Source organism: Streptomyces sp. NPDC014764 (assembly GCF_043082785.1).
GTDB classification, from domain to species: Bacteria; Actinomycetota; Actinomycetes; order Streptomycetales; family Streptomycetaceae; genus Streptomyces; species Streptomyces althioticus.
Genome location: NZ_JBIBXY010000006.1, coordinates 168496 through 222697, shown reverse-complemented (window position 1 = coordinate 222697; position 54202 = coordinate 168496). Strand labels below are relative to the sequence as shown.

Genomic DNA, 54202 nt, shown 5'->3' with positions numbered 1-54202 from the left:
CCGCCCGGACGAACCCCAGCACCGCGTCCATCTCCCCGCCCTCCACCGCGAACTCCGGCTCGAACCCCTCCGCCCGGCACGCGGCCACGGTCAGCTCCCGCAGGTCGTAGCCGTGCCGGAACATCACCAGACGCTCGCCCTCCAGGTCGGCGATACGCACGGTGCGCCGCCCCCCGCCCGGGCGCGGGGCGTCCGGCGAGGAGACGACCACCAGGTCCTCGCGCAGCAGCTCCACCGTGGTCAGCGCGGGGGAGGGCGTCGGCAGCGGTAGCACGACCAGCGCCAGGTCCAGGGCGCCGCGGGCCAGCTCGCGCACCAGGTCGTGCGAGCCGCCCTCCTCGATCAGCAGCCGTACGCCCGGATAGCGGTCGTGGAAGGCGCGCAGCACGTCCGGCAGCAGACCCGTGCAGAGACTGGGGGTCGCGCCCAGCCGCACCCGGCCGCTGCGCAGCTGCGCCACCTCCTGCACCTCGTGCCGGGCGGTGTCCGCGTCCGCGAGGATTCGCCGGGCCAGCGGCAGCAGCGCCTCACCCGCGTCGGTGAGGGTGATGTTGCCGCGCGCCCGCCGGAACAGATCCGCCCCCAGCTCCCGCTCCAGCGCCTTGATCTGCTGCGACAGGGACGGCTGCGCGATGTGGACCAGCTCGGCGGCGCGTGTGAAGTGGCGGGTCTCGGCCACTGCCACGAAGTACTGGAGCTGCTGGAACTGCATCCAGCCATGATAGGCCCGTCCTATCGAATCGAGCCGCACCATGTCTTGGACCGATGGGGCCCTCCGGCCCTAGCGTCTGGTGACATGGCTCTGGCAACGCGGACGGACCGACGGCCGTCCATGGCACGCACCGTGTGGGACTCGACCGTCGGCAAGAAGACAGTGATGGCGGTCAGCGGCCTCATCATGCTGCTGTACCTGGTCGTCCACATGCTCGGCAACCTGAAGATCTTCTTCGGGGCGGGCGAGTTCAACCACTACGCCCACTGGCTGCGGACGATCGGCGAGCCGTTCATGCACTACGAGTGGACGCTGTGGGTCGTCCGCGTGGTGCTGGTCGTCGCCGTGGTCGCGCACGCCGTCTCCGCCTACCAGCTCAGCCGGCGTGACATCAAGGCGCGCCCCACCAAGTACGTCCACAAGAAGGCCCGCGCCAGTTACGCCACGCGCACCATGCGCTGGGGCGGGATCATCCTCGCCCTGTTCATCGTCTGGCACCTCCTCGACCTGACCACCGGCACCGTCCACTCCGGCGGCTTCGAGTCCGGAAAGCCCTACCAGAACGTCGTGGACACCTTCTCCACCTGGTACGGCAACACCATCTACATCGTCGCGATGCTGGCCGTCGGCCTGCACGTCCGGCACGGCTTCTGGAGCGCCGCCCAGACCCTCGGAGCCGGCAGCCGCACCCGCGACCGCGCCCTGAAGACCACCGCCAACGCCCTTGCGCTCGTGCTCACGGCCGGCTTCCTCGCCGTGCCCGTGGGCGTCATGACCGGAGTGGTGAGCTGACCATGACCTCGTACACCGACTACACGACCGGCGCCCCGGTCGCCGACACCAAGGCCCCGGCGGGCCCCGTCCACGAGCGCTGGGACAAGCGCCGCTTCGAGGCCAAGCTGGTCAACCCCGCCAACCGGCGCAAGCACACCGTCATCGTCGTCGGCACCGGACTCGCGGGCGGCTCCGCCGGCGCCACGCTGGCCGAACAGGGCTACCACGTGGTCCAGTTCTGCTACCAGGACTCCCCGCGCCGCGCCCACTCCATCGCCGCACAGGGCGGCATCAACGCCGCGAAGAACTACCGCAACGACGGCGACTCCGTCCACCGCCTCTTCTACGACACCGTCAAGGGCGGCGACTTCCGCGCCCGCGAGTCCAACGTGCACCGCCTCGCGCAGATCTCCGTGGAGATCATCGACCAGTGCGTGGCGCAGGGCGTGCCCTTCGCCCGCGAGTACGGCGGCCTGCTCGACACCCGCTCCTTCGGCGGCGTCCAGGTCTCCCGCACCTTCTACGCCCGCGGCCAGACGGGCCAGCAGCTCCTCCTCGGCGCCTACCAGGCGCTCAGCCGGCAGATCGCCGCCGGCAACGTGGAGATGCACCCGCGCACCGAGATGCTCGACCTGATCGTCGTCGACGGCCGCGCCCGCGGCATCGTCGCCCGCGACCTGATCACCGGGAAGATCTCCACCCACTTCGCGGACGCGGTCGTCCTGGCGACCGGCGGCTACGGCAACGTCTTCTACCTGTCGACGAACGCCATGAACTCCAACGCCACCGCGATCTGGCGCGCGCACCGGCGCGGGGCGTACTTCGCCAACCCCTGCTTCACCCAGATCCACCCCACCTGCATCCCGCGCACCGGCGACCACCAGTCCAAGCTCACCCTGATGAGCGAGTCGCTGCGCAACGACGGCCGCATCTGGGTGCCCAAGGCCAAGGGCGACACGCGGCCGCCCGCGCAGATCCCCGAGGACGAGCGCGACTACTACCTGGAGCGCATCTACCCCTCCTTCGGCAACCTGGTGCCCCGCGACATCGCCTCCCGCGCCGCGAAGAACGTCTGCGACGAGGGCAGGGGCGTGGGCCCCGGCGGCCAGGGCGTCTACCTGGACTTCGCCGACGCCATCAGGCGCATGGGCCGGGGGGCCGTCGAGGCCAGGTACGGCAACCTCTTCGACATGTACCAGCGGATCACCGACGAGGATCCGTACGAGGTGCCGATGCGGATCTACCCCGCCGTGCACTACACGATGGGCGGCCTGTGGGTCGACTACGACCTGCAGACCACCGTGCCCGGCCTGTTCGCGATCGGTGAGGCCAACTTCTCCGACCACGGAGCCAACCGGCTCGGCGCGTCCGCGCTGATGCAGGGCCTGGCCGACGGCTACTTCGTGCTGCCGGCGACCCTCAACGACTACCTGGCCCGCAACCCGCGCCAGGGCGAGGTGACCGACGAGCATCCCGCCGTGCAGGAGGTGCTGGCCGAGACCGAGGACCGGCTCAACCTGCTGCTTGCCGTCGACGGCGACCGCACCCCCGACTCCTTCCACCGGGAACTGGGCGAGCTGATGTGGGAGTTCTGCGGCATGGCCCGCAGTGACTCCGGGCTGCGCAAGGCGCTGGAGCGCATCCCGGAGATCCGCGAGGAGTTCTGGCGCCGGATCAAGGTTCCCGGCACCGGCGAGGAGTTCAACCAGTCACTGGAGAAGGCCAACCGCATCGTCGACTACCTGGAGCTCGCCGAGCTGATGTGCCTCGACGCGCTGCACCGCGCCGAGTCCTGCGGCGGCCACTTCCGCGAGGAGTCCCAGACGCCGGACGGCGAAGCGGCCCGCAGGGACGACGTGTTCGCCTACGCGGCCGCCTGGGAGTTCACCGGCACCGGCGAGGCTCCCGCCCTGCACAAGGAAGACCTGGTCTTCGAGTACGTCCACCCCACCCAGCGGAGCTACGCATGAAGCTCACCCTGCGCGTCTGGCGCCAGAAGAACGCCGACGCCGACGGCACCATGTCCACGTACGAGGTGGACGACGTCTCCCCGGACATGTCCTTCCTGGAGATGCTCGACACCCTCAACGAGGAGCTCATCCTCAAGGGCGAGGACCCGGTCGCCTTCGACCACGACTGCCGCGAGGGCATCTGCGGCGCCTGCTCGCTGGTCATCAACGGCGACGCCCACGGGCCCGAGCGCACCACCACCTGCCAGCTCCACATGCGGTCCTTCGAGGACGGCGACACGATCGACGTCGAGCCGTGGCGGGCCGCCGCCTTCCCGGTGGTCAAGGACCTGGTCGTCGACCGCTCCGCCTTCGACCGCATCATCCAGGCCGGCGGTTACGTCACCGCGCCCACCGGCTCCGCCCCCGAGGCGCACGCCACCCCGGTGCCGAAGCCGGACGCGGACTTCGCCTTCGAGCACGCCGAGTGCATCGGCTGCGGCGCCTGCGTCGCGGCCTGCCCCAACGGCGCGGCGATGCTGTTCACCTCCGCCAAGGTCAACCACCTGAACGTGCTGCCGCAGGGCGCCCCCGAGCGGGAGACCCGGGTGCTGGACATGGTGGCGCAGATGGACGAGGAGGGCTTCGGCGGCTGCACCCTCGCCGGGGAGTGCGCCACCGCCTGCCCCAAGGGCATCCCGCTGACGTCCATCACGGGCATGAACAAGGAGTGGCTCCGGGCGACCCGCAAGGCGGGCAAGCGGTAGCCGTTCCCACGGACGTTCGCCGGCAGGTGCGGACGGGCGGGGCCGGGAGAAGGTGCTCCTTCCGGCCCCGTCTCGCGTTCCCGGAGACCTTGCTGTCGCACTGTGGAAAAGAAAGTGCGATTAATTACTTTCGTCCCGTTTTTTACCTCCTGATCAGGAGAACCGGAGAGGAGTGACCCGAGAGGAGGGTGATGACAGATGATCACCCGCGAAGAGATCTCGATCCTGCTGGACCACCCCGTGTACGACGGGGACGGCAACAAGATCGGCGACGCGAAGCACGTCTTCCTCGACGACGCGAGTGGACGCCCCGAGTGGGTGACCGTCAAGACCGGGATGTTCGGATCCAGCGAGTCGTTCGTACCCATCCGTGACGCCTCCATGGTCCAGGACCACCTCGAGGTGCCTTACGACAAGGACAAGGTGAAGGGCGCGCCCAGCGTGGACATCGACGCGGGCGGCCACCTGTCGGCGGACGAGGAACACCGGCTCTACGAGTACTACGGGATCAACTGGGACAACGTCCTCAGCGACCCCAAGGAGGGCGAGGGCACCACGGGCCGTGCCGGGACCGGTGGGACCGGTGGGACCGCGGGCACGGCCGGAGCGGCGGGAGCGGCGGGCGCGGCGGGTGCCGCGGGAGCCGCGGGAGCCGCGACCGGACGCCGCGGCGACACGTCGGGCACGTCCGGTGCGGCCGGGATGACGGACGCGAAGGGCGGCATGTCCTCCGCGGCGGGCGCCAAGGGCACGACCGCCGACCGGTCCGGCGCCATGTCCCACCGCGGCGAGGCCGGCATGCGCGGCACCGACGACGCGATGACGCGCTCCGAGGAGCGCATGCACGTCGGCGTCGAACGCCACGAGAGCGGCCGCGCGCGGCTGCGCAAGTACGTGGTGACCGAGGAGGTCCAGCAGACCGTCCCGGTGCGCCACGAGGAAGTACGCGTGGAGCGCGAGCCGATCACGGACGCCAACCGTGACGACGCGGTGTCCGGTCCCGCCTTCAAGGAGGACCAGCACGAGGTCACGCTGCACGAGGAACGCCCCGTGGTCACCACCGAGGCCGTGCCGGTCGAGCGCGTCCGGATGACCACCGAGGAGAAGGTCACGAACGAGACCGTGCGCGGCCGGGTGCGCAAGGAGCGCATCGAGGCCGAGACGGAGATGACCGACGAGTCCGGCCGCAAGGGCCGCGGGGACACCCCCGGCCGCGGTGGCCGTGACATCCCGGGCCGGGGCCGCGAGCGGTGAGGCCCCCGTCCCCGCTCTCCCCGCGACGCGCCGGTGTCCTCACCGGCGCGTCGCGCCGCCGTCGAGCCCCGCGAGCGCGGCGAGCCGCCGGTAGGAGTCCAGCAGCGCCTCGCGGTCGTGGGTGCTGGTGGTGACGAGGACCTCCTGGGCGCCGGTGTCCTTCAGCACCGTCTCCAGCCCCCGCTCCACCTGCTCGGCGGTGCCGGCGAGCTGCCCGGCCAGCCCCGCCTCGTAGAAACCGCGCTCCTTGGCGCTCATGGCGAGGGACTCGACGCGCTCGGCGGGCGGCAGCGGCGGGAAAGTGCCGTGCGTGCGGGAGTACGCCATCGACCAGGCCTCCGGCACCAGCAGCCGACGGGCCCGCTCGGGCGTGTCCGCCACCGCCACCGTCCCGGAGATCACCACGTACGGCTCCTCCGCCCAGGCGGACGGGCGGAACCGCTCGCGGTAGCGGTCGACGCCGCGCCGCATCCGGTCGCGGTCACGCAGGTCGCCGATGACCATCGGCAGCCCGGCGCGGGCGGCGATGTCCGCGCCCTCGCCCATCGCCAGCACGAACGGCGGCACGGTGAGTCCTTCGGACGGCCGGGCACGCACCCCCGTGGGGGAGGTGCCCGCGAACCAGCCGAGCAGCTCGTCGAGCTGCCCCGCGAAGTCCTCCGCGTCGCCCTTGTCGCGCCCGAGCGCCTTGCGCACCCCGTCGGTGAACCCCACCGAGCGGCCCAGACCCATGTCGATCCGGTCCGGGAACAGCGAGGCCAGCACGCCGAACTGCTCGGCCACGACCAGCGGACGGTGGTTGGGCAGCATGACCCCGCCGGTGCCGACGCGGATCGTGCGGGTCGCCCCGGCGACGGCGGCCGCCAGCACGGTCGGCGCCGAACCGGCCACCCCGGACACGCCGTGGTGCTCGGCCACCCAGAACCGGTGGTACCCGAGCCGCTCCGCCTCCCGCGCGAGATCCACCGTGTCCCTCAGGGCCTCGGGAGCGGTGTGCCCCTCGCGCACCCTGGAGCGGTCGAGGACGGAGAAGCGGGTCGCGGCGATCACGGAACTCATACCGGGTTCAACACCCGGGAGCGGTCAGGATTCCTGGAGCGCCCCTCTAGGGTGGTCGGGTGACCCACCGCACCGATCGCGCGCAGCGTCCGCTGGCCGTGTTCGACCTCGACAACACCCTCGCCGGCACCGCGCACCGCCAGTACTTCCTGGAGCGCAGGCCCCGCGACTGGGACGGCTTCTTCGCCGCCGCGCCGCAGGACCCTCCGCTCGCCGAGGGGATCGCGCTGGTGCGGGAGAGCGCCGAGACGTGCGACATCGTCTATCTCACCGGCCGGCCCGAGCGCTGCCGCCGCGACACCGTGGACTGGCTGGCCGCGCAGGGGCTGCCCGAGGGGGAGCTGCACATGCGCGGCAACGCCGACCGGCGGCCCGCCCGGTTCACCAAGCTGGCCGTGCTGCGCCGTCTGTCCCGCACCCGTCAGGTGCGGATGCTGGTCGACGACGACGAGCTGGTCTGCGAGGACGCCCGGCGGGCCGGGTTCACCGTCGTCCACGCGCGCTGGGCGGCCCCATCGGGCGAGCTGAAGGACGCGCAGGAGCGCGAGGGCCGTACCTGAGCCGTACGGCGGCTCAGTCCGTCTCCTCCAGCCGGAAGCCCACCTTCAGACCCACCTGGTAGTGCGCGACGCGCCCCTCCTCGATCTGCCCGCGCACCTGCGTCACCTCGAACCAGTCCAGGTTGCGCAGCGTCTGCGAGGCGCGCTCGATGCCGTTGCGGACGGCGGCGTCCACGCCGTCGGGCGAGGTGCCGACGATCTCGGTGACCCGGTAGGTGTGGTTCGACATGCTCTGCTCCTCTCACGGCGGCTCCACCGCCAGTGGCACACGTCACTCCACCGTGCCCCACCCCGGGTCGGGGCGCGAGGTGTCGGCCGCGTTCGCCTGACGGCCTTGACCCGGGCATTGGTCCATACCAAGATGCTGAGCACCCGTCCGAGCTCCGGCTCGCCCCCCACGCCGGGCCCCGCCCTGTCCGCCAGACAGAAAAACAGGACCCCACGTGAGACGCCCTCTGCTCGCCCTCGTCTGTGTGTCCGCCTCCCTGCTCACCGGCTGCGGGGTGATGTCCGACAGTGCGGCGGAGCGGCGCACCGTCACCGTGTGGCTGATGCAGCACAGCGCCTCGCAGGACTTCCTGGACCGTTTCACCGAGGAGTTCGAGCGCGAGCACGAGACGCTCGACCTCGACCTCCGCATCCAGGAGTGGACCGGCATCGGTGAGAAGGTCCAGCAGGCCCTGCGCGGCAAGGACCCGGACGGGCCCGACGTCATCGAGGTCGGCAACACGCAGGTGTCCGCCTACGCCGAGAGCGACGGGCTGCTCGACCTCACCCTGGAGTCCATGCGCGACTGGGGCCGCGACGACTGGCTGCCGGGCCTCGCCGAACCCGGCCGCTGGGGTTCCCAGCAGTACGGCATCCCCTGGTACGCCGCCAACCGCGTCGTCGTCTACCGCAAGGACCTGTTCCGCGCGGCCGGCGTCACCCCGCCGAGGACCCGCGACGAGTGGCTGGACATCACCGAGCGGCTCGACGCCGGCGACACCCAAGGCATCTACCTCGCCGGACAGGACTGGTACACGCTCGCCGGGTTCATCTGGGAGGAGGGCGGCGAACTCGCCACCGAACGGGACGGCGTGTGGAAGGGCGCGCTCGACAGCGAGGCCGCCCTGCGCGGCATGGACTTCTACCGCCGGCTCCAGCAGCTCGGCGACGGCCCGGTCGACGCCGACGAGGAACACCCGCCGCAGGCGGGCGTGTTCGCCGACGGGAAGGTCGCCCAGATCGTCGCCGTCCCCGGACTGGTCCGCGCGATCGTCCAGCAGAACCCCGAACTGGAGGACAAGATCGGCTACTTCCCCGTCCCCGGCAAGGAGGCCGGCCGCCCCGGCGCCGTCTTCACGGGAGGCTCCGACCTCGTCGTCCCGGCGAACACGGACGTCGAGGACGCCGCCGTCGAGGTCGTCGCGGCCCTCACCGGCGCCCGCTGGAACACCGACCTCGCCCGCACCATGAACTACGTGCCCAACAAGGCGGACCTCGCCGGCTCGGTCGCGGGGGAGGAGGGCCTCGAGGCCATGGCGGCCGGCGCCGCACGTGGCCGGGCGACCCCGGCCACGCCCCGGTGGAGCGTGGTCGAGGCCGACAACCCGATCAAGCAGTACATGACCGAGGTGCTCACCGGCGCCGACCCCGAGAAGGAGGCGGAGCGCGCCGCGCGGCGCATCACGGAGACCCTCGCCTTCGAGTGAGGGCGGCCCCGGCCGCCGCGCGGCGCCCGGTCGGCGGGCGATGCGCGGCGATCGACGCTCAGCGGGCCACGCTCAGGGACAGCGCGAACCGGCCCTCGCCGTCCGTCCACCACCGGGTCAGGTCCAGCCCGGCGGCTGCGAGTTCGGCGCGCACCCCCTCCTGCCGGAACTTCGCGGACACCTCGGTCCGCAGCTCCTCGCCCTCCGCGAAGTCCACGACCAGTTCCAGCGCCGGGATCTTCACGGACTGCGCGGTGCGCGAGCGCAGCCGCATCTCGATCCACTCGTGCTCCGCGTCCCACACCGCCACATGTTCGAAGGCGTCCGGCTCGAAGTCGGCGCCCAGCTCCCGGTTGACGACGTGCAGCACGTTCCGGTTGAACGCGGCCGTCACCCCGGCCGCGTCGTCGTACGCCCGGACCAGCGTCCGCTCGTCCTTCACCAGGTCCGTGCCCAGCAGCAGCGCGTCGCCCGGGGCGAGCAGGGCGCGCACCGAGGCGAGGAACGCGGACCGCTCGGCGGGCAGCAGATTGCCGATGGTGCCGCCGAGGAACGCCACCAGACGCGGCCCCGGCGTGTCCGGCAGGGCCTGCTCCGTGGTGAAGTCCGCGACCAGCGCGTGCACCTCGAGACCCGGCCGCTCGGCGGTCAGCGCCTGCCCCGCCCCGGTCAGCGCGGACTCGCTGACGTCGACCGGGACGTACGTGTGCAGGCCGTCCAGGGCGGCTATCAGATGCCGTGTCTTCTCCGAGGAACCCGAGCCCAGTTCGACCAGGGTGCGGGCGCCGGACGCGGCGGCGATCTCGTCGGCGCGGGCGAGCAGGATCTCCCGCTCGGCGCGCGTCGGGTAGTACTCGGGCAGCGCGGTGATCTCCTCGAACAGCTCGCTGCCGCGCGCGTCGTAGAACCACTTGGGCGGCAGCGTCTTGGGGCTGCCGGTCAGTCCCGCGCGGACGTCCTCGCGCAGCGCGGCGCCGGTGGCGTCCTCGGGGAGGGTGCGGGTCAGACGGAACGGACTCACGTGAGGGGCTCCTTGAGCGGTGTGAGCAGAACGTCGGTACGGCTCGCGGCCAGCAGGGTGCGGTCGGGCACCTCCTGCCAGTGCGGATCGTCGTCGTAGGGCTCGGAGGCGACGACGGTCCCTCCGCCGGGCCGGGCGAGGTACCACAAGGTGTCCCCCCACACGGTGGCCGCGACGGTGGCGCCGTCGGTGAGCAGCAGGTTGAGCCGGGCCTCCGGGGCCGACGCGGCGACCTCGGCGACCGTGTCGGCCAGCGCCTGCCCCATGGCGTCACCGGCCCGCAACCGCGCCAGCACCAGCGCCCACACGAATGCCGAGTCGTTGCGGGCCTCCAGCGACAGCAGGTCCGAGGCGGGCAGCGTGGCCGCCAGCGGCGCGAGCGAACCGGGCCAGCCCGGCACCGCCCCGTTGTGGCTGAACAGCCATGCCCCCGACGCGAAGGGGGCCGCGGCCGCCTCCGCGTCGGCGCCCGACAGCGTCGCGTCCCGCACGGCGGCGAGCAGCGCCTCCGTGCGCACCACCCGCGCCAGGTCGGTGAACGACAGGTCCGCCCAGATCGGCCCGGCCCGCCGGTAGCGGGCCGGGGCCGGGTCGCCCTCGGCGTACCAGCCGACGCCGAAGCCGTCCGCGTTGACCGTGCCGTGCCGCTGCCGGCGGGGCGCCCACGACTGCCGGTACAGCCCGTGCGGCGGCTCCACCAGCAGTGCGCCCAGCGGCTCCACGGGACCCACGTAGGCCAGGTGCCGGCACATCAGACGCCCTCGGCCGAGCGGGCGGTGCGGAACCCGGAGAAGATCTGCCGCCGTATCGGATAGTCCCAGTTGCGGAACGTGCCCCGGCAGGCCACCGGGTCCACGGCGAACGAACCGCCGCGCAGCACCTTGTACTCCGGCCCGAAGAACACCTCCGAGTACTCCTTGTACGGGAACGCCCGGAAGCCCGGGTACGGCAGGAAGTCGGACGCCGTCCACTCCCACACGTCCCCGATCAGCTGGCGTACGCCCAGCGGCGACGCGCCCTCCGGGTAGCTGCCGGCCGGCGCCGGACGCAGATGGCGCTGGCCGAGGTTGGCGTGCTCGGGCGCCGGGTCGGCGTCGCCCCACGGGTGGCGCCGGGAGCGGCCCGTGGCCGGGTCGTGCCGGGCGGCCTTCTCCCACTCGGTCTCGGTGGGCAGCCTGCGCCCCGCCCAGCGGGCGTACGCGTCCGCCTCGTACCAGCACACGTGCAGCACCGGCTCGTCGGGCGGCACCAGTTCGGTGACCCCGAAGCGGCGCCGCAGCCACTGTCCGCCCTCCCGGCGCCAGTACAGCGGCGCGGTGAGACGGGCGCGGCGCACGTGCGCCCAGCCCCCGGGCGTCCACCAGCGCGGGTCGTCGTAGCCGCCGTCCTCGACGAACGCCTGGTAGGCGCCGTTGGTGACGGGCGTGGCGTCGATCCAGAACGGCGCCACCTCCCGTCGGTGCGCGGGCCGTTCGTTGTCCAGCGCCCACGGCTCGTCCGAGGTGCCCATCGTGAACGGACCGCCCGGCACCAGGATCTCCGCCGGCCCGGTGTACGGCGTCACCGGCTCCGGGTCGGGCGCGGTGAGCGCGGCCGGGCCCTTGCGCAGCTGGTGCGTGATCAGCATGGTCTCGTCGTGCTGCTGCTCGTGCTGGGCGATCATCCCGAAGGCGAACCCGGCCTCGGTCAGCCGGGTGCCGTCGAACGTCGTGCGCTCCAGCACGTCCAGCGCCCGTCCGCGCACGTCGGAGGCGTACCTGCGCGCCTCCTGGGGCGACAGCAGGGGCAGGCTCGGGCGTTCGGCGCGCGAATGCTCGAAGGCGTCGTAGAGGTCGTCGATCTCCGGGCGGATCGCCTCCTGCCCGGCCACCGCGCGCAGCAGCCACTGCTCCTCCTGGTTGCCGATGTGCGCCAGGTCCCACACCAGCGGCGACATCAGCGGCGAGTGCTGCGCGGTCAGGTCGGGGTCCTCCACACAGCTGGTCAGCAGCGTGGTGCGGTCCCGCGCGACGACCAGCGAGGCGACCGCGCGCTCACGCAGGGTTTCGGCGTCGAGGGCGGGGTCGGTCATGAGGGGGTGTCCTTCCCGTGCGGGTGGGTGGTGAGCATGGGCGCGCCGGATCCGGCCGGGCTCCCGTCGGGCCGCGCGCGCCACGCGTCGAGCAGGTCGTCGGCGGGGCAGCGGCCCCGGGCGACGTAGCGGTCCCGGAACGCGGCGACCCGGTCGACCAGGGCGGTCGCGGCACCGAGCCGGGGCAGGGCGTCCAGCGCCGCCGCGAAGCAGACGGCCGCCGCCTCCCGCAACTCCGGGTCGGCCAGTCCGTCCCGGGCCGCGTCCCGCCACAGCGGGTTGTGAGGGGCGGCCAGGCCCCGCGTCCGCTCGGCCAGCGTTTTCACCGCCCGGTACGCGGTCTCGGCGGCCTCCGTGTCGTCGAAGAGCGCAGCCGTCACGGCCAGCGGCACGGTCCAGCCGTCCTCGCCGGGCTGCGCGTCCATCATCCGCAGCTCCAGATGGCCACGCGGCCGGACCGGCGGGAAGAGCGTCGTGACGTGGTAGTCCAGGTCGTCGCGGGTGGGCGCGCGCGGCGCCCGGCGGCGCGTCCAGTGCCGGAACGACAGGTCCTCCGGCACCTCCCACGGCCCGTCGCCGTCCTCGCGCACGCACATCACGGGCGCGTCCAGCACGTGCCGGGCCCAGGCGCCGCGCGGATCGGCGTCCAGCGCGGGCGCGCCGGCCCGTCCGGCGCCGATCTGCGCCCAGCGCAGCTGGCGTGTGGAGAGCCAGCCGGTGGGCCGGCTCGCGGAGACGGGGGAGTTGGCGAACACCGCCACCAGCACGGCGCCCAGCAGATGCGCCATCCACCAGCGGCGTACGTGGCCGAGCGGGCCGGGTTCCTCGTGGCCGGCGTCCACGCACACCTGCACGGAGGCGGAGGTGCACATCATGTACCGGCCGGCCGCGCCGGTACGGTCGAGGGCGGCCTCCATCGCGTCGTAGCGCGGCTGCCGGAGGAACCGGCGGGGGATCTGCCAGGGGTCATGGCCCAGCCCTGCCAGGGTGAGGCCGTCCCGGCGCAGGACGGCGCGGACGGCGTCCAGGTCGGCCGAGACGGTGGTCAGGCACTCGGTGAGGGACGCGGCGGGCGGAGAACTGAGCTCCAGCTGGCCGCCGGGCTCGACGGTGAGCGCCGAGCGCAGGGGCACCTCACGCAGTGCGGCGTAGGCCGCTTCGAGACGTTCACGGGAGACGGGGAGCCGCGGGTCGCGCGCCTCGTGGACCAGCCATTCGACCTCCACGCCCAGACGACGGGGCGGTCCGGTCTTGAAGCAGATGCCCCGTACCAGGGCCTCCGCCTCGGCCTCGGTGACGGCCGTGCGGTACGGCGCACAACCGCTCGACGGATCTGACATGCGGGAATCCTCCTGAGACACCACCATGCCGCCGGCCCGGAGCCCGGTCGGCCCAGGCCGTATCGACGCGTCCACCCAAAACCCTCGAACCGCCGTGCACAAGAGCGCCCGGCGGGACGTAAGAGGTCCGTCACCTCCGCGTCGCGCCTCCCACCGGGGCTTTTCGCCTCCGGACCCGGACCGTCCGGTGCGGCGAAAACCGCGTTGCGCCGCGTCCCCAGCATCGCTCAGGATGCTCGTGTGAGCACTACGAGGGGGAGCGCGCGGAACGCACGGAACGCGCGGAGCGCGGTCACGGCGGCTACGGGGGTGGCGCCGTGAGCGCGCGGCTGCGGGGGATCGCCCGGGAGACGGAACGGGTCGTGGCGGAGGGCGTCTACCGGGCGCCGGACGGCCGCGAGGTGGAGATCGGGGCCGCCGTCGAGGCGGCACGGCGGGCCACCACGCTGCACGGGCCGGAGCCGGTCGCGGTGCCGCCCTTCGAGCCCGCGCCCACCCGCTTCGAGGTGACCGGCGAGAGCAGCCTGGCCGCTGCCCGCCGCCTCACCGGCCCGCACGCCACGGATCCCGTGGCCGTCCTGAACTTCGCGTCGGCGCGCAACCCGGGCGGCGGCTACCTCAACGGCGCGCAGGCCCAGGAGGAGGCGCTGTGCCGCGCCTCCGCGCTGTACACGTGCCTGCTGCGGGCACCCGGCTTCTACGACCGCCACCGCGCCCACCGGGACCCGTTCTACACCGACCGGGTGATCCACGCCCCGGCCGTGCCGGTGTTCCGCGACGACCGGGGCGCCCTGCTGGGCGCCCCGTTCACGGCCGGTTTCCTCACGTCACCGGCGCCCAACGCGGGCGTGATCCGCGCCAAGGCGCCCGAGCGCGTGGGGGAGGTGCCCGGCGCGCTCGTCCGCCGCGCGGGCCGCGTCCTGGAGACGGCGGCCCACCACGGCTACCGGCGGCTGGTGCTCGGCGCCTGGGGCTGCGGCGTGTTCCGCAACGACCCCGGCCAGGTCGCGGAGGCGTTCCGCGCGCACCTGGGACCCGGCGGACGCTTCGAGGGCGCCTTCACCCACGTGGTGTTCGGGATCCTGGACCGCACCCGGGACGGCGCGACCCGCACTCCGTTCGAGCGGGCCTTCGCGGACCTGGCGGTCGCGCCGGCGGAGGTCACTCCCAGCCGTAGCGCTCCCTGAGCCTCTGCCGCACCGAGTTGAAGCGCATCCGGTCCAGCGCGCACGCCTCCCGGCGCATGCCCTGCTCGTGCAGCCGCAGCACCCGGTCCACGGCCACCCAGGAGTCGCGTCCCGACCGGTCCCACGGCCCGCTGCCGATCGGCACCCAGTCCCGGTCCCCGGTACGCCCCTTGCTCGACAGCTGCACGGCGAGGAACGTGCCCGCCGCCTCACGGGCGACGACCAGCACCGGCCGGTCCTTGCCGCGGCCGTCGTTCTCCTCGAACGGGACCCACGTCCAGACGATCTCGCCGGGGTCCGGGTCTCCGTCGTGCGCGGGGGAGTACTCGGTGCGCACCCGGCCGACGGAGCGCGGCTCCGTCTCGGCGGTGGCGTGCGGGCCGTAGCGGCCCGGAGTGTCTTCTGGGGTGTAGGCGGTCACAGGCCGTACGGTACGTCACCCGTCCGGCGGTATCGATCAAGGGGGTTGACCACCCCGTGGGGCGGATACGGTCCCACGCCGACGCCCGTCAGCTCCCTTCCGGTCACCATCTCGCTCTCGATCCGCACGAACACGCCGTCCCGCAGCGGCATCCACGAGCGGGGGCCGGTGCGCAGCAGCCGTTCGTGCTCGGCCGGGTCGCTCACCACCGCCGCCCGGCCGGTCACCACCACGCTCCAGCCGGAGCGGCACCCGGCGTGGAAGTCGTCCGCCTCGAACGCCACCACCACCCCGTCGACGGCCCGTACCAGGTCGGATCCGGCGGAGGTGTACAGCACCACGGACCCTCCGGAGTCCAGGGAGAAGTTCACCGGCAGCACGGCCGGGAGCGCCTGCCGCGTGTACACGACGCGGCCGACCGGCACCTCGCCCAGCAGGCGCAGGCACTCCTGCCGGTCGAGTGCCCGGAAGCCATCGTTGTGGATCATTTCCCCATGGTCGGTCGCGGAACAGGTCCCGGCCAGGGCCGGACGGCCCCGTTGACGTCGGAGTACGGCCGGAGGCCCCGCAGCGGGCGCCGCCGTGTCCGGGCCGCCGTGCGGATGCCTGATGCGGCGCGCGGGTGGAACCCTGGAGGCATGGGCAAGACCGCACTGATCGTCATCGACATGATCAACACGTACGACCACCCGGACGCCGACCAGCTGCTCCCGTCCGCCGAGACGGTGGTCCCGGTGATCTCCGGGCTGCTGGAGCGGGCGCGGCGGCAGGACGCGCCGGTGATCTACGTCAACGACAATTTCGGCGAGTGGCGCTCGCACCACGGCGAACTGCTCGACAAGGCGCTGGCGGGGCAGCACGCGCATCTGGTCGAGCCGCTGGTACCGGACGAGTCGTCGCTGTTCGTGGTCAAGGCCCGGCACTCGATCTTCTTCGAGACCCCGCTCAGTTATCTGCTCACCCAGCAGGGCATCGACCAGTTGGTGCTGGTCGGGCAGGTGACGGAGCAGTGCGTGCTCTACTCCTCGCTCGACGCGCACATCCGGCACTTCGACGTGACCGTCCCCCGGGACGCCGTCGCGCACATCCACGAGGATCTGGCGGACGCGGCCCTGCGGATGATGGAGCGCAACATGGGCGCCCGGGTGTGCGACAGCGGGGAGCTGTGGACATGAGCCGTACGGGACGCCTCGCCGGGGTGACACTGGGGGCATGAGCCGTCCCTCCCTCCCGCCGCCGGAACTGCGCGCCTATCTGGAGGAGCTGGTCCGTCGTACCTCCGCCGTCTTCGGGGACCGTCTGGTGAGCGTCCTCGTCGTGGGCTCGCTCGCCCTGGGCGACTACCGCCACGGGCGCAGCGACGTCGACGTCACGGTGGTCGTGGACCCGGCCCCGCCCCGCGCGGACCTCGCCCAGCTGGCCGCGACGCTCGCCCACCCGGCGCTGCCCTGCCCCGCCGCCGGCCTCGAACTGGTCGTCTACGCCGCCGGCTTCGCCGCCCGCCCGTCGGGCGAGGCGGGCTACCTGCTCGACCTCAACACCGGACCCTCCTTGCCCGAACGCGCCGGCTACGACCCCGCGGAGGCGCCCGACTTCTGGTACGTCATCGACCGCTCCGTCGCCCGCCAGGCCGGACTCCCGCTGTACGGCGCGCAGGCGCGGGAGGTGATCGCCGCCCCTGACCGGCCCACGGTGCTCGCCGCCCTCCGCGCCTCCGTGCGCGAACACGCGGACGGGGACGGGCATCTGGCCGACAACCGGGTGCTCAACGGCTGCCGCGCCACCGTCCACTGCCGTACCGGCCACTGGTTCGCCAAGCGCCGGGCGGGGGAGATCGTCGCCGCGTCCGAGCCCGCCTTCGAGCCCTTGATCGCCGAGGCGCTGCGCAGCTTCGAGCGCCCCCGCGCGGAGGCGGCCGTGCTGCCCGCCGACGACGTGCGGGAGTTCCTGGCCTGGGTGGCCGCACGCGTCGAGGAGGCGGCCGAGGCCGCCGGGGTCTGAGCCGGCGCGCCCCTCAGCCCCGGCGGACCGAGAGACCGTCCAGCATCAGGTCGAGCAGCCGCTCCGCCTGCTCCCGCCGGCCGGGTCCCGCCGAGGTGAGGGCGATGCCCTCCAGCGCCGCGCCGATGTCCGAGGCGGGGACGTCGGTGCGGATCACGCCGGCCGCCGCGCACGCGTCCATGAGCGTGCCCAGGGCGGTGTGGATCATCTCCCGGCTGTTCCCGTAGGGGTTGGCGCCCGTCGCCGCGATGGCGCGCAGCGCGTCGATCATGCCGTGCTTGGTGGTGACGTAGTCCAGGAAGAGCCGCGTCCACGCCCGCAGGGCCTCCTCGGGTCGGTGCCGCTCCAGCAATGACGGGACGGATGCGCAGAGCTGGGCCACCTCGTTGCGGTAGACCGCCTCGACCAGCGCCTCCCGGGTGGGGAAGTTGCGGTACAGCGTCGCGCTGCCCACGCCCGCCTCCCTGGCGATCCGGTCCATGTGCGTGGTCAGCCCTTCCGCGCTGAACATGCGGGCGGCTGCGGTGAGGATCTTCTCCCTGTTGCGCTGCGCGTCGGCGCGCAGTGGTCGGGGCGCCTGCTCGGCCATCTCGTCGGCATTCCTTCCCGGGGCGGCTTGCTAAGTGGGGGCACCCCCACTTAGCGTGGACGGAAAGCGGGGACGTCTCCGCTTTCACCGTAGGTCATGCGACGACCCGCGGACACCCCAGGGAAGGAACCCGGTCATGCCGACCGTCCAGGACAAGGTCATCGCGATCACGGGCGCCAGCAGCGGCATCGGCGAGGCGACCGCGCGCCTCCTCGCCGAGCGGGGCGCCCGACTGGTGCTCGGCGCCCGGCGCGAGGACCGGCTGAACGCCGTGGTGGACGGCATCACGGCCCAGGGCGGGACCGCCGCCGGCGTCGTCGTCGACGTCACCCGCCGTGAGGATCTTCGCCGCCTCACCGACACCGCGCTCGAGCGGCACGGACGTCTCGACGTCCTCGTGTCCAACGCGGGCACCATGGCCGTCTCCCCGTTCGACGAGCTCCGCCAGGACGACTGGGACGCCATGGTCGCCACGCACGTCACCGGCCTGCTCAACGGCATCGGCGCGGCCCTCCCCGTCTTCCGCCGACAGGGCACCGGACACTTCGTCAACGTCAGCTCCACCGCCGCCCGCGTCGTCAAGTCGCCCCAGGCCGTCTACGCGGCCACCAAGGCGGCCGTGCACGTCATCTCCGAGGGGCTGCGCCAGGAGTCCGGCCCCGGTCTGCGGGTGACCGTCGTGTCGCCCGGTTTCACCCACACCGAGGGAGTCGGCAAGGGCGCCAGTTCCGAGGCCGCAGCGGCGATGACCCGGATGCGCGACGAGATCGCCATGCCGCCCTCCGCGGTCGCCTCCGCCATCGGCTACGCGATCGAGCAGCCCGCCGGAGTCGACGTCGGCGAGATCGTCGTAAGGCCCACCGCGCAGGCGTGACGGTGGGGGAGCGCGGCCGGAAACGGGCTCCCGCCGGAAGCGGAACCGGCCCCCCGTCCTGGTCGCCCTCTGCGAACCCCGGCTGCGGGACCCCGCCGGCACGGCCCTGCCCGCCGTCGGCGAACTCGTCGACCCGCTGCGCCCGCCGGAGTCCTGCCGGGGCCTGACCCGCGCGGCGGTCGACCACCACATCGACCACCTGGCCCACACCAGGCTCCGCCTCGACCCCGGTGGGCAGAGCGGCGCTTCCGACGGCAGCCGCACCGGCGCCGAGCGCGCCCGCCTCGCCCCCGTCGCCCTGCGCTTCGGACCGGTGCGGGAGGAGGACCTGGCGCTGCTGCCGCGCGCCCGCCCCTGACAACTGTCAGGTACCGGGACGCGCTGACGGCCCGTACGGTCACGGCGACAGGCGGGGCGCCCATGACCGGGGCGCCGGCCGTGACACCGTACGCCAACAGGAAAGAGGGACCATGAGCCGCCGATCGCTCAAGACCCTGCTGGCCGCGGGGGGCGCAGCCGCCGTGATGGCGCTCCTGCCCGCGACCGCCGTCCACGCCGAGCCGTTCTCGGGCGGCAACTACGGGGCCTACGCAAGGGAGGGGCAGTACCCCACGGTCTCCGGCTGTGCGGGGACCTTCCGCCAGGTCGACGCCAGGACCTTCGAGGGCATGGCGCTGAAGTACTACTACTCCGACACGTGCGGCTCGTTCGCGCGCATCGAGAACGCGGGCGCCAACTGCGTGGCCCTGCTGGAGCGTTCCAACAGCGGTGCGGGACGGGCCGACGGCTGAGTCTCCGAGACCGTGGACGCGGGCCTCGACTACGCCTACACGAAGATCGGGAACAACCTGAACGGGCGCGTCTCCCGCGCCGTCCTCGCGTGCAACGGGCACGCACTGGTGAACACCGGCTGGTACTGAGCGCGTCGGGATGCGCGGGGCGCATGACCGAGGGGCGGGCCGGGATCACCGGCCCGCCCCATCCCCCGCTCGAGCGCGCTCGGCAGCCGGGCACGCCCTCGATCCTCTGTCCGCCCTGGAAGTACGGGCTGTTCACCCGGGCGAGACCGCTCCCGGTGAACTCCTGCACGGTGGTCGGTTCGTCCCCACGACGTCCCTGACAGCCGTCAGGAGAGGCCCTGGTGTGAAAACCTCTGGACCGAACCAGACTTGAGCGGCAACCTGCAGAGGACGTTCCCGCCGACCGGAAGGACAGCCGGTGCGACGCAACAGGCTCGGCAAGAGCGACGTGCACGTCACGGAACTGGGCTTCGGAGGCGGTCCGCTCGGCGGGCTGTTCGAGGCGGTCGACGACGACACCGCCGCGAGGGCACTGGAGGAGGCCTGGGACAGCGGCATCCGGTACTTCGACACCTCGCCGCACTACGGCATCGGTCAGTCCGAACGCCGAGTCGGCGCGCTGCTGCGGGGCAGGCCGCGGGACGCGTGGACGCTGTCCACGAAGGTCGGCCGGGTGCTGGTGCCGCAGGACGACGCAGGCGGCAAGGACGAGGCCTTCGAGGTGGCCGCCACCCACCGCCGGGTGTGGGACTTCACCCGCGACGGCGTGCTGCGCAGCGTGGAGGACTCGCTGACACGCATGGGCGTCGACCGGATCGACGTGCTGTACCTGCACGACGCGGAGGAGCACTTCGAGGACGCGCTGCGCGACGGCTACCCGGCTCTCGCCGAACTGCGCGCGCAGGGGACGGTGGGCGCCATCGGCGCGGGGATGTACCACTCGGGCAAGCTGACCCGTCTGGTCGAGGAGACCGACGTCGACGTGGTGATGCTGTCCGGCCGCTACACGCTGCTCGACCACAGCGCGCTGGACGACCTGCTCCCCGCCTGCGAGGCCCGCGGCGTGTCCGTGCTCGCCGCGTCCGTCTTCAACTCCGGCGTCCTCGCCACGCCCCGCCCGTCCGACGGCGCGACCTACGACTACGAACCCGCCGCGCCCCGCACGCTGGAGCGCGCCCGCCGCCTGGCCGCCGTGTGCGAGGCGCACGGCGTCACCCTGCCGGCCGTGGCGATGGACTTCCCGCTGCACCACCCCGTCGTCGCGGGCGTCGTCGTCGGCATGCGGTCCGCCGAGGAGGTACGGCGCAACACCCAGGCATACGGCATGACGGTCCCGGCGGGGTTGTGGGCGGACCTGCGCGGCGAGGGCCTGCTGGACGCGCGGGCGCCCCTGCCTGGTTAGGCAGCGTCTCGTCGGTCACGCCGGAGTGACCCGGCGTCGCGAGCAGTTGGCCGGCTCACGCGGTCGGCCTGTGGTTCGTCAGCGTGCCGGAGTCGCCTGTGACGGCGGCGACACCTCCCACGTCCTCGTGGACACCAAGGGGGACGGGGCCGACCCGGCGACGGCAGTCGGACCGTGGACGCCACCCCTCCCACCTCGAGCAGGCCGCCGAGGCCTCGCCGCGGAGCCCGCACCGTCATCCCGGTCCCCGGCGCGAGCCGTCCCGCGTCGATCCGGGAACTCGGCCCGGGCCACGGAGACCGAACTCGGGGCGGCGGAACCGAAACAACTGGAAGCCCCGCAGCCCGGCCCATGAGCGCCGGTGCCGGCCCGTTCGTCGCTCGCCGCCGCCGAGTGTCCTCTCCGGCCGTCCCGGCCGCGTGACGGCTAGCCTGAGGAGGCCGTCACCCGGCGCCGCGCGGTGCTGCTCGTACGTTCCATGACCGCCGCCCGACAGACCCGACAGACCCGAGGGAGCCGTCGATGACCGTCCGCCGTGTCGTGCCCAACCTCCACTCCGAAGACCCCGCAGAACACGGGGAGTTCTACGGTCTGCTGGGCTTCGAGGAGGTCATGGACCACGGCTGGATCATGACGCTGGCATCACCGTCGAACCCGACGGCGCAGGTCAGCATCATGACGCAGGACGCGACGGCACCGGTCCACCCCGACCTCAGCGTGGAGGTGGACGACGTGGACGCGGTGCACGAGGCCGTGCGGAAGAGCGGTGCGGAGATCGTCCATCCGCTGCAGGACGAGGAGTGGGGCGTCCGCCGCTTCTTCGTCCGCGACCCCGACGGCCGCGTGGTCAACGTCCTCGGCCACCGCTGAGGGGCGGTGACCGGCACGTGCGCGGCGGCCCGTACGATCGACCGGCCGCAGCCCGACGAAAGGGGGCACGATGCCCGGCCAGGTCACCGCAGTGAGCCGTCACGCGACGTACTCGTTCAGCAAGCCCAAAACGACGCCGTGACACTGCTCGCCGGACTGGGAGTCGAGGGGGACGTGCACGCGGGGAAGACGATCCGCCACCAGTTCCGCATGACGTACGAGCCGGAGGCGCCCAACCTGCGGCAGGTCCACCTGATGCACGAGGAACTCTTCGACGAACTCGCGCTCAAGGGCTACGACGTCGCCCCGGGCGGGCTCGGCGAGAACGTCACCACCCGGGGAGTGGACCTGCTGGGCCTGCCCACCGGCGCCCTGCTCCACCTGGGCGACGAGGCCGTTGTCGAGGTGACCGGGCTGCGCAACCCCTGCTCGAAGATCAACGCCTATCGCGAAGGGCTGCTCGGCGAGATGTTCGCGCTGGACCCCGTCATTGGTGAGTTCGTCTTCAAGTGCGGCGTGATGGCCGTCGTGCACCGGAGCGGGACGGTCCGCCCCCAGGACGCCGTACGCGTCGAACTGCCTGCCCTCCCGCACCGCCCGCTCGAACGGGTCTAGGACGCGACGCCGCCGTCGGCGTGGTCACGCCTTGGCCTCCGCCTCGCTGTCCTGGTCCCGGCGCGCCTCGTCGAGCCGGCGGGGGAGCAGCAGCGGGGTGGCCAGGAGCAGGGCGCCCGCGAGGGCGATGGCCGTGCGGGGGCCGGTGAAACTCGCCAGCAGCCCCCAGAGCGCCGTCAGCGCCGCGATCGAAGCCTTGCTGGTCGCCGACCACGCCGACAGCGTGCGGACCACCCGGTCCGCCGGCGTCCGCTCAAGCCGGCGCGTCGAGAACACCGGGTTGAACACGCCCATGCTCGTGATCAGCCCGAACTCGATCACGATCACCAGGACCAGACCCGTCACGCCCGGCCCCACGAACGCCAGCCCGACCGACCAGCAGGCCCGCAGCGTCCCCGCGACCCGCAGCACCCGCCGCTCCCCGAACCGCGCCACCAGCCGCCGTGACAGGCGCGCACCGACCAGACCGCCCAGACACGGCACCGCGAACGCCAGACCGTACTGCCACGGGGCGAAGCCCAGCGGGCCCACCATCAGCACGACCAGCAGCGGCGACGACGCCATGATCAGCCCGTTCACCAGCACCGTGTTGAAGAACAGCGGACGCAGATCACGGCTGCGCAGGATGTACCGCCACCCGTCGAGCAGATCACCGGCCCGCAGCCGGAGCCGTGGGTCCGGCCGGTCGGGCCGCCGGTCGCCGCCGCCCGCCGCGCCCAGCGCTCCGGCCGACAGCAGATAGCTCACGGCGTCGGCGACCACCGTCGTCACCGGACCGAACAGGCCGATCGCCGCACCGCCCAGCGGTGGCCCCAGCATGGTCGCGGTCCACGTCGTCGACTCCAGCCGCCCGTTCGCGCGCAGCAGCTCCTCACGCGGCACGACGTCCTTCACGTACGCGCCGACCGCCGCCTGGAACGTGATGTCGGCCGCCGCCACCGTCACCGACACCACGAGCAGCTGAGCCACGGTGAGCGCGTCGAGGGCGTACGCGAGAGGCACGCTCAGCAGCACCACGCACCGGACGAGGTCCGTCGCGATCATCACCGGGCGCTTGCGGCGGTACTCCACCCAGGGGCCGAGCGGCACCGACAGCACCGCGCCGACCGCGGGACCGACCGCCGCCAGCAGCGACACCTGGGCCGGACCGGCGTGCAGCACCAGCAGGGCGACCAGCGCGAACGCGTCGAACGCGAACCGCGTGCCGAAGGTGCTGACCCCGTACGCCGTCCACAGCCACCCGAACCGCCACGCCGCCGACCGCCGCCCGCCCATCCGCCCCCCGCTCCCGCCGGCCCCGTCCCCTGCGGCCGCCGGGGACCGGCCCATCCAAGCGAGCCGGGCCGCGGCGGGCAAACCGGACCGGTTTACTCCCGGCGCGGCGGGCTACGCGGGCCTCAGGGGGAGGCCCGCGACCGCATCCGCGACCGCGACCACGCACCGGGAGGTGCCCCATGACCACGCGCGTACGCGACGTGATGTCCGCGCACATCACCTCCGTCGAGCCGATGACCTCGCTGACGCGGGCGGCGCGGCTGATGCGCGAGCAGAACGTCGGTGACGTCCTCGTCGCCTACGACTGCGATCTGTTCGGCGTGCTCACCGACCGCGACATCGTGCTGCGGGGCGTCGCCGAGGGGCACGACCCCGAGGCCACGAACGTCGGCTCGCTGTGCACCCGCCCGCCGCTGGTGACGCTCGACCCGGACGACACGACCGACCACGCCGTCGAGCTGATGCGGGAACACGCCGTGCGGAGGCTGCCCGTGGTGGAGCACGGCGGCTGCCCTGTGGGCGTGGTCAGCCTCGGCGACCTCGCCGCCGAGGTCGACCCGCACTCCGCGCTCGCGGACATCAGCCGCGCGACGCCCACCCGCTGAACGGGGCGGCCGGGCTCAGCCGTCCACGGTCACCGCGCACGACCAGCCGTACGGCCCCGGCGACAGCCGCAGGTCGTCCCAGCCGACGTCCGTCGGCATCTCCCCGGTGACCCGCACGTCCGCAAGGCCCGCCACCGCGAGCCGCACGTCCAGACCGCCCTCGGCCTCGTCGGCCTCCACGTCCACCGGCACCTCGCCGTACGCCTCCAGCCGGTACAGGATCTCGTCGAGCAGCGCGGCCAGCAGGTCCTCGTCGCTTCCCTCGGCCAGCCGGATGCGGTCCACCCCGGTCGGTCTGACGCCGGACACGTCGGCGAAGCACTCCACCATCGCCACCACCGCCTCGGCCAGGCAGTGCTCGCGGCTCGCCGCCCAGGCCTCGATGCGTACGTCGTCCTCCTGCGCCACCGAGCGGTGCCCGCTGCGGTCCCGCCGCGGCGCCTGACCCGGCTCACCCGTGTCACCGACCATGCACCACGACTGCCCGAGCGCACGCACCCCATGCCCCGCGGCGGTGCTTCACGCACCGGGGGAAGGGGTACGCGGGTGCCGACCGGGTCGTGACCGCTCGGAGGGAGGGCACCGGCATGCGGTTCCGTGACCGCCGGCAGGCCGGCCGCGAACTGGCCGCGCGGCTGCGGGAGAGGCAGGACGCCGGCGACCTGCCCGACCCCCTCGTGCTGGCGCTGCCCCGCGGTGGAGTCGCCGTCGCAGCGGAGGTCGCCGAGGCGCTCGGCGCGCCCCTCGACGTCCTCGTCGTCCGCAAGATCGGCGCGCCCCGCCACGAGGAGTACGGCGTCGGCGCCATGGCCGGCGACGGGGTGCCCGTGTTCGACGAGGACGCCGTGCGCGGCCTGGGGCTGACGCGGGACGACCTGGCGCCCGTCGTCGAACGGGAACGCACCGAGCTGGCCCGGCGCGAACGGCTCTACCGGCAGGGCAGGCCCGCGCCCGACCCGCGCGGCCGCACGGTGGTCGTCGTCGACGACGGCCTGGCCACCGGCTCCACGGCGCGCGCCGCCCTGCGTGCCCTCCGCGCCCGCGACCCCGTCCGCATGATCCTGGCCGTCCCGGTCGCCTCCCCGTCGGGCGCCGCGGCCCTCCGCCCCGAGACCGACGACCTGATCGCCCTCCACGAACCGGCCGCCTTCATGGCCGTCGGCCAGTGGTACGACGAGTTCGACCAGCTGACGGACGAGGAGGTCCTGGGCGCGCTGCGCCGGCACCGGCCGTAGCTCGCCCCGACGCCGTCAGCCGCTCGGGTTCAGGGCCCGTCGTGGCGGCTGCTCGAGGACCCGCCGGGGTGTGACGGGGCGGCCGGGCGGCGTGCCGACGCCGGTCGCTCCGCGCTGTGGTGCGCGCGCCGCGGGCATCGTGCGCGGGGTCGCCGGGTCCCTCCTGAAGGGCCGGGTGACGGGGGACCGGCCTGAGGGTGCCGAGCCCGGCTCAGATCACCCCGTCCGCCCGTAGCGCCTCGATGTCCTCGGGTGTGCGGCCCAGGGCGCGCAGGATCGTTTCGGTGTGTTCGCCCACCGCCGGCACCGGATCCATGCGGGCCGGAAGACCCGCGAGGTCGGCGGGTGGGAGAAGCGCGTCCGCCGTGCCGCCCGGCACCCCGATCTCAAGCCACCTGCCGCGTGCCGCCAGCACCGGGTGGTCGAGGAACGCCGCGACGTCGTTCACCCCCGCGCAGGCGATGCCGATCGCCTCCAGGTCCTTCAGCAACTCTTCCGCGTCGTCACGGGCGCACCGTCCCGCCACGATCGCGTTCAGTTCGTCCCGGTGCGCCACACGGTCCGGACCCGTCGCGAACCGCGGGTCGTCCGTCAGCTCGGGCCGGCCGAGGAAGTCCCGGCACAGCGCGGCCCACTCGCGTTCGTTCTGGATGGAGAACAGCACCTCGCGCCCGTCCGCCGCCCGGAACGTGCCGTACGGGGCGATCGTCGCGTGCTGGGTGCCCAGCCGGGGCGGCTGGGTGCCGCCGTACCGGGTGTAGTAGGCGGGCTGCCCCATCCACTCCGCCAGCGCCTCGAACAGGGACACCTCGACGGGGTGCACCTCGGCGGTGGTGGCGCGCGTGTAGAGGGCGGTGAGGACACCGCTGTACGCGTACATCCCGGCGGCGATGTCGGCGACGGAGATGCCCGTGCGGGCGGTCTCCTCGGGGGTGCCGGTGAGCGACACCAGGCCCGTCTGGCACTGCACCAGCAGGTCGTAAGCCTTGCGGTCGGCCCAGGGCCCGGTCGTGCCCCAGCCGGAGATCGTGCAGGGGATGAGCCGCGGATGGCGGCCCGCCAGGTCGTCCGCGGCCAGGCCGAGCCGGCCGGCCGCGCCCGGGGCGAGGTTCTGCACGAACACGTCGGCGTCCGCCAGCAGTTCGTGCAGGATATCCAGGCCCCGCGGATCCTTCAGATCGAGGGTGAGGGACTCCTTCGACCGGTTGATCCACACGAAGTAGCTGGACGTGCCGTGCACGGTGGTGTCGTAGCGCCGGGCGAAGTCGCCCTCACCCGGCCGTTCCACCTTGATCACCCGGGCGCCGAGGTCGGCCAGCTGCCGGGTGGCGTAGGGCGCGGCCACCGCCTGCTCCACGGTCACCACCGTCACCCCGGACAGGGGGAGTCTCCGCACGTCCACGCCTCCTGTCCGCACCCGGGTGCGTCGGTCGCCGGCCTCCCTCGGCCGGTAAGCGATCACTACGCGATTAGTACGACCCAGGCGAACCGCCTGTCAACGCCTGCCCTCACCGCCCGCCCGGCGCGGGCACGTCGGCGGGGCGGCTGCGCGACACGACGCGCATGCCGCGCGCGTCCACCGCGCGCACCTGGAGCGACCCGCAGCCGCAGCGCGTCCACACCGTGCTGCCCGACGCGGTGGCGTGCCGCGAGACGACCTGGAACGGCTCCGCGTGGTCCGGCCACCCGCAGTAGGGGCAGGCGGTGCCGGTCGTCCCCGTGGTGCCGGTCGTGCTGGTCATGGCGACTCCTTGGATTCCCACGTGCTCGACGTGACTCGTGTGCCTGCTGTCGGTCGCGACACACCAAGAGTGCGCCGTCGGTTATGTTCACGTCCAGGTTGACTTTGTGTACGACACCGTGAAGCGTCGACTTCATGATTGACCTGCGCCGGCTCCACGTCCTGAGGGCGGTCGCCCACTACGGCACGGTCACCGCGGCCGCCCGCGCCCTCCACTTCACGCCCTCCGCGGCCTCCCAGCAGATCCGCCAACTCGCCCGCGACCTCGGCGTTGACCTGCTGGAGCCTCAGGGGCGTGGGGTGCGCCTCACCCCGGCCGCCGAGAGCCTGCTCGCGCACGCCGACGCCATCCAGGCCCGCTGGGACCAGGCCGAGCTCGATCTGCGCGCCGACCACGGCGACCCCGCCGGGGTGCTGCGGGTGACCGGGTTCCCGGTGGCCGTCTCGGTGCTGCTCGCGCCGTTGGCGGCCCGGCTCGGCGAGCGGCACCCGCGGCTGTCGGTCCGGATCACCGAGGCAGTCGTTCCGGCCATCTTCGACCTGCTCTTCGAGGGCGCCGCCGATCTGGCCGTGGTGGAGTCCACCCCGCTCAACCCGCCGATGAGCGACACGCGGTTCGACCAGCAGCCCCTGCTGGACGACCCGTTCGACCTGGTGGTGCCGGAAGCGCACGCGCTGGCCGCGCGGGAGCGGGTCGACCTGGCCGAGGCGGCGCACGAACCGTGGATCGCCCCGGTGCCGGAGAGCCCGTGCCGGCTCCAGGTGATGGCTGCGTGCGGCGCGTCCGGCTTCGCCCCGGAGGTCGTCCACCACGCGGGCGACTGGGACGCCACGGCGCATCTCGTGGCCCACGGCCTCGGCGTGGCCCTGATCCCGCGTCTGGCGCACGTCACCCCGCACCTGCCGGTCACCCGCGTCCGCTGCGCGGGCGAGCCGTACCGAAGGCTCCTCACGGCCACCCGCACCGGCGGCCACGCCCGCCCGGCCGTCGAGGCGGCCCTCCGGGAACTACGCGAACTCGCACCCACGGCGCTGGTCTGACGCCTGACGGCGTCGGCTGGGGGCGTTCTCGTGCACCGCACGACGGTCCTGGTCCGGCGTCGGGACGGTTCTCACCCGCCGCCCGACGGCGCTTGCCTGGAGCGCGGTTGCCGCTCGCCCCTCGTCCGACGACGCTCGCGTGACGTCCGAACGGCGCTCGCGCCGCCCGACGGGCGTGACGGCGGACCGCGAGCCGACCCGTAATGCCGTGCCGTCGGACCGGACAACGGGGGAGACTGGCGTGGTGGATCAGCTTCAGGAGATCGTGGCGTTGGCCAGCGGTGTGCTGGGCGGGGATGTCATCGGCGTCTACCTTCACGGGTCAGCTGTGCTCGGTGACCCCAGGCCGGCCAGCGACGTGGACGTGCTCGTCGTCTCCCGACGGTCGATGGACGAGCGGCAGCGACAGGCGCTCCTCGATGGACTGCTCAAGATCTCCGGCTCTCGGAACGAGGTCCGCCCGGTCGAGCTCATCGTGGTCGTCCAGTCCGGGGTCCAGCCATGGCGATACCCTCCGACCTGCGACTTCCTTTACGGCGAGTGGCTGCGAGCCGAGTACGAGGCAGGGGAGGTCCCCCGGCCGGAGCCGATGCCCGATCTGGCCCTGCTGATCACCATGGTGCTGACGGGCGACCACCCCCTCACCGGCCCGCGGCCGGCACAAGTCCTCGGTCCCGTCCCGCACCCTGACCTGGTCCGGGCGAGCGTGGCAGGCATCCCCGACCTGCTGGACAACCTGGACGGCGACACCCGCAACGTCCTGCTGACCTTCGCACGCATCTGGACCACGCTGGCCACCGGCCGGATCAGGTCGAAGGACGCTGCCGCCGACTGGGCCCTCGCCCGGCTTCCGCCCGAACACCGCCCTGTCCTGGAGCACGCCAGGCAGCTCTACCTCAACTGCCGCTACTCCGAAGAAAGCTGGAGCAAGACGTTGCGGGCCCAGGTACGTCCGCATGTGGACCGCGTGCTGGCCGAGATCGATCGATTGAGCACCCGGAGCTAGCGGACACACGACCGCTTCCTCAGCTCCTCATCGCTGGGAGTGTTACGGCCGTGCTGGTCACAGCCACTCGTCGATGACAGCGACCAGCACGGTCGCTTCATGGCGGACGGTGGGTTTGTCGTACCTCGTTGCCGCGGCCCGGTGTCGTTCGAGGCGATCGATCCCGCACTCCACCGCGTGGCGCCGGACAGGTCTCAGGAGCCGTTCGTCGCCCTCCGCCCCGGTGCCCCCACCCGCAACCCGTCCATGACGAGGTCGAACAACCGGGCCGCCCGCGGCTGCCAGTCGCTTGCGGGGTCGAGCTGCCAGAGGCCGCCGAGGGCGAGGATCAGGTCGTCGGCGGTCACGCCGGGCCGGATCGCCCCGGACTCCTCGCACGCCCTCAGGAGGCGGTTCGTCGCGAGCAGCAGCGAGTCGTGGCCGGGTTTCGCCGGCCCGTTCGGGGCGCTGGTGGCCTGCCGGATCGCGTCCGCGAGGCCCGCCTTGGTCATGCCGAACCGGGCCAGCCGGTCCATCCACTCCCGCAGCGCCCGGTCGGGCTCCCGCGTGCACAGCAACTGGTCCGCGCTGTCGGCGACCTGCCGCAGCTCGTGCCGGTAGATCTCCATGACCAGCGCCTCACGGCTGGGGAAGTTCCGGTAGAACGTGCCCTGTCCGACGCCCGCCTTCTTGGCGATCACGCTCAGCGGGGTGTCGGCCGACCGCGTCAGCTCGGTGACGGCGACGGCCAGGATGCGCTCGCGGTTGCGCTGCGCGTCCGCCCGCTGGGGCGTCTCCGTGCTCCGGGACGCGTCCTTGTGCTCGCCCACCGGTCCTCCTCCCGGGCCGTGACCGAAACCCGTCCTTGATAAGCGGACAGCTGTCCACTACGTTCTGAGTAACGGACAGCTGTCCGCTTCCGGTCCATCGTATCGGCGGACCCGGGCGGCTCGGGACGGCCCTTCCGCATGCCCCGCGCCACCGTCGCGTCCGCACGACCGCGCACGTCACACCTTCCCGCAGTCAGCACGCCCCGCACAGAGACACGACCACGTCCGCCTGCCCGCGTGAAAGAAGGCCGTCCATGACGCCCCCCACGTCGTCCAGCACCGTGACCCTGAACATCAACGGCGAGAAACACACTCTGACCGTCGACCACCGCACCACCCTGCTCGACGCCCTGCGCGACCGCCTCGACCTGACCGGCACCAAGAAGGGCTGCGACCACGGGCAGTGCGGCGCCTGCACCGTCCTCGTCGACGGCCGCCGCACCGTCTCCTGTCTGCAACTGGCCGTCGCCTCCGAGGGCCGTGAGATCACCACCGTGGAGGGCGTCGCCGAGGGGGACCGGCTCCACCCGGTGCAGCAGGCCTTCCTCGACCTCGACGGCTACCAGTGCGGCTACTGCACCCCGGGCCAGATCTGTTCGGCCGTCGCCGTCATCGAGGAGCACGCCGCCGGCTGGCCCAGCGCCGTCACCGCGGACATACGGCCGGAGGCCGGTCCACCGCCCCTGACCACCGAGGAGATCAAGGAACGCATGAGCGGCAACCTCTGCCGTTGCGGCGCCTACGGCCAGATCGCCCAGGCGGTCGCCCGTGCCGCCGCCGAGGCGTCCACCGACAAGCTCACCGAGGAGACCGCCGTATGAGGGAGTTCGACTACCGGCGCGCCGACGACGTCACCGGCGCGGTCGCCCTGCTGGACGCCGACCCGGACGCCCGCTACCTCGGCGGCGGCACCAACCTCGTCGACCTGATGAAGAACGGCGTCGAGACGCCCGTCCGGCTCGTCGACGTCCGCTCCCTCCCGCTCGACCGGATCGAGGCCGGCGACGACGGCTCCGTACGCGTCGGCGCGACCGTCACCAACAGCGACCTCGCCGCGCACCCGCTGGTCCGCGACCGCTACCCTGCGCTCACCCAGGCCGTGCTGGCCGGCGCCTCCGGCCAGCTCCGCAACATGGCCACCGTCGGCGGCAACCTGCTCCAGCGCACCCGCTGCGGCTACTTCACCGACATCACCCGGCCCTGCAACAAGCGCGAACCCGGCAGCGGCTGCCCGGCCGTCGAGGGGGAGCACCACAACCACGCCGTCCTCGGCGCCTCCGAGCACTGTGTGGCCGTCCACCCCTCCGACATGGGCGTCGCGCTCACCGCCTTCGACGCCGTCGTCTCCTGGCGGACCGCCGACGGCACAGGCGAGGCCCCGCTGACCGACTTCTACCTGCCGGTCGGCGACACCCCGCACCGCGAGACCGCGCTGCCGCCCGGCGCGCTCATCACCCACGTCACGCTGCCGCCCGCCCGCGTCGCTGCCCGCTCGCGCTACCTCAAGGTCCGCGAACGCGCCTCGTACGCCTTCGCGATCGGCTCGGTCGCCGCCGCGCTGGAGGTGGCCGACGGCGTCGTCTGCGACGCCCGCCTCGCCCTCGGCGCGGTCGCCTCCCGGCCCTGGCGGGCCCACCTCGCCGAACGGATCCTCGTCGGCGCGCCCGCCACCGCCGAGTACTTCGCCGCCGCCGCCGACGCCGAACTCGCGGCGGCCCGGCCCCTGCCCCACAACGGCTACAAGGTGACCCTCCTGCGCAACCTCGTCGTGGCCGTGCTGACCGAACTCGCCGAGGAGACCTCCCGATGACCGTCGCACCCCAACGCCCCGCCGTGCCCGGCCAGGTCGGCACCGCGCACACCCGCGTCGAGGGCCGCGACAAGGTCACCGGCGCCGCACGCTACGGCGGCGACATCCCGTTCGCCGGGCTCGCCCACGGCATGCTCGTGCTGTCCACGGTGGCCCGCGGCCGGATCCGGTCGGTCGACACCGGCCCGGTGCTCGCCATGCCGGGCGTCCTCACCGTCCTCCACCACGGCAACGCCCCCAGCCTGAACAGCGACTACGTCGGCATGCTGGGCGTCCCGCCGGACCCGACCGCCGTCGTTTTCCAGCACGACCGCGTGCCGCACGCCGGCTGGCCCGTCGCCCTCGTCGTCGCCGAGACGCCCGAGCAGGCGCGGGCGGCGGCCGACGCCCTCACCGTCACGTACGAGGAGGAGCCGCACGACGTCGCGCTCTCCGCGGACCGGCCCGACGCCTACGCCGCCGACGGGCACATGCCCGGCACCACGGAGAAGGGCGACCTGGAGGCCGAACTCGCCGCCTCCGCGCACGTGTTGGACGCGGAGTACACCACGCCCGAGGAACACCACGCCATGATGGAGCCGCATGTGGCGACGGCGTGGTGGGACGGCGGACGGCTCGACGTCGTCGACTCCGACCAGGGCATCACCTGGGTCGCCGACGAACTCGCCCGCATGTTCTCCCTCGACGTGTCCGCGGTGCGGGTCCGCTCCGAGCACGTCGGCGGCGGCTTCGGCAGCAAGGGCGTCCGCCCGCCGCAGGTGGCCGCCGCGATGGCCGCCGCCGAACTGGGCCGCCCGGTGAGGGTGTCCCTGACCCGGCGCCAGATGTTCTCCGTCACCGGCTACCGCAGCCCCACCGTGCAGCGCGTCCGCCTGGGCGCGGGACCCGACGGGCGGCTGCGCGCCCTGGAGCACACCTCGCTCAACCAGACGTCCACGGTCTACGAGTTCGTCGAGCCGGGCGCGGGCGTGGCCCGCACGATGTACGACGCCGTCGCGCACCGCACGGAGAACCGCGTCGTACGACTGGACGTGCCGTCCCCGACGTGGATGCGGGCGCCCGGCGAGGCGCCGGGGTCGTTCGCGCTGGAGTGCGCCCTCGACGAACTGGCCGAGAAGTGCGGCGTCGACCCGATCGAACTGCGGCTGCGCAACGAGCCGGAGACCGGGCCGGTCAGCGGGCTGCCGTTCGCCGGACGCAACGTCGCCGCCTGCTTCCGCGAAGGCGCCCGCCGCTTCGGCTGGGATGCCCGAGACCCGCGCCCCGGCGTGCGCCGCGACGGACGGTGGCTGGTCGGCACCGGCACGGCCGCCGCCTCCTTCCCCGCGGGCACCCTGCCGTCCACGGCCGCGGTGACCGCGGAGCCCGACGGCACCTTCACCGTCCGCATCTCCGCCTCCGACATCGGCACCGGGGCGCGCACGGCGCTCACCCTGATCGCCGCCGACGGACTGCGGGTGCCGTCGGAGCGGATCGACGTACGCCTCGGCGACAGCGACTTCGGGCCGTCGGGCATCGCCGCCGGCTCCATGGGGACGCGCTCCTGGGGCTGGGCGGTCGCGGCGGCCGCCGAGGAACTGCGCGAACGCCTCGTGCCGGGCGGCGAGTTGCCCCCGGAGGGCATCACCGTACGGTCGGACACGACCGCGGCGATCGCGGCCCTGGCAGCGAAGGAACGGCACACCTGGGGCGCCCAGTTCGCCGAGGTCGCCGTCGACGTCACCACGGGCGAGGTACGGGTGCGGCGGATGCTCGGCGTCTTCGCGGCCGGCCGCATCGTCAACCCGCTGACCGCCCGCAACCAGCTCGTCGGCGGCATGACCTGGGGCATCTCCATGGCCCTGCACGAGGAGGCGGTGCGCGACCCGGCCTCCGGCGCCCTCTACGGCCCGGACCTGGCCGGTTACCACGTCGCCACCCACGCCGACGTGCCCCCGGAGGTCGAGGCCGTCTGGGTCGACGACCACGACCCCGACGACCCGGTCGGCATCAAGGGCATCGGCGAGGTCGGCATCGTGGGCGCGGCGGCCGCCGTCGCCAACGCGGTGTGGCACGCCACGGGGGTGCGGCACCGCGGTCTGCCGATCCGCCCGGACCGGGTGCTGCGGGCGGGGGGTACGGATGCTTGACCTCGCCGACGACCTGCGGCGCTGGCTGGCGGAGGGCAGGGAGTTCGCGGTGGCCACGGTCGTCTCCGTGGGCGGAAGCGCGCCGCGCGGCCCCGGCGCCGCCCTCGCCGTGGACGGCGACGGCACGGTGATCGGCTCGGTGTCCGGCGGCTGCGTCGAGGGCGCGGTGTACGACCTGTGCCAGGAGGCCCTCGCGGACGGGCGGGCGAGGACGGAACGGTTCGGCTACAGCGACGAGGACGCCTTCGCGGTCGGCCTGACCTGCGGCGGCACGATCGAGGTGCTGGTCACGCCGGTCGGCGCGGGCAGCCCCGTCCGGCCGGTGCTGGAGTCCGCCCTCGCGGACCTGCCCCGGGGCGGGCCGGGCGCGCTGGCGTGGGTCACGGACGGCCCGGCGGACCAGCTGGGCCGCGTGCTCCTCGTACGCCCCGACGGCACGTACGAGGGCGGCCTCGGCGGCGCGGCGGAACTGGACCGCGCCGCTGCCGCCGCGGCCCGTGACCTGCTGGACGCGGGCAGCACGGGAACGGTCACGGTCGGACCGGGCGCGGACGCCTACTGCGCAGGACGCCCGACCCTCTTCGTGCAGTCGTCCGTGCCCCCGCCCCGCATGATCGTGTTCGGCGCGATCGACTTCGCGGCGGCGCTGGTACGGGTGGGGGCCTTCCTGGGCTACCACGTCACCGTGTGCGACGCGCGGCCCGTGTTCGCGACCAGGGCCCGTTTCCCCGAGGCGGACGAGGTCGTCGTCGACTGGCCGCACCGCTATCTGCGCACCACGCGGACCGACGCCCGCACGGTGCTGTGCGTGCTGACGCACGACGCCAAGTTCGACGTGCCGCTGCTGGAGGTGGCGCTGGGGCTGCCGGTCGCGTACGTCGGAGCGATGGGCTCCCGCCGCACCCACACCGACCGCCTGCGCCGCCTGCGGGAAGCGGGGGTGGGGGAGCGGGCCCTGTCCCGCCTGCGCTCCCCGATCGGCCTCGACCTGGGCGCCCGCACCCCCGAGGAGACGGCGCTCTCCATCGCGGCGGAGATAGTGGCGACACGCCACGGGGGCACGGGAGCGCCCCTGACGACGACGACCACGCCGATCCACCGGCAAGGGCGGACGGCTCCGACGGCGGCATGACCGAAACCCGTCCGGGGGCCGCCCCGGACGGGTTTCGGATTTCGTACTTGAGGGGAGCGCTCGCGGCCTGCCCGCTTCTGTCAGCGCCGCAGCCTCTGTTCGTCCTGGCGGGCGGCGACACTTCCCGGCACTCAGGGCATCAGGCTCTCTCACTCACCCGTCAGGGGAGCGGCCGAAGGCAGGGATACGGGCAGCAGGCGCCTTCGTGTCTCGACCTCCGCGGGCGTGATCTCGCACAGTCCCGGCAGCATCTTGATGATGGCCGCAGCGAGGATGTGCTCGCCCGTGGAGATCCGCGGCGCCACCCCGAGTGATCGCGTGCGGAGCAAGGCGCCCTCGATGACCGTGTTGAACAGCATGGCGATGTCCATATGGGTCACACCGGGTCGTAGCCGTACGCCGTACGCCGTACGCCGTGAGCAGGGCCTCGTACAGCGTGGCCCAGACCTGAAGCATCTCGCTCTCGATCCGGGCAACGGCCACGCGAATGGTCGGCTTGTGAGGGAGGGCAGCTTCTAGGAAGGTTTGCAGGGCGACGACGGGGTCCTCCACACTGGAAGCCATCTCGACCTCCACCCCGGCGCGGATGAGCTCGCCCAGCGGCATGGACTGCGCGTGGCCGACCAGTTGCTGCTGAGCCTCGAGGATTCTTCTCAGCGTGGGGCCGCTGCGGAAGATGTAGGCCAGTAAGTCCTCGATGTAGGCCTCCTGGTGGCCCCAGGTATCACTCCACCTCTGCCTGTCCAGTGCCTCCGCCAGGCCTTGGTCCGGGATCAACCGAGCGGCCAAGCGCATCAACTCCTCGCCACCGAGGTTACGGAACAGACGTCGCTCGGCCGTCGCTTCCCCCTTCAGATGGTGCTGGTGCAGCAGGTACGCGCCTAGCTCGCAGAACGCGCGTGTCCGTCCGTCCCTGGCCCACTCCGCCCGAGTCCTGGCCGTGCGACTGACCCGGACCCGGGTGAAAACGGAGGCGAGGTCTTCCTCCGGGGACCCTGCCCATCGGGACGACCACATCTCCCACGTCCACTGTGTCGCCATGCCATACCCCCTGCGCCTCGGGCCGGTAACGCCCCCACACTGCTCGAGTCAAGGGCCATTGTGGATGGCCACGTCGATTCTCATCCCCCAGTGTGCTCGCCCGATCGCGTCCCGGGGCGGCGAACAGCAACGGCCCCTGACGAAAAGGCGGACGCGTCGGAAACTGACGAATCGGCTGCTACGTCAGCGACTTGGGCAAGGAGAGCCGCCATGAAACCGTTTCGTCGGCACAAGGTGCCGGCCGCCCGCACGGCCGGCACAGCCCTCAACGCTCCCTGGCGGCACAACCGTGCGAAGGGATCGAGCTGATGAATGTATACGCACTGGTGGTGCTGCTGGTGGCCATCATGGCCGGGTGGGGCCTGCTCACAGCGGGGGCCTCGCCGGCCGAGGCGTTCGGTGGTGCTGTCGCGGTGGCTCTACTCATTGACCATCTGCTGGAACGTCCGTAACCCGTGCAGCACCCCTGGGACACCCTGAACCGAGCTCCTCGGTAATTTCCCAGGCCGGCGGCTTCTACGGTGCTTTCGTCGTTGCGTGTACGTCACAGGGGTCGGCCTGCTGTGTGCGCCGGCAGGGTCGTTGGGCGAGGTACGTGGTTCTCGGCATGGCGAAAGGGCCGGAAGCTCTTGGCTTCCGGCCCCTTCGGGGTGTGTCGTCAGGCGGCGGCCTGCTCGCCGTCGACCAGGGCGTGCAGGCGGTTGAGGACCTCCGCCAGCTGCTCGGCGACCTCGGTGTCGTCCGCCGGGTGGGTCTCGGCGAAGCGGGTCACGGAGCCGGGGATGGCCAGCTTGAGGTCCTCGACGACCTTGCCGCCGGCGATGCCCACCGCCTTGCGGGTCTCGTCCTGCGCCCAGACGCCGCCGTACTGGCCGAAGGCGGTGCCGACCACGACGACCGGCTTGCCGCCGATGGCGCCGGCGCCGAACGGCCGGGACAGCCAGTCGATGGCGTTCTTCAGCACGGCCGGGATGGTGCCGTTGTACTCGGGGGTGAAGAGCAGCAGCGCGTCCGCGGCCGCAGCGGCCTCGCGCAGCTGGGCGGCGGCGGCCGGCACGTCGCCCTCGACGTCGATGTCCTCGTTGTAGAACGGGATCTCCGCCAGTCCCTCGTACAGCGCGATCTCGACGCCCTCGGGCGCGAGCTTCACCGCGGCCTCGGCCAGCTGACGGTTGTGCGAACCGGCGCGAAGGCTGCCGACGAGGGCGAGGGTGCGAACAGACATGAGGAAACTCCAGGGGGTGGACTATGACCTGAGACACAATGCGGACCGGAGTCCGCTTTGCAGTTGTAGCACTTCAACCGGACCACGGTCCAGTTTCATTCCCGATGCTTTACGCTGGCTTCATGTCCGCCGTGCCGCCGCCCGCCCCGATCCCTCAGGAGCCCGTCGAGCCCCCGCAGCTGCTGCAGCTGGGTCTCGACGACGAGCCCTGCCTGCGCGCCGACGCCGCCCGCAACCGGGCCCGGCTGCTGGAGGCGGCCGCCGGACTCGTCGCGGCGCGCGGCGCCGACGCCGTCACCATGGAGGAGGTCGCTGCCGCGGCCGGTGTCGGCAAGGGCACCGTCTTCCGCCGCTTCGGCGACCGTACGGGCCTGCTCATGGCCCTCCTCGACCACAGCGAGAAGAAGCTCCAGGCCGCCTTCCTCGGCGGCCCGCCGCCGCTGGGTCCGGGTGCGCCCCCGGCCGAACGGCTGCGCGCCTTCGGCCGCGCCGCCCTGCGCCGCACCGTCGAGGACCTGGAGCTCCAGCTCGCGGCCGAACCGGAGGCGGGCCGCCGCTTCACCGTCCCGCCCTACCGGGTGCGGCACCACCACGTCGCGCTGCTGCTGCGCCAGGCGGTCCCGGACGCCGACTGCGACGTGCTCGCCCACACGCTGCTCGCCCAGCTCGACCCCGCCCTGATCCACCACCTGATGCACCAGTGCGGGCTGCCGCCCCAGCGTCTCGAGGACGCCTGGACCGACCTCGTCGACCGGATCACCGGGACCCCCGCCTGACCTCCCCGAACACACCCGTGCGCATTCTCAACTCCCCCGCATGAAGGGCGCGTTACGGCTTCTGCGAAGATGCCGTACGTCATGGTGCAGATACCGAACCCGCCCGCGCCCGCGCCCCCCGCACCGACGCGCTCCGTGCCGACGAGCGCCGATGTGGCCCGCCTGGCCGGCGTCTCGCGCGCGACCGTCTCCTACGTGCTGAACAACGCCCGCGCCGTCCGGATCAGCGAGCCCACCCGCCGCCGCGTCCGTGAGGCCGCGCGTGAACTCGGGTACGTCCCGCACGCGGCCGCCCGCAGTCTGCGCGCCGGACACAGCCGCATGGTCCTGATGCCCGCGCCCGCGTTCCCCGTGGGCCCGCTGTACAGCAGGTTCATCAACGAACTGCAGGCCGCGCTGAGCCTGCTCGACTACACGGTCGTCCAGTACGGCACCGTCGGCGTCCACGACGACGAGGCCGCCCGCGCCTGGGCGGAGCTGCGACCGGTCGCCGTGCTCGTGCCCGGCTCCGGGCTCGGGCCGCGCGGCGTCGAGGTGCTCAAGCGCTCCGGGGCGCGGGCCGTCGTCACCCTCGGCCCCGAGACCGTGGAGGGCGCACACGCGCTGCTCATGGACCACGACGTGGTCGGGTACAGCGCAGGCGCCCACCTGTTCGACACGGGGCGCCGCCGGATCGGCGTGGTCGTGCCGGGGGAGCGGGGCCTGGACACGTTCTCCGCGCCGCGGCTCGCGGGGGTACGGGCCGCTGTGCGCGGCACGGACGCGACGGTGACCGCGCTGCCGCTCTCACACGACGAGGAGTCGGCGGCGTCGCTCGCCGCGCGCTGGCGGGAGCTGGGACTCGACGGGGTGTTCACGTACAACGACGAGTACGCGATGCTGCTGATGCGGGCGCTGCAGGACGAGGGGATCCGCATCCCCGAGGAGACGGCGGTGGTCGGTGCGGACGACCTGATGCTGGGGCGGCTGCTGCGGCCTCGGCTCAGCACGGTCCACCTGGAACTGCCGTCCGGCCAGGAACTGGCGGATCTGGTCGACCGCGCGGTCCAGGACCCGTCGGCGTCGCCGGAGACGCACAAGGTGCTGGGCGCGAGGGTGATCCGCCGAGACTCCACCTGACGGCTTCCCGCGACACGCGGGCAGTCCTGCCGCTGGGGCGGCACGGGTGGGCGCGACGGCACCCCGCAAGCGCCGGGCTGCGCACCGTCCCCCGGCCCAGGCTGCCCACCTCGCTGCCGTGGGCACGACGGCACGATCCGCTCGGCGCGACCGGCGCGGCCCGCCGACCGGGTGCCCCGAGTGCGTCGGCAGCGCCTCAGGCGGAGACCCTCTTCGCGAGGTCCCGAAGCCGTGCCAAGGCTGTGGCCGCCTGGACGCGTTCACCGAACTGCGCCGGACCACGGTCCGCGGCGGGGCGGCGCGCCACCCGTTCCGATCACGCGCCTCGCCACATCAGGGACGCCTCAGGCGCCCTGACCACCCTGCTGCTGGGCCTGCTGGGCCTGCTGCTCGGCGATCTGCTGCCGCACCTGGTCCATGTCCAGCTTGCGGGCCTGGCCGATGACGTCGGTCAGCGCGGCCTCCGGCAGGGCGCCCGGCTGGGCGAACACCGCGACCTGGTCGCGGACGATCATCAGCGTCGGGATCGACTGGATGCCGAAGGCCGCGGCCAGCTCGGGCTGCGCCTCCGTGTCCACCTTGCCGAACACCAGGTCCGGGTTGTCCGCGGCCGCCTTCTCGTACACCGGTGCGAACTGCTTGCAGGGCCCGCACCACTCCGCCCAGAAGTCGATCAGCACGAACTCGTTGTCGGTGACCGTCTGGTCGAAGTTCTCCTTGGTGAGTTCGACGGTGGCGCTCATGGTCTGGTCCCTCTTCCTGCTGTCGGCTCGGGCGTCGGCACAACACGGCCGACCGGTCACATATTCCGCGCCCCTACCCATGTGGCCACCTGGCACACCACCCACCAGACTGACGTCATGACGGAAACGCAATCGACGCACACGGAAGCGATCGCCTACGACGTCGTGGTCATCGGCGCCGGACCGGTCGGGGAGAACGTCGCCGACCGCACCCGCGCGGCCGGCCTCTCCACGGCGGTGGTGGAGAGCGAACTGGTCGGCGGGGAGTGCTCCTACTGGGCCTGCATGCCCAGCAAGGCCCTGCTGCGCCCGGTCCTCACCCAGGCCGACGCCCGCCGCCTGCCCGGACTGAGCGCGTCCCTCCAGGGCCCCCTGGACACCGCCGCCGTGCTCGCCCGCCGCGACTACTTCACCTCCGGCTGGAAGGACGACGGCCAGGTCCAGTGGCTGGAGGGCACCGGCGCCGACCTGTACCGGGGCCGGGGACGCCTCAGCGGCCCGCGCACCGTCACCGTCACCGGCCCCGACGGCCGCGAGAGCGTCCTCACCGCCCGGCACGCCGTCGCCGTCTGCACCGGCAGCCGCGCCCTCCTCCCCGACCTGCCCGGACTGGACGAGGTCCGCCCCTGGACCAGCCGCGAGGCCACCAGCGCCCATTCAGCGCCCGGCCGGCTGGTCGTGGTGGGCGGCGGGGTCGTCGCCACCGAGATGGCCTGCGCCTGGCAGGCGCTCGGCTCGCGCGTCACCGTCCTGGTGCGTGGCGACGGTCTGCTCGGCCGTATGGAGCCCTTCGCGGGCGAGCTGGTCGCCGAGGGCCTCGCCGAGGCGGGCGCCGACATCCGTACCGGAGTCTCCGTGAAGGCCGTGAGTAGGGAGAACGGCAGCGTCGTCGTCCTCACCGACACCGGCGACCGGATCGAGGCGGACGAGATCCTCTTCGCCACCGGCCGCGCCCCCCGCACGGACGACCTCGGCCTGGAGACGATCGGCCTCGAGCCGGGATCCTGGCTGGACGTGGACGACAGCCTCCGGGTGACCGGCCACGAATGGCTGTACGCCGTCGGCGACGTCAACCACCGGGCGCTGCTCACCCACCAGGGCAAGTACCAGGCGCGCATCGCGGGCGCCGCCATCGTCACCCGGGCGGCGGGTGAGCCGGTGCAGACGGAGAAGTGGGGCGCACACACGGCCACCGCCGACCACGCGGCCGTCCCGCAGGTCGTCTTCACCGACCCGGAGGCGGCCTCCGTCGGCCTCACCCTCGCCGAGGCCGAGCAGGCCGGCCACCGGGTGCGGGCCGTGGACGTCGATGTGTCGTCGGTGGCGGGCGCGAGCCTGTACGGCGACGGCTACCGGGGCCGGGCCCGCATGGTCGTCGACCTGGAGGACGAGATCGTGCGCGGCGTCACCCTCGTCGGACCCGGCGTCGGCGAGCTGATCCACGCGGCGACCGTCGCGGTGGCGGGGCGCGTGCCGGTCAGCCGGCTGTGGCACGCCGTCCCGTCGTACCCCACGATCAGCGAGGTGTGGCTGCGGCTGCTGGAGGCGTACCGCGACGCCTGACCGGCGCCCGTGACCGGGACGGCTCCCGAGGGGCGGGCGCGGCTACGGCAGGTCGAAGCCCAGCGCCCGCGCCGCCTCCTCGGCCGTCGGCTGCCCCCAGTGCCGGGCCGCCGCCGCGTTGCAGGACAGCGAGCGGAGCTCCGCACGGTCCAGGTACAGCGTGCCGTCGAGATGGTCGGTCTCGTGCTGCACGATCCGGGCGGGCCAGCCGGTGAACTCCTCGTCCAGCGCTTGCCCGTGCTCGTCCTGCCCGGTCAGCCGCACCGCCGCGTGCCGCGCCACCACCGCCTGGTAACCGGGCACACTCAGACACCCCTCGAAGAACGCGGCCCGCTCCGGGCCCACGGCCTCGTACGCCGGGTTCACCAGCACCCGGAACGGCTGCGGCTCCCGTCCGCGAGCGATCCGCACCTCCTGCGGCACCGGCGCCGGATCCTCGATCACCGCGATCCGCAGCCCCACTCCCACCTGCGGCGCGGCCAGCCCCACCCCGGGCGCCGCGCGCATGGTGACGCGCAGCGCCCGCACGAACCGAGCCAGCAGCGCGTCGTCCAGCTGCCCGCCGTACGGCGTGGTGGGGCGGCGCAGCACCGGGTGCCCGGCGGCGACGATGGGCAACGGTCCCTCCTCGGCGAGAAGTTGCTCGACCCGCTCGGCCAACGGCACGCGATCGCTCGGAGTTTCCATCACGCCAGGATCGCATGACCTCCACCCCGTGTGGGCCAGGTCACACACCCTCCCGTGTGCTCGACAGGGGCCCCGTCCTCGCACCAGACGCAAGGTGCCCGGCTCCCCGAGGGGAACCGGGCACCGGTCTCACGCGCGCTCAGATCTCGTCGAAGTCGCCCGCCAGAGCGGCCGCGATCCGCAGGTGCGGCTGCGCCTCGGCGTCCCGCCCCTGCCGCTGCAGGGTGCGGCCGAGCATCAGACGGGCGTAGTGCTCCACCGGGTCGCGGTCCACGATGATCCGCAACTCGGATTCCGCGCGGCGCAGCTGGGCGGAGTGGTAGTAGGCGCGGGCGAGCAGCAGACGCGGCCCGGTCTGCTCCGGCACCTCCTCGACCAGGCTGCCCAGGACCCGCGCGGCGGAGTAGTAGTCCTTGGCGTCGAAGAACATCCCCGCGCGCTCCCAGCGCTCGGCGTGCGTTCCGTGGTCGTAGTACGTGGTGTTCACCCGGCACCTCCTTCGCGCCCGTCAACGGGTCCGCCCGGCCCGGTATTCCGCCTCCCTCCGCGCCCCCTGTGACCAGCGGCGCGACCCGTGCAGGATGCATAGGCTGACCGCACCGACTTCCCCGGAGGGACCTCGTGACGACCACCACCCCGCCGATCACCCCGGACGACGTCCGCTCCGCCGCCGCACGCCTGCGCGGCGTCGCCCACCGCACGCCCGTCCTGCGCTCCCGCACCCTGGACGCGCTCGTCGGCGCCGAGGTGCACCTCAAGTGCGAGAACTTCCAGCGAGTGGGCGCCTTCAAGTTCCGCGGCGCCTACAACACGATCTCCCGGCTCACCCCGGACCGGCTGGCGCTGGGCGTGGTCGCCTACTCCTCCGGCAACCACGCCCAGGCCGTCGCCCTCGCCGCCCGCGAGCTGGGCACCACCGCGGTCGTCGTCATGCCGGAGGACGCCCCGCCGTCGAAACGCGCCGCCGCCGAGGGGTACGGCGCGGAGGTCGTCACCTACGACCGCTACACCGGCGACCGCGCGGCGCTCGCCGAGTCCCTCGCCGCCGAGCGGGGCCTCACCCTCGTACCGCCCTACGACCACCCCCACGTCATCGCGGGCCAGGGCACGGCCGCGCTCGAACTGCTCGAGGACACGGGTGAGCTGGGTGCGCTGATCGCGCCGGTCGGCGGCGGGGGACTGATCGCCGGAAGCGCCACCGCCGTGAAGGGCCTGCATCCGGCGACCCGGGTGATCGGCGTCGAACCGGAGGCCGGGGACGACACCCGGCGCTCCCTGGAGGCGGGCCGGCGCGTCACCGTGCCCGTGCCCCGCACCATCGCCGACGGTCAGGCCGTCCCCACCCCCGGCGAGCTGACCTTCGCCGTGAACCGCCGGCTGCTGGACGGGGTCGTGCTGGTCGACGACCAGGCGATCGAGGAGGCGATGCGGTTCGCCTTCACCCGGCTGAAGATCGTCCTCGAGCCGAGCGGGGCCAGCCCGCTGGCCGCCCTGCTCACCGGCCGCGCGGACCCGCTCCCGCCCCGCGTCGGTCTGATCCTCTCCGGCGGCAACGTCGACACCGAACGCTTCGCCCGCCTCTGCGCCTCCGCCGGCTGAGCGGTCCGGCCCCGGGCCCCTCACCCGGATGGCGCCCCCGGGTGGACGGGCGGACGATGAGGAGGTAGGGACCGGCCCTGGCCGTACCGGGCCGGTCACCGGAAGGGAGCAGAGTCATGCTCGAGGTGAAGACGTTGGACAAGCCCGACGAGCGACGCGACTTCCCGAGGGGCCATCTCGAAGCCGTCCACATGACGGGGCTCGACTTCGCGGTCGCCACGTTCGAGCCGGGATGGCGCTGGTCGGAGTCGGTCGGCCCGATCGCCGGCACGGAGTCGTGCGGCATCCACCACAACGGCTACGTGCTCCAGGGCCGTCTGCACATCCGCATGGACGACGGCGCGGAGAGCGAGGTGGGCCCTGGCGACGTCTTCGTGTGCCCGCCGGGCCACGACGCGTGGGTCGTCGGCGACGAACAGGTCGTGGTCTACGACTTCGCGGGAGCCATGGCGACGGACTACGCGAAGGCGGACTGAGACCCGTAGGTGCGAGCCGCCCGGGCGGCAGCCGCCCGAGGGATCCCACATGCCAGTACTCCGGCGGCAGGCAGGGCGGTTCGGGCACGTCACTCTGATCGAAGTCTGACGGCCCGCACTGAGCGAGGGGAGCGGCCCCGCACGGGAGCCCCGGCGTTCGGGACGTGTGCGGGGCCGACCGGTCAGTCGAGGTAATGCGCGCGTCCCTCGTCGTCGAGGTCGACGGGACCCGTGGGGATGACGCAGAACTCGTTCCCCTCGGGGTCCGCCATCACCAGGAAGCCGCCGTCCTCGTACCCGTCCAGGCGCCGGCCGCCGAGCCCTTCGATCCGGCGCTGCTCGGCGGCCGGATCGGGGGCGGCGATGTCGAAGTGCATGCGGTTCTTCCCGGACTTGGGGGTCTCGGCGCGCTGGAAGCCGATGCCCAGGCCGTGCTCACGGCGGAGCCAGACGTAGGGGCCCGTGCGGCCGACGACGGGCCTGCCGAGCACCTCCGACCAGAACGCGGCGAGCTGCTCGGGGTCCGTCGCGTCGACGATGAGGGCGTTGATCTGCACTGAGGAATCGGTCATGCGCCGATCCTCTCCCGATACGGCGTGCGGGCGGTCCCAGCGCGGCCCGCGGACGCGGACCGAGGCCGCCGTCGACCTGGCCCGCCTCGCCGGACTGCGCCCGCCCCGGCCGGGGCCGCCGCCAGGGTCCGTTCGCAACATTGTGTGACTCGCACGTGCTCACGTGGAGGATGGTGCCGGGCTCGCGCGCGACCTACGACCGTCTGCCTTTGCCGACAGTCCCCCTCACACCGGCAGCAACCTCCCCACCAGTTCGTCCAGTTGCCGTACGTTCCTGCACTCCCGCATGTCCACCAGCTCCGCGTACGCCGGGGCGGCGGAGTCGCCCGTGCCCCAGAGGGTGCGGGGTTCGGGGTTGAGCCAGTGGACGCGGCGGGTGCGGCGGGTGAGGTCCCGTACGGCGGGGAGGTTGGGGTCGGCCATGTTGGTCCGGGCGTCGCCGAGGACGAACACCGTGGTGCGCGGGCCGACGGCGTCGGCGTACCGGTCGGTGAACTCGCCCAGCGCGGCGCCGTAGTCGCTGCTGTCGTGCCAGGCGGTGAGCCGGGCCTCCGCGCGGATGCGGGCGCCCAGGCCCTCCGGGTCGGCGGCGCCGTGGACCAGCAGGCCGGTCACCTCGTCGACGCGGTTGACGAAGGCGAACACCCGAACCTTGGAGAACTGGTCGTGCAGCGCCTGGACCAGGAGCATCGTGAAGTCGGAGAACCCTGCCACCGAGCCCGACACGTCGCACAGCAGCACCAGTTCGGGCCGGGCGGGCCGGCGACGGCGCAGGACGGGCCTCACCGGCACCCCGCCCGTGGACAGCGAGCCGCGCAGCGTCCTGCGCAGGTCGATGGTGCCGCGCGCCGCCCTGCGGCGACGTGCCGCGAGCCGGGTGGCCAGTTTGCGGGCGAGCGGCTGGACCGTCCGGCGCATCTCCGCCAGCCGGTCCTTGCCGGCGAGCAGGAAGTCGACCCGGTCGGCGGTCGGCGCGAGCGCGCGGCGGGCGATCTCGTCGCGGCCCCGGCGTTCCGCGGCCCGGCGCCGCGCCTCCGCGGCGACCAGCCGGCGGAAGTCCTCGATGCGCCGCCTGATCTCGTCCTCGAGGAGCCGGTCGGCGAACCCTCCGCCCCCGTCCCGCCCGCGCACCTCGTCCCGCACCCGGGCCAGCAGCGTCTGCGGACGCAGCCGGTCCAGCGTCTGGTACGACGACCAGCCGTCCGAGCCGGACGAACCGCCGTACCCGCCGAAGCCGTCGACCGCCTCCACCGCCAGCCGGGCCAGCGCCGCCGTGTCGTTCGCGGCGAGCGCCTCCGCCAGCCGGGCGCGCAGCGCCTCGCGGTCTGCGTCACCGCCGTCGGCGTCGGGCCGGCCCACCCGGCTCGGGAAGTACAGCTCGAAGACCGCGTCGAACACGGGGCGTCCGCCCGCGCCGTGCAGCAGGGTCGCCGCCAGGCCCTCCCGGAGGAGTTCCCGGTCGGCGAGGCCCAGCGCCTCCACCGCGCGCGCCGCGTCCACGGTCTCCCCGGTGCCGATCCGCAGCCCGTGCGCGCGCAGCGCGTCGACCAGGCCGGTCAGCCGGGTCACCAGGTCCGTGTCGGCGCGGACCGGGTCCGCGGCGGCGGTCACAGCGCGTCCAGGTCGAGCTTGGCCGCCGCCTTCCGGATGTCGTCCTGGTGCTTGAGGACCACGCCCAGACTGTCCCGTACGACCGACTCGTCGAGCGTGCTCGCGCCGAGCGCCAGCAGGGTGCGCGCCCAGTCGACGGTCTCGGCCACCGACGGCGCCTTGCGCAGGTCCATCGCGCGCAGCGCGCCCACCACCCGCACCACGGACTCCGCCAGCGCCGCGTCCACACCCGGCACCTTCAGCCGGACGATGCGCCGCTCCAGCTCCGCGTCCGGGAACCCGATGTGCAGGAACAGACAGCGGCGGCGCAGCGCCTCGGACAGCTCTCGGGTCGCGTTGGAGGTGAGGACGGTGAACGGCCGGCGGGTGGCTGAGACCGTACCCAGCTCGGGCACCGTCACCTGGAAGTCGCCGAGCACCTCCAGGAGCAGCCCCTCGATCTCGACGTCGGCCTTGTCGGTCTCGTCGATCAGCAGCACCTTGGGGTCGTCGCCGCGGATCGCGGTGAGCAGCGGACGGGGGAGGAGGAACTCCTCGCTGAAGATGTCCGTGCGGGCCTCGTCCCACGTCTCACCCCGCCCCGCGCTGATCCGCAGCAGCTGCTTGGCGTGGTTCCACTCGTACAGCGCGCGCGACTCGTCCACGCCCTCGTAACACTGGAGCCGCACCAGCCGGGCGTCGCAGGCGCGGGCGACTGCCTTGGCCAGCTCGGTCTTGCCCACGCCCGCGGGACCCTCCACCAGCAGCGGCTTGCCGAGCCGGGCCGCGAGGAAGACGGTGGTGGCGACCGCGGGCGAGGCCAGGTAGCCGGTCTCGGCGAGGCGTGCGGAGACGTCGTCGACGGAAGTGAACAACTGCGGCCTCCGGCTGGGCGCGGGAACGACGGTGTCCGGGCACCCGTGGATGCCCGGCACCTATCTAAGCGCTTGCTCATCACCCTGTCACGCGCCCGCTCGTCACGCGCCCGCTCGTCGCGCGCCCGCGCCCATCGCCCGCACCGCCCGGGTGCGCGGCACGCGTCGCGCCGTGAACAGACTCGTGGCGACGGTCGCCGCCGCTCCGACCGCGGCGACGGCCGGCCACACACCCGCCGGTCGTCCGGGGACGAGAGGCCCACACGAGGCGCAGTGCCCGTCGTGGGGGTGCGGCGCAACGACACCCCCCGGACGGTGGTTCACCGGACCAGCACGACCTCCAGTGCGCGCGGCCCGTGCACGCCCTCGACCCGGTCCAGCTCGATGTCGCTGGTCGCGGAGGGGCCGGAGATCCACGTCAACGGGCGGGCGGGGTCGAGGCGTTCGAGGGCCCGCGGGACGGACGCCACCACCTGGTCGGGGACGCGCACCACGCAGATGTGGTGGTCGGGGATCAGGCTGATCCGGCGCCGGCCCTGGTCGGGGGAGCCGTCGAGGACGATGGTGCCGGTCTCGGCGACGGCAACGGCGCAGGCCGTCACGACGCTGTCGACCCGGTCCAGCTCGTACGGGGTGCTCGTCGCCTCGTCCGGCACCCGTGTGATCTCGGCCGCCGCGAGCCAGCCCTCGTCCAGTCCGGGCGGCACCAGCACGGTCGACGCGCCGCGCGCCGTCAGGAGTTCCGCGACGACGCCCGGCAGCGAGCCGGCGTCCGTCCGGTGCACGACCGCCCGGTAGTCCGCCAGATTCTCCGCCAGCAGGTCCACCGTCTCCTCGACGGTCCGCTCCCCGTGCTCACGCAGATAGTCCCGCTCGACCGGCGTGTCCTCGTCCGGCGGCACGTCCGCCAGGGCCCGCCGCACCCGGCCCAGGATCCGCTCCCTGCTGCTCACGCCCCACCGTCCTTCCCGCCGCGTGTCCGCTGCCACCAGTCCCGGAACGGCTCCGCCGGCACCGGCGGCAGGTCCCGGGTACCGCTCCACGCCTTGCCCGGCCCTGGCAGCGTGCGCGGATGCAGCCGCCGCGTGCGCGAGGCGAGCCGCTGCCCGGTGCGCAGGGCGCCGGGACGGGTGAGTGCCCAGCGGGCCGCGCGCATCGCCGCCCGCTCGGCCGCGTGGCCCTTCGCGGGCCGCAGCCGCACCTTGTTGCCGTCGCGGACGGCCTCGCCGCCCTCCACGACCCGCTCCCGCAGATGCACCAGCACCTCGGGGATGTCGATGGCGACGGGGCACACCTCGTAACAGGCCCCGCACAGCGACGACGCGTACGGCAGCGAGGCGTCGATCTCGCTTCCCGTACCCCGCAGTTGGGGGCTCAGGATGGCGCCGATCGGGCCGGGGTAGACCGAGCCGTACGCGTGCCCGCCCGCTCGCTCGTACACCGGGCAGACGTTGAGACAGGCGGAGCAGCGGATGCAGCGCAGCGCCTGCCGTCCCACCTCGTCGGCGAGGGTGTCGGTGCGTCCGTTGTCCAGCAGCACCAGGTGGAAGGAGCGCGGGCCGTCCGAGTCCGTGGTCCCGGTCCACATCGACGTGTAGGGGTTCATCCGCTCGGCGGTGGAGGAGCGGGGGAGGGTCTGCAGGAACACCTCCAGGTCCTGCCAGGTGGGCACGATCTTCTCGATGCCCACCACCGAGATCAGCGTCTCGGGCAGGGTGAGGCACATCCGCCCGTTGCCCTCGGACTCCACCACGACGAGCGTGCCGGTCTCGGCGACCATGAAGTTCGCGCCGCTGATGCCGACCTTGGCGCGCAGGAACTTCTCCCGCAGATGCAGCCGCGCCGCCTCGGCGAGGTCGGCGGGCGTGTCGGTGAGCCCCTCGGGCGCGGGACGCCCCCACTCGCCCATCTCCCGCGTGAAGATCTCCCGGATCTCCCCGCGGTTGCGGTGGATCGCCGGGACCAGGATGTGCGAAGGGCGGTCCTTGCCCAACTGCACGATCAGCTCGGCGAGATCGGTCTCGTAGGCGTGGATGCTCTGCGCCTCCAGCGCCTCGTTCAGGGCGACCTCCTGCGTGGCCATCGACTTGACCTTGACGACCTCCGTCTCGCCGGTCGCCTTCACCAGCCCGGAGACGATCCGGTTCGCCTCGTCGGCGTCGGCGGCCCAGTGGACGACACCGCCCGCCGCCGTCACCGCCTCCTCCAACTGCTCGAGGTAGCGGTCGAGATGGCGCAGCGTGCGGTCCTTGATCCGCTTCCCCGCCTGGCGCAGCCGCTCCCAGTCGTCCAGCTCCGCGACCGCCCGTGCCCGCTTGGCGCGGATGGTGTGCGTGGCGTGCCGCAGATTGCCGCGCAGGGTGGTGTCCCGCACGGCCTCCCGGGCCGCCGCAGGGAAAGCGGGCATACCGACGAACGTTCCGCTCATACGGCCGGGTCCTCCTCCGTGCTCGCCAGGATCTCCGCGATGTGCACCGGCCGCATGCCGGTCCGCAGCCGCGTCATCGTGCCGCCGATGTGCATCAGGCAGGAGTTGTCCGCAGCGCACAGCACCTCGGCGCCCGTCGACTCGGCGTTGCGCACCTTGTCCGCGCCCATGGCCGCCGACACGTCGGCGTTCTTCAGCGCGAACGTGCCGCCGAACCCGCAGCACTCGTCCGCACCCGGCAGCTCCACCAGCTCCAGCCCCTTCACCGCGCGCAGCAGCCGCAGCGGCCGCTCGCCCAGCCCCAGCGAGCGCAGCCCGTGGCAGGTCGGGTGGTACGTGACCCGCTGCGGGTAGTACGCCCCGACGTCCGTCACCCCCAGCACGTCCACCAGGAACTCGGTCAGCTCGTACGTCTTCGGCACGACCGGCGCCAGCACCGTCGCGAGACCGTCGCCGCGCCCCTCGGACCTGGCCCGCTCACCCATCCGCGGGTACAGCTCCCGCACCATCGCCCCGCACGACCCGGACGGTGTCACGATCGCGTCGTAGTCGCGGAAGACGTCCGCGAAGTGACGGGCCATCGGCTCCGTCTCGTGCCGGTACCCGGTGTTGTAGTGGGCCTGGCCGCAGCAGGTCTGCGCCTCGGGGAAGTCGACGTCGACGCCCAGCCGCGTGAGCAGCCTCACCACGGCACGGCCGGTGTCCGGGTAGAGCGTGTCGTTGACGCAGGTCAGGAACAGTGCGACACGCATCGCGGCTCCTCGTCCGGTCGATCATCGGGTGTGGGGCAGGGTAGTGCGGGTCCGGGCTCCTGGGGGAGACCCGGTGAGGTCCCGGCGAGCCGGGCGCGGGCCGCCTCCCATCGCCGGGTGTCGCCGCGCGGCTCGTACCGGGTGAGCGACTGGGTGGCGGCCAGCAGCCGCCGCATGCCGGAGAGGTCGCCGACCCGGCCCTGGGCGCGGGCCTGCACGAGCACGTTGCCGAACGCCGCCGCCTCGGTCGGCCCGGCCACCACCGGCAGCCCGCAGGCGTCGGCGGTCAGCTGGCACAGCAGTGCGTTGCGGGTGCCGCCGCCCACCACGTGCACCACGTCCACCGCGCGTCCGGCGAGCCGCTGGGCGTCCTCGACGGCCGTGCGGTGGGCCAGGGCGAGCGAGTCGAGGATGCAGCGCACGGTCGTGGCGGGGGAGTCCGGCACCGGCTGGCCCGTGGCGCGGCACGCCTCGGCGATCCGCTCCGGCATCCGCCCCGGCGCGAGGAACGCGCTGTCCCCGGCGTCCACCACCGACCGCAGCGCCTGCGCCCCGGCCGCCTCCCGCAGCAGCGCGCCCAGATCCGGCTCGCCCCAGGCCCGCAGGCACTCCTGGAGCAGCCACAGCCCCATGATGTTGCGCAGGTACCGGACCGTGCCGTCCAGCCCCAGTTCGTTCGTGAAGTTCGCGGCCCGGCTCTCCTCGGTCAGCACCGGCGCGTCCAGCTCGAGCCCGGCCAGCGACCAGGTGCCCGTGCAGATGTAGGCGAACCGCTCGCCGTGCGCGGGTACTGCGGCCACCGCGGACGCCGTGTCGTGCGACGCGACCGCCGTCACCGTCACCGGCCCGGCAAGCCCGGTCTCCTCCAGCACCTCGGGCCGCAGCACTCCCGCCGGATCACCGGGCCGACGCAGCGGAGCGAACAGCCCCAGGTCGATGCCCAGCCGCTCCGCCACCCCGTGCGCCCAGGTGCGGGTGCGCGGGTCGATCAGCTGGGTGGTGGAGGCGTTGGTCAGCTCGGTGCCCTGCTCCCCGGTCAGCCAGTACGTCAGCAGGTCGGGCATCAGCAGCAGCCGCTCCGCCTGCGCGAACTGCCGTGAGCCACGCGCTGCGACGAGCTGGTACAGGGTGTTGAACGGCGCGTACTGCAGCCCGGTCGCCGCGTACAGCTCCGCGGCCGGCACGGTCGCCCACACCTTCTCCGCCACGGTGTCGGTCCGCCCGTCGCGGTAGTGCACCGGGTTGCCCAGCAGCGCCCCGTCCGCGTCGAGCAGCCCGTGGTCGACGGCCCAGCTGTCGATGCCGACCGAGGCGACCTCCCCGGCCGCCCGCAGCCCGTCCAGCACCCCGCCGTACAGCGCCAGCACGTCCCAGCGCAGCCCTTCCGGCACCCGCACCGGACGGTTCGGGAACCGGTGCGCCTCCGTCAGCTCCAGGCTGCGGGGGCCCACCCGGCCGACCATGACGCGCCCGCTGGACGCGCCCAGGTCGACCGCCGCGTACGCCCCCACGCCGCCGCTCATCGCAGGAAGGCGGCGGCGACGCCGGCGTCGACCGGGACGTGCAGCCCGGTGGTGTGGGTGAGGTCGCCGCCGGTCAGCGCGAACACGGCGTTCGCCACGTGCTCCGGCAGCACCTCACGCTTCAGCAGCGTCCGCTGCGCGTAGAACTCGCCCAGCTTCTCCTCCGGCACCCCGTACACGGCCGCCCGCTGAGCACCCCAGCCGCCCGCGAAGATCCCCGAACCGCGGACCACACCGTCCGGGTTGACGCCGTTGACCCGGATGCCGTGCTCGCCCAGCTCCGCCGCCAGCAGGCGCACCTGGTGGGCCTGGTCGGCCTTGGTCGCCGAGTACGCGATGTTGTCGGGACCGGCGAACACGGCGTTCTTGCTGGCGATGTAGACGATGTCGCCGCCCAGCCGCTGCGCGGTCATCACCCGCGCAGCCTCCCGCGACACCAGGAACGAACCCCTCGCCATGACGGCGTGCTGGAGGTCCCAGTCCTTCGCGGACGTCTCCAGCAGGGGCTTGGAGATGGAGATCCCGGCGTTGTTCACCACCAGGTCCACCCCGCCGAAGGCGAGCACGGACTCCCGGAAGGCGGCGGCGATCCGCTCCTCGTCCGTCACGTCCACGGTCACCGCGACGGCCTTGTCGGGACCGCCCAGTTCCTCCGCGACCCGGGCCGCGTTCTCCCCGTTCAGATCGGCCACGACGACACACGCGCCCTCGGCGGCCAGCCGCCGCGCGATGGCCTTGCCGATCCCGCTGCCGGCCCCGGTCACCAGCGCCACCCGGGTCGCCAGCGGCTTCGGCGGCGGCATCCGCCGCAGCTTGGCCTCCTCCAGCGCCCAGTACTCGATGCGGAACTTCTCCGACTCCTCGATCGGCGCATACGTCGAGACCGCTTCGGCCCCGCGCATCACGTTGATGGCGTTGACGTAGAACTCCCCGGCCACCCGCGCCGTCTGCTTGTCCTTGCCGAAGCTGAACATGCCGACGCCCGGCACCAGCACGATCGCTGGGTCGGCGCCGCGCATCGCGGGGGAGCCGGGCTCCGCGTGCCGCTCGTAGTAGGCGGCGTACTCCTGCCGGTAATCCGCGTGCAGCTCCTCCAGCCGCGTCACCGCCTCGTCGAGCGGCGCGGTCGGCGGCAGATCCAGCACCAGCGGACGCACCTTGGTACGCAGGAAGTGGTCAGGGCACGAGGTCCCCAGCGCGGCCAGCCGCGGATGTTCCGCCCGTGCCAGGAAGTCGAGCACGGCGTCGGAGTCGTCGAAGTGCCCCACCTGCGGCCGGTCCTGCGAGGCGATGGCCCGCACGAACGGCGCGAGGGCCGCCGCCCGCTCCCGCCGCTGGTCCTCCGGCAGCGCCTCGTACCCCTCGACCACCTGCCCGAACGGCTCGGGCCGTCCCCGTTCGGCGAGGAACCGCTCGGCGGTGCGGATGATGTGCAGCGAGTTCCGCTCGCACTCCTCGGAGGTGTCGCCCCACGCGGTGATCCCGTGCCCGCCGAGCACGCATCCGATCGCCTGCGGATGGGCGGCCTTCACAGCGGCGATGTCCAGACCCAGCTGGAACCCCGGCCGCCGCCACGGCACCCACACCACGGTGTCGCCGAAACACTCGGCGGTCAGCTTCTCCCCGTCGGCGGCACACGCCAGCGCGATGCCCGAGTCGGGGTGCAGATGATCGACGTGGGCGGCGTCGACCAGTCCGTGCATCGCGGTGTCGATGGAAGGAGCGGCGCCGCCCCTGCCGTGGAGGCAGTAGTCGAACGCGCCGACCATCTCGTCCTCGCGCTCCACGCCCGGATACACGTCGACGAGCGCCCGCAGCCGGTCCAGCCGCAACACGGCCAGCCCGCCCTCGGTCAGAGTCCCGAGATCCCCACCGGACCCCTTGACCCACATCAGCTCCACATCGCCCCCGGTGACGGGATCGACCGCCCGCCCCTTGGCGGAGGCGTTCCCCCCGGCGTAGTTGGTGTTGCGGGGATCACTGCCCAGCCGACGCGACCGAGCGAGCAGAGCAGCGACTTCACGGTGAACCATGACGACCAGTCCTTGAAGAAGAGGGTGAGGGGGACGCACCTCCAGGGGTGCGCGGGGATCTGAGAGAGGGCGAGCGGAACGCGCCTCCAGGGATGCGCGGCGATCGAGGGAGGGCGAGCGGAACGCGCCTCCAGGGATGCGCGGCGATCGAGGGAGGGCGAGCGGAACGCGCCTCCAGGGGCGCGGGGAACTGCGCGACCAGCCCCCACGAACCCGCACCCGGCGACGACGCGGAAACCCGGCAGCCGCCTGCCCCCCCACCCCGCCTACGCCCCCCACCCCGCCTGCTCACCCCCCACCCGCTCAGCCACGATCTTCTCCGCCCACCCCGACCGCGCATACGCCCCCATCGGATCGGGATCCAACCCCATCTCCTCCCGAACCTCCCGAAGAAGCGGACGCACGTCCGTACTGAACGCGTCCATCAGCACGGCGTTGGCCGCCAGCACGTCCCCGG

General features: G+C 73.2%; 56 protein-coding genes and 2 pseudogenes (2 of these 58 running past the window's edge). 29 read left to right on the top strand and 29 right to left on the bottom strand.

Annotated elements, in window-relative coordinates:
* A protein-coding gene (locus tag ACF1AG_RS17500; protein WP_359606039.1) for a LysR substrate-binding domain-containing protein crosses the window boundary here: on the bottom strand, positions 1 to 712 show its 5' portion. It extends 173 nt beyond the left edge of the window; only the first 712 of its 885 coding nucleotides appear in the window; the start codon lies at positions 710 to 712; its stop codon lies off the left edge, out of view.
* Between the two features lie 120 nt (positions 713 to 832).
* Here ACF1AG_RS17500 and ACF1AG_RS17495 point away from each other — a divergent pair, with 120 nt between their 5' ends.
* The 4 genes from ACF1AG_RS17495 to ACF1AG_RS17480 all read left to right on the top strand — a co-directional run bounded on the left by ACF1AG_RS17495 (position 833) and on the right by ACF1AG_RS17480 (position 5456).
* Positions 833 to 1504, top strand: a complete 672-nt coding sequence (locus ACF1AG_RS17495) for a succinate dehydrogenase (protein WP_359606041.1) — start codon at positions 833 to 835, stop codon at positions 1502 to 1504.
* A gap of 2 nt (positions 1505 to 1506) precedes the next feature.
* The gene (locus ACF1AG_RS17490; RefSeq protein ID WP_391809992.1) at positions 1507 to 3456 is read left to right on the top strand and encodes a fumarate reductase/succinate dehydrogenase flavoprotein subunit; all 1950 of its coding nucleotides are present in this window, start codon (positions 1507 to 1509) and stop codon (positions 3454 to 3456) included.
* A complete protein-coding gene (locus tag ACF1AG_RS17485; RefSeq protein WP_359749086.1) occupies positions 3453 to 4202 on the top strand; it encodes a succinate dehydrogenase/fumarate reductase iron-sulfur subunit in 750 nt (249 codons plus the stop codon). Before ACF1AG_RS17490 ends, ACF1AG_RS17485 begins: the two co-directional genes overlap by 4 nt.
* Positions 4203 to 4400: 198 nt before the next feature.
* The gene (locus ACF1AG_RS17480; RefSeq protein ID WP_391809991.1) at positions 4401 to 5456 is read left to right on the top strand and encodes a DUF2382 domain-containing protein; all 1056 of its coding nucleotides are present in this window, start codon (positions 4401 to 4403) and stop codon (positions 5454 to 5456) included.
* A 39-nt stretch (positions 5457 to 5495) separates the two neighbouring features.
* Here ACF1AG_RS17480 and ACF1AG_RS17475 read toward each other — a convergent pair whose 3' ends face one another.
* Positions 5496 to 6515, bottom strand: coding sequence for an LLM class flavin-dependent oxidoreductase (locus tag ACF1AG_RS17475; protein ID WP_391809990.1), 1020 nt, complete (start codon positions 6513 to 6515; stop codon positions 5496 to 5498).
* Between the two features lie 59 nt (positions 6516 to 6574).
* Between ACF1AG_RS17475 and ACF1AG_RS17470 the strand changes: the two genes are divergently transcribed.
* Entirely contained in the window at positions 6575 to 7075 is a 501-nt protein-coding gene (locus ACF1AG_RS17470; protein ID WP_391809989.1) for a hypothetical protein, read from the top strand.
* Between the two features lie 13 nt (positions 7076 to 7088).
* On the opposite strand, the gene ACF1AG_RS17465 is transcribed toward ACF1AG_RS17470, so the two are convergent.
* Positions 7089 to 7304, bottom strand: coding sequence for a dodecin (locus ACF1AG_RS17465; RefSeq protein ID WP_019521348.1), 216 nt, complete (start codon positions 7302 to 7304; stop codon positions 7089 to 7091).
* Positions 7305 to 7518: 214 nt separating this feature from the next.
* Here ACF1AG_RS17465 and ACF1AG_RS17460 point away from each other — a divergent pair, with 214 nt between their 5' ends.
* Positions 7519 to 8769, top strand: coding sequence for an extracellular solute-binding protein (locus tag ACF1AG_RS17460; protein WP_391809988.1), 1251 nt, complete (start codon positions 7519 to 7521; stop codon positions 8767 to 8769).
* A gap of 58 nt (positions 8770 to 8827) precedes the next feature.
* On the opposite strand, the gene egtD is transcribed toward ACF1AG_RS17460, so the two are convergent.
* Genes egtD through egtA form a run of 4 tightly spaced genes read right to left on the bottom strand, consistent with a single transcriptional unit; the run spans position 8828 to position 13201 of the window.
* Positions 8828 to 9790 carry an L-histidine N(alpha)-methyltransferase gene (egtD, locus tag ACF1AG_RS17455; RefSeq protein WP_359606182.1) on the bottom strand — a complete coding sequence of 321 codons (963 nt, stop codon included), beginning with the start codon at positions 9788 to 9790 and terminating at the stop codon, positions 8828 to 8830.
* Positions 9787 to 10542 (bottom strand): ergothioneine biosynthesis protein EgtC, encoded by a 756-nt coding sequence (egtC, locus tag ACF1AG_RS17450; protein WP_387795202.1) that lies wholly within the window; start codon positions 10540 to 10542, stop codon positions 9787 to 9789. Before egtC ends, egtD begins: the two co-directional genes overlap by 4 nt.
* Positions 10542 to 11861: an ergothioneine biosynthesis protein EgtB gene (gene egtB, locus ACF1AG_RS17445; protein ID WP_391809987.1), complete on the bottom strand. Its 1320-nt coding sequence runs from the start codon at positions 11859 to 11861 to the stop codon at positions 10542 to 10544. The genes egtC and egtB overlap by 1 nt, the downstream gene beginning before the upstream one ends.
* Positions 11858 to 13201, bottom strand: a complete 1344-nt coding sequence (gene egtA / locus ACF1AG_RS17440; protein WP_391809986.1) for an ergothioneine biosynthesis glutamate--cysteine ligase EgtA — start codon at positions 13199 to 13201, stop codon at positions 11858 to 11860. Before egtA ends, egtB begins: the two co-directional genes overlap by 4 nt.
* 317 nt (positions 13202 to 13518) lie before the next feature.
* On the opposite strand from egtA, the gene ACF1AG_RS17435 reads away from it, so the two are divergent.
* Positions 13519 to 14388 (top strand): TIGR02452 family protein, encoded by an 870-nt coding sequence (locus ACF1AG_RS17435; RefSeq protein WP_359606175.1) that lies wholly within the window; start codon positions 13519 to 13521, stop codon positions 14386 to 14388.
* On the opposite strand, the gene ACF1AG_RS17430 is transcribed toward ACF1AG_RS17435, so the two are convergent.
* Complete coding sequence (locus ACF1AG_RS17430) at positions 14363 to 14809, bottom strand: type II toxin-antitoxin system PemK/MazF family toxin (RefSeq protein WP_387795200.1); 447 nt, start codon at positions 14807 to 14809, stop codon at positions 14363 to 14365. The genes ACF1AG_RS17435 and ACF1AG_RS17430 overlap by 26 nt on opposite strands.
* On the bottom strand, positions 14806 to 15297 hold the full coding sequence (locus tag ACF1AG_RS17425; protein ID WP_359606171.1) for a pyridoxamine 5'-phosphate oxidase family protein: 492 nt from the start codon (positions 15295 to 15297) through the stop codon (positions 14806 to 14808). The genes ACF1AG_RS17430 and ACF1AG_RS17425 overlap by 4 nt, the downstream gene beginning before the upstream one ends.
* Positions 15298 to 15447: 150 nt before the next feature.
* On the opposite strand from ACF1AG_RS17425, the gene ACF1AG_RS17420 reads away from it, so the two are divergent.
* Positions 15448 to 15984, top strand: coding sequence for an isochorismatase family cysteine hydrolase (locus tag ACF1AG_RS17420; protein ID WP_359606169.1), 537 nt, complete (start codon positions 15448 to 15450; stop codon positions 15982 to 15984).
* A gap of 37 nt (positions 15985 to 16021) precedes the next feature.
* Positions 16022 to 16810 carry an aminoglycoside adenylyltransferase domain-containing protein gene (locus ACF1AG_RS17415; RefSeq protein WP_391809985.1) on the top strand — a complete coding sequence of 263 codons (789 nt, stop codon included), beginning with the start codon at positions 16022 to 16024 and terminating at the stop codon, positions 16808 to 16810.
* Positions 16811 to 16823: 13 nt separating this feature from the next.
* Here ACF1AG_RS17415 and ACF1AG_RS17410 read toward each other — a convergent pair whose 3' ends face one another.
* Positions 16824 to 17399, bottom strand: coding sequence for a TetR/AcrR family transcriptional regulator (locus ACF1AG_RS17410; protein ID WP_391809984.1), 576 nt, complete (start codon positions 17397 to 17399; stop codon positions 16824 to 16826).
* 136 nt (positions 17400 to 17535) lie between these two features.
* Between ACF1AG_RS17410 and ACF1AG_RS17405 the strand changes: the two genes are divergently transcribed.
* The 6 genes and pseudogenes from ACF1AG_RS17405 to ACF1AG_RS17380 all read left to right on the top strand — a co-directional run bounded on the left by ACF1AG_RS17405 (position 17536) and on the right by ACF1AG_RS17380 (position 21960).
* The gene (locus ACF1AG_RS17405) at positions 17536 to 18273 is read left to right on the top strand and encodes an SDR family oxidoreductase (RefSeq protein WP_359606164.1); all 738 of its coding nucleotides are present in this window, start codon (positions 17536 to 17538) and stop codon (positions 18271 to 18273) included.
* Positions 18274 to 18328: 55 nt separating this feature from the next.
* Positions 18329 to 18631: pseudogene (locus ACF1AG_RS17400) on the top strand (serine/threonine protein kinase); the annotation flags it as partial.
* Positions 18632 to 18743: 112 nt separating this feature from the next.
* Positions 18744 to 19064 (top strand): hypothetical protein, encoded by a 321-nt coding sequence (locus tag ACF1AG_RS17395; RefSeq protein ID WP_391809983.1) that lies wholly within the window; start codon positions 18744 to 18746, stop codon positions 19062 to 19064.
* A 427-nt stretch (positions 19065 to 19491) separates the two neighbouring features.
* Entirely contained in the window at positions 19492 to 20475 is a 984-nt protein-coding gene (locus ACF1AG_RS17390; protein ID WP_359606160.1) for an aldo/keto reductase, read from the top strand.
* 522 nt (positions 20476 to 20997) lie between these two features.
* Entirely contained in the window at positions 20998 to 21345 is a 348-nt protein-coding gene (locus ACF1AG_RS17385; protein WP_359606158.1) for a VOC family protein, read from the top strand.
* Positions 21346 to 21415: 70 nt separating this feature from the next.
* Positions 21416 to 21960 (top strand): annotated as a pseudogene (locus tag ACF1AG_RS17380) (MOSC domain-containing protein).
* A gap of 24 nt (positions 21961 to 21984) precedes the next feature.
* Here ACF1AG_RS17380 and ACF1AG_RS17375 read toward each other — a convergent pair.
* On the bottom strand, positions 21985 to 23235 hold the full coding sequence (locus tag ACF1AG_RS17375) for an MFS transporter (protein ID WP_391809982.1): 1251 nt from the start codon (positions 23233 to 23235) through the stop codon (positions 21985 to 21987).
* A 179-nt stretch (positions 23236 to 23414) separates the two neighbouring features.
* Between ACF1AG_RS17375 and ACF1AG_RS17370 the strand changes: the two genes are divergently transcribed.
* A complete protein-coding gene (locus ACF1AG_RS17370) occupies positions 23415 to 23840 on the top strand; it encodes a CBS domain-containing protein (RefSeq protein ID WP_359600562.1) in 426 nt (141 codons plus the stop codon).
* A 15-nt stretch (positions 23841 to 23855) separates the two neighbouring features.
* Here ACF1AG_RS17370 and ACF1AG_RS17365 read toward each other — a convergent pair whose 3' ends face one another.
* Positions 23856 to 24311: an archease gene (locus ACF1AG_RS17365; protein WP_359600564.1), complete on the bottom strand. Its 456-nt coding sequence runs from the start codon at positions 24309 to 24311 to the stop codon at positions 23856 to 23858.
* Positions 24312 to 24427: 116 nt separating this feature from the next.
* Here ACF1AG_RS17365 and ACF1AG_RS17360 point away from each other — a divergent pair, with 116 nt between their 5' ends.
* A complete protein-coding gene (locus tag ACF1AG_RS17360) occupies positions 24428 to 25075 on the top strand; it encodes a phosphoribosyltransferase family protein (protein ID WP_359600566.1) in 648 nt (215 codons plus the stop codon).
* A 211-nt stretch (positions 25076 to 25286) separates the two neighbouring features.
* On the opposite strand, the gene ACF1AG_RS17355 is transcribed toward ACF1AG_RS17360, so the two are convergent.
* On the bottom strand, positions 25287 to 26477 hold the full coding sequence (locus tag ACF1AG_RS17355) for a CaiB/BaiF CoA-transferase family protein (protein ID WP_359600568.1): 1191 nt from the start codon (positions 26475 to 26477) through the stop codon (positions 25287 to 25289).
* 106 nt (positions 26478 to 26583) lie between these two features.
* Positions 26584 to 26817 (bottom strand): hypothetical protein, encoded by a 234-nt coding sequence (locus ACF1AG_RS17350; protein ID WP_359600570.1) that lies wholly within the window; start codon positions 26815 to 26817, stop codon positions 26584 to 26586.
* A 134-nt stretch (positions 26818 to 26951) separates the two neighbouring features.
* On the opposite strand from ACF1AG_RS17350, the gene ACF1AG_RS17345 reads away from it, so the two are divergent.
* Positions 26952 to 27857: a LysR family transcriptional regulator gene (locus ACF1AG_RS17345; RefSeq protein WP_359600572.1), complete on the top strand. Its 906-nt coding sequence runs from the start codon at positions 26952 to 26954 to the stop codon at positions 27855 to 27857.
* 241 nt (positions 27858 to 28098) lie between these two features.
* Positions 28099 to 28863 carry an aminoglycoside adenylyltransferase family protein gene (locus ACF1AG_RS17340; RefSeq protein ID WP_387795195.1) on the top strand — a complete coding sequence of 255 codons (765 nt, stop codon included), beginning with the start codon at positions 28099 to 28101 and terminating at the stop codon, positions 28861 to 28863.
* 194 nt (positions 28864 to 29057) lie between these two features.
* Here ACF1AG_RS17340 and ACF1AG_RS17335 read toward each other — a convergent pair whose 3' ends face one another.
* A complete protein-coding gene (locus tag ACF1AG_RS17335; protein ID WP_359600574.1) occupies positions 29058 to 29672 on the bottom strand; it encodes a TetR/AcrR family transcriptional regulator in 615 nt (204 codons plus the stop codon).
* Positions 29673 to 29926: 254 nt separating this feature from the next.
* Here ACF1AG_RS17335 and ACF1AG_RS17330 point away from each other — a divergent pair, with 254 nt between their 5' ends.
* From ACF1AG_RS17330 to ACF1AG_RS17315, 4 genes are read left to right on the top strand one after another with little or no spacing between them, the layout of a single operon-like run.
* Positions 29927 to 30493 (top strand): 2Fe-2S iron-sulfur cluster-binding protein, encoded by a 567-nt coding sequence (locus ACF1AG_RS17330; protein WP_359600575.1) that lies wholly within the window; start codon positions 29927 to 29929, stop codon positions 30491 to 30493.
* Positions 30490 to 31482 carry a xanthine dehydrogenase family protein subunit M gene (locus ACF1AG_RS17325; RefSeq protein ID WP_359600577.1) on the top strand — a complete coding sequence of 331 codons (993 nt, stop codon included), beginning with the start codon at positions 30490 to 30492 and terminating at the stop codon, positions 31480 to 31482. Before ACF1AG_RS17330 ends, ACF1AG_RS17325 begins: the two co-directional genes overlap by 4 nt.
* Entirely contained in the window at positions 31479 to 33611 is a 2133-nt protein-coding gene (locus ACF1AG_RS17320) for a xanthine dehydrogenase family protein molybdopterin-binding subunit (protein WP_359600579.1), read from the top strand. Before ACF1AG_RS17325 ends, ACF1AG_RS17320 begins: the two co-directional genes overlap by 4 nt.
* A complete protein-coding gene (locus tag ACF1AG_RS17315; RefSeq protein WP_359600581.1) occupies positions 33604 to 34743 on the top strand; it encodes an XdhC/CoxI family protein in 1140 nt (379 codons plus the stop codon). The genes ACF1AG_RS17320 and ACF1AG_RS17315 overlap by 8 nt, the downstream gene beginning before the upstream one ends.
* 149 nt (positions 34744 to 34892) lie before the next feature.
* On the opposite strand, the gene ACF1AG_RS17310 is transcribed toward ACF1AG_RS17315, so the two are convergent.
* The gene (locus tag ACF1AG_RS17310) at positions 34893 to 35102 is read right to left on the bottom strand and encodes a hypothetical protein (RefSeq protein ID WP_391809981.1); all 210 of its coding nucleotides are present in this window, start codon (positions 35100 to 35102) and stop codon (positions 34893 to 34895) included.
* 990 nt (positions 35103 to 36092) lie between these two features.
* On the opposite strand from ACF1AG_RS17310, the gene ACF1AG_RS17305 reads away from it, so the two are divergent.
* Complete coding sequence (locus tag ACF1AG_RS17305; RefSeq protein WP_359600585.1) at positions 36093 to 36236, top strand: hypothetical protein; 144 nt, start codon at positions 36093 to 36095, stop codon at positions 36234 to 36236.
* Between the two features lie 206 nt (positions 36237 to 36442).
* On the opposite strand, the gene ACF1AG_RS17300 is transcribed toward ACF1AG_RS17305, so the two are convergent.
* Entirely contained in the window at positions 36443 to 37009 is a 567-nt protein-coding gene (locus ACF1AG_RS17300) for an NADPH-dependent FMN reductase (RefSeq protein ID WP_359749030.1), read from the bottom strand.
* A gap of 122 nt (positions 37010 to 37131) precedes the next feature.
* Here ACF1AG_RS17300 and ACF1AG_RS17295 point away from each other — a divergent pair, with 122 nt between their 5' ends.
* Together ACF1AG_RS17295 and ACF1AG_RS17290 are read left to right on the top strand one after the other, a co-directional pair.
* Entirely contained in the window at positions 37132 to 37785 is a 654-nt protein-coding gene (locus tag ACF1AG_RS17295) for a helix-turn-helix domain-containing protein (protein WP_359600589.1), read from the top strand.
* An 81-nt stretch (positions 37786 to 37866) separates the two neighbouring features.
* On the top strand, positions 37867 to 38904 hold the full coding sequence (locus ACF1AG_RS17290) for a LacI family DNA-binding transcriptional regulator (RefSeq protein WP_391809980.1): 1038 nt from the start codon (positions 37867 to 37869) through the stop codon (positions 38902 to 38904).
* 344 nt (positions 38905 to 39248) lie between these two features.
* Here ACF1AG_RS17290 and trxA read toward each other — a convergent pair whose 3' ends face one another.
* A complete protein-coding gene (gene trxA, locus ACF1AG_RS17285; protein ID WP_391809979.1) occupies positions 39249 to 39728 on the bottom strand; it encodes a thioredoxin in 480 nt (159 codons plus the stop codon).
* 36 nt (positions 39729 to 39764) lie between these two features.
* On the opposite strand from trxA, the gene ACF1AG_RS17280 reads away from it, so the two are divergent.
* Positions 39765 to 41210, top strand: a complete 1446-nt coding sequence (locus ACF1AG_RS17280; protein WP_391809978.1) for a dihydrolipoyl dehydrogenase family protein — start codon at positions 39765 to 39767, stop codon at positions 41208 to 41210.
* A gap of 42 nt (positions 41211 to 41252) precedes the next feature.
* On the opposite strand, the gene ACF1AG_RS17275 is transcribed toward ACF1AG_RS17280, so the two are convergent.
* Both ACF1AG_RS17275 and ACF1AG_RS17270 read right to left on the bottom strand, forming a co-directional pair.
* Positions 41253 to 41897, bottom strand: coding sequence for a peptide deformylase (locus ACF1AG_RS17275; protein ID WP_387795190.1), 645 nt, complete (start codon positions 41895 to 41897; stop codon positions 41253 to 41255).
* A 139-nt stretch (positions 41898 to 42036) separates the two neighbouring features.
* On the bottom strand, positions 42037 to 42384 hold the full coding sequence (locus ACF1AG_RS17270) for a tetratricopeptide repeat protein (RefSeq protein ID WP_359600594.1): 348 nt from the start codon (positions 42382 to 42384) through the stop codon (positions 42037 to 42039).
* Between the two features lie 134 nt (positions 42385 to 42518).
* On the opposite strand from ACF1AG_RS17270, the gene ACF1AG_RS17265 reads away from it, so the two are divergent.
* Both ACF1AG_RS17265 and ACF1AG_RS17260 read left to right on the top strand, forming a co-directional pair.
* Positions 42519 to 43496, top strand: a complete 978-nt coding sequence (locus tag ACF1AG_RS17265; RefSeq protein WP_391809977.1) for a threonine/serine dehydratase — start codon at positions 42519 to 42521, stop codon at positions 43494 to 43496.
* A 116-nt stretch (positions 43497 to 43612) separates the two neighbouring features.
* Positions 43613 to 43972, top strand: coding sequence for a cupin domain-containing protein (locus ACF1AG_RS17260; protein WP_359600596.1), 360 nt, complete (start codon positions 43613 to 43615; stop codon positions 43970 to 43972).
* Positions 43973 to 44154: 182 nt separating this feature from the next.
* On the opposite strand, the gene ACF1AG_RS17255 is transcribed toward ACF1AG_RS17260, so the two are convergent.
* From ACF1AG_RS17255 to rhaI, 9 genes are all read right to left on the bottom strand, one after another.
* Positions 44155 to 44544, bottom strand: coding sequence for a VOC family protein (locus tag ACF1AG_RS17255; RefSeq protein WP_391809976.1), 390 nt, complete (start codon positions 44542 to 44544; stop codon positions 44155 to 44157).
* Positions 44545 to 44769: 225 nt separating this feature from the next.
* Positions 44770 to 46155 carry a VWA domain-containing protein gene (locus tag ACF1AG_RS17250; RefSeq protein WP_391809975.1) on the bottom strand — a complete coding sequence of 462 codons (1386 nt, stop codon included), beginning with the start codon at positions 46153 to 46155 and terminating at the stop codon, positions 44770 to 44772.
* Positions 46152 to 47009, bottom strand: a complete 858-nt coding sequence (locus ACF1AG_RS17245) for a MoxR family ATPase (protein ID WP_359749012.1) — start codon at positions 47007 to 47009, stop codon at positions 46152 to 46154. The genes ACF1AG_RS17250 and ACF1AG_RS17245 overlap by 4 nt, the downstream gene beginning before the upstream one ends.
* Before the next feature lie 320 nt (positions 47010 to 47329).
* Positions 47330 to 47962: a lactate utilization protein C gene (locus ACF1AG_RS17240; RefSeq protein ID WP_391809974.1), complete on the bottom strand. Its 633-nt coding sequence runs from the start codon at positions 47960 to 47962 to the stop codon at positions 47330 to 47332.
* Complete coding sequence (locus tag ACF1AG_RS17235) at positions 47959 to 49437, bottom strand: lactate utilization protein B (protein ID WP_391809973.1); 1479 nt, start codon at positions 49435 to 49437, stop codon at positions 47959 to 47961. Before ACF1AG_RS17235 ends, ACF1AG_RS17240 begins: the two co-directional genes overlap by 4 nt.
* Positions 49434 to 50189 (bottom strand): (Fe-S)-binding protein, encoded by a 756-nt coding sequence (locus tag ACF1AG_RS17230; protein ID WP_387795187.1) that lies wholly within the window; start codon positions 50187 to 50189, stop codon positions 49434 to 49436. The genes ACF1AG_RS17235 and ACF1AG_RS17230 overlap by 4 nt, the downstream gene beginning before the upstream one ends.
* On the bottom strand, positions 50168 to 51712 hold the full coding sequence (locus ACF1AG_RS17225; RefSeq protein ID WP_387795186.1) for a rhamnulokinase family protein: 1545 nt from the start codon (positions 51710 to 51712) through the stop codon (positions 50168 to 50170). The genes ACF1AG_RS17230 and ACF1AG_RS17225 overlap by 22 nt, the downstream gene beginning before the upstream one ends.
* Entirely contained in the window at positions 51709 to 53745 is a 2037-nt protein-coding gene (locus ACF1AG_RS17220; RefSeq protein ID WP_391809972.1) for a bifunctional aldolase/short-chain dehydrogenase, read from the bottom strand. Before ACF1AG_RS17220 ends, ACF1AG_RS17225 begins: the two co-directional genes overlap by 4 nt.
* Positions 53746 to 54011: 266 nt before the next feature.
* On the bottom strand, positions 54012 to 54202 hold the final stretch of the coding sequence (gene rhaI, locus ACF1AG_RS17215; protein ID WP_391809971.1) for an L-rhamnose isomerase. 970 nt of this gene lie beyond the right edge of the window; the window shows 191 of its 1161 coding nt (coding positions 971-1161); its start codon lies beyond the right edge, outside the window; the stop codon is at positions 54012 to 54014.

Bases quoted from the DNA above. Each gene is read 5' to 3' on its own strand.
- ACF1AG_RS17495 (WP_359606041.1), top strand. From the start codon at position 833: ATGGCACGCACCGTGTGGGACTCGACCGTCGGCAAGAAGACAGTGATG.
- ACF1AG_RS17490 (WP_391809992.1), top strand. From the start codon at position 1,507: ATGACCTCGTACACCGACTACACGACCGGCGCCCCGGTCGCCGACACC.
- ACF1AG_RS17485 (WP_359749086.1), top strand. From the start codon at position 3,453: ATGAAGCTCACCCTGCGCGTCTGGCGCCAGAAGAACGCCGACGCCGAC.
- ACF1AG_RS17480 (WP_391809991.1), top strand. From the start codon at position 4,401: ATGATCACCCGCGAAGAGATCTCGATCCTGCTGGACCACCCCGTGTAC.
- ACF1AG_RS17475 (WP_391809990.1), bottom strand. From the start codon at position 6,515: ATGAGTTCCGTGATCGCCGCGACCCGCTTCTCCGTCCTCGACCGCTCC.
- ACF1AG_RS17465 (WP_019521348.1), bottom strand. From the start codon at position 7,304: ATGTCGAACCACACCTACCGGGTCACCGAGATCGTCGGCACCTCGCCC.
- egtC (WP_387795202.1), bottom strand. From the start codon at position 10,542: ATGTGCCGGCACCTGGCCTACGTGGGTCCCGTGGAGCCGCTGGGCGCA.
- egtB (WP_391809987.1), bottom strand. From the start codon at position 11,861: ATGACCGACCCCGCCCTCGACGCCGAAACCCTGCGTGAGCGCGCGGTC.
- egtA (WP_391809986.1), bottom strand. From the start codon at position 13,201: ATGTCAGATCCGTCGAGCGGTTGTGCGCCGTACCGCACGGCCGTCACC.
- ACF1AG_RS17425 (WP_359606171.1), bottom strand. From the start codon at position 15,297: ATGATCCACAACGATGGCTTCCGGGCACTCGACCGGCAGGAGTGCCTG.
- ACF1AG_RS17420 (WP_359606169.1), top strand. From the start codon at position 15,448: ATGGGCAAGACCGCACTGATCGTCATCGACATGATCAACACGTACGAC.
- ACF1AG_RS17415 (WP_391809985.1), top strand. From the start codon at position 16,022: ATGAGCCGTCCCTCCCTCCCGCCGCCGGAACTGCGCGCCTATCTGGAG.
- ACF1AG_RS17410 (WP_391809984.1), bottom strand. From the start codon at position 17,399: ATGGCCGAGCAGGCGCCCCGACCACTGCGCGCCGACGCGCAGCGCAAC.
- ACF1AG_RS17405 (WP_359606164.1), top strand. From the start codon at position 17,536: ATGCCGACCGTCCAGGACAAGGTCATCGCGATCACGGGCGCCAGCAGC.
- ACF1AG_RS17395 (WP_391809983.1), top strand. From the start codon at position 18,744: ATGAGCCGCCGATCGCTCAAGACCCTGCTGGCCGCGGGGGGCGCAGCC.
- ACF1AG_RS17385 (WP_359606158.1), top strand. From the start codon at position 20,998: ATGACCGTCCGCCGTGTCGTGCCCAACCTCCACTCCGAAGACCCCGCA.
- ACF1AG_RS17375 (WP_391809982.1), bottom strand. From the start codon at position 23,235: ATGGGCGGGCGGCGGTCGGCGGCGTGGCGGTTCGGGTGGCTGTGGACG.
- ACF1AG_RS17370 (WP_359600562.1), top strand. From the start codon at position 23,415: ATGACCACGCGCGTACGCGACGTGATGTCCGCGCACATCACCTCCGTC.
- ACF1AG_RS17365 (WP_359600564.1), bottom strand. From the start codon at position 24,311: ATGGTCGGTGACACGGGTGAGCCGGGTCAGGCGCCGCGGCGGGACCGC.
- ACF1AG_RS17360 (WP_359600566.1), top strand. From the start codon at position 24,428: ATGCGGTTCCGTGACCGCCGGCAGGCCGGCCGCGAACTGGCCGCGCGG.
- ACF1AG_RS17350 (WP_359600570.1), bottom strand. From the start codon at position 26,817: ATGACCAGCACGACCGGCACCACGGGGACGACCGGCACCGCCTGCCCC.
- ACF1AG_RS17345 (WP_359600572.1), top strand. From the start codon at position 26,952: ATGATTGACCTGCGCCGGCTCCACGTCCTGAGGGCGGTCGCCCACTAC.
- ACF1AG_RS17330 (WP_359600575.1), top strand. From the start codon at position 29,927: ATGACGCCCCCCACGTCGTCCAGCACCGTGACCCTGAACATCAACGGC.
- ACF1AG_RS17325 (WP_359600577.1), top strand. From the start codon at position 30,490: ATGAGGGAGTTCGACTACCGGCGCGCCGACGACGTCACCGGCGCGGTC.
- ACF1AG_RS17320 (WP_359600579.1), top strand. From the start codon at position 31,479: ATGACCGTCGCACCCCAACGCCCCGCCGTGCCCGGCCAGGTCGGCACC.
- ACF1AG_RS17315 (WP_359600581.1), top strand. From the start codon at position 33,604: ATGCTTGACCTCGCCGACGACCTGCGGCGCTGGCTGGCGGAGGGCAGG.
- ACF1AG_RS17310 (WP_391809981.1), bottom strand. From the start codon at position 35,102: ATGCTGTTCAACACGGTCATCGAGGGCGCCTTGCTCCGCACGCGATCA.
- ACF1AG_RS17305 (WP_359600585.1), top strand. From the start codon at position 36,093: ATGAATGTATACGCACTGGTGGTGCTGCTGGTGGCCATCATGGCCGGG.
- ACF1AG_RS17300 (WP_359749030.1), bottom strand. From the start codon at position 37,009: ATGTCTGTTCGCACCCTCGCCCTCGTCGGCAGCCTTCGCGCCGGTTCG.
- ACF1AG_RS17295 (WP_359600589.1), top strand. From the start codon at position 37,132: ATGTCCGCCGTGCCGCCGCCCGCCCCGATCCCTCAGGAGCCCGTCGAG.
- ACF1AG_RS17290 (WP_391809980.1), top strand. From the start codon at position 37,867: ATGGTGCAGATACCGAACCCGCCCGCGCCCGCGCCCCCCGCACCGACG.
- trxA (WP_391809979.1), bottom strand. From the start codon at position 39,728: ATGGGTAGGGGCGCGGAATATGTGACCGGTCGGCCGTGTTGTGCCGAC.
- ACF1AG_RS17280 (WP_391809978.1), top strand. From the start codon at position 39,765: ATGACGGAAACGCAATCGACGCACACGGAAGCGATCGCCTACGACGTC.
- ACF1AG_RS17275 (WP_387795190.1), bottom strand. From the start codon at position 41,897: ATGGAAACTCCGAGCGATCGCGTGCCGTTGGCCGAGCGGGTCGAGCAA.
- ACF1AG_RS17260 (WP_359600596.1), top strand. From the start codon at position 43,613: ATGCTCGAGGTGAAGACGTTGGACAAGCCCGACGAGCGACGCGACTTC.
- ACF1AG_RS17255 (WP_391809976.1), bottom strand. From the start codon at position 44,544: ATGACCGATTCCTCAGTGCAGATCAACGCCCTCATCGTCGACGCGACG.
- ACF1AG_RS17235 (WP_391809973.1), bottom strand. From the start codon at position 49,437: ATGAGCGGAACGTTCGTCGGTATGCCCGCTTTCCCTGCGGCGGCCCGG.
- ACF1AG_RS17230 (WP_387795187.1), bottom strand. From the start codon at position 50,189: ATGCGTGTCGCACTGTTCCTGACCTGCGTCAACGACACGCTCTACCCG.
- ACF1AG_RS17225 (WP_387795186.1), bottom strand. From the start codon at position 51,712: ATGAGCGGCGGCGTGGGGGCGTACGCGGCGGTCGACCTGGGCGCGTCC.
- ACF1AG_RS17220 (WP_391809972.1), bottom strand. From the start codon at position 53,745: ATGGTTCACCGTGAAGTCGCTGCTCTGCTCGCTCGGTCGCGTCGGCTG.